Annotated in this window: 62 protein-coding genes, 1 tRNA gene and 1 pseudogene; 18 read left to right on the forward strand and 46 right to left on the reverse strand. The window is 60.6% G+C overall.

Annotated features, from left to right (window positions below):
- The 9 genes and pseudogenes from I3253_RS05255 to I3253_RS05295 all read left to right on the forward strand — a co-directional run.
- Nucleotides 1–274: pseudogene (locus I3253_RS05255) on the forward strand (hypothetical protein); the annotation flags it as partial.
- Nucleotides 271–1,362 (forward strand): dihydrodipicolinate synthase family protein, encoded by a 1,092-nt coding sequence (locus I3253_RS05260; RefSeq protein ID WP_197916605.1) that lies wholly within the window; start codon nt 271–273, stop codon nt 1,360–1,362. The pseudogene I3253_RS05255 and the gene I3253_RS05260, both read left to right, overlap by 4 nt.
- A 28-nt stretch (nt 1,363–1,390) precedes the next feature.
- Nucleotides 1,391–2,446, forward strand: a complete 1,056-nt coding sequence (locus I3253_RS05265; RefSeq protein WP_197916606.1) for an NAD-dependent epimerase/dehydratase family protein — start codon at nt 1,391–1,393, stop codon at nt 2,444–2,446.
- 39 nt (nt 2,447–2,485) lie between these two features.
- Nucleotides 2,486–3,238, forward strand: a complete 753-nt coding sequence (locus tag I3253_RS05270) for an ABC transporter permease (protein ID WP_197916607.1) — start codon at nt 2,486–2,488, stop codon at nt 3,236–3,238.
- Nucleotides 3,235–4,011: an ABC transporter ATP-binding protein gene (locus I3253_RS05275; RefSeq protein WP_197916608.1), complete on the forward strand. Its 777-nt coding sequence runs from the start codon at nt 3,235–3,237 to the stop codon at nt 4,009–4,011. The genes I3253_RS05270 and I3253_RS05275 overlap by 4 nt, the downstream gene beginning before the upstream one ends.
- Before the next feature lie 34 nt (nt 4,012–4,045).
- Nucleotides 4,046–5,026 carry an ABC transporter substrate-binding protein gene (locus I3253_RS05280; protein ID WP_197916609.1) on the forward strand — a complete coding sequence of 327 codons (981 nt, stop codon included), beginning with the start codon at nt 4,046–4,048 and terminating at the stop codon, nt 5,024–5,026.
- A gap of 63 nt (nt 5,027–5,089) precedes the next feature.
- Nucleotides 5,090–6,532 carry an enolase-like domain-containing protein gene (locus tag I3253_RS05285; protein ID WP_197916610.1) on the forward strand — a complete coding sequence of 481 codons (1,443 nt, stop codon included), beginning with the start codon at nt 5,090–5,092 and terminating at the stop codon, nt 6,530–6,532.
- Between the two features lie 194 nt (nt 6,533–6,726).
- Nucleotides 6,727–7,431, forward strand: a complete 705-nt coding sequence (locus I3253_RS05290) for an IS6 family transposase (protein ID WP_197916611.1) — start codon at nt 6,727–6,729, stop codon at nt 7,429–7,431.
- Nucleotides 7,432–7,604: 173 nt separating this feature from the next.
- On the forward strand, nt 7,605–8,048 hold the full coding sequence (locus I3253_RS05295) for a hypothetical protein (RefSeq protein ID WP_197916612.1): 444 nt from the start codon (nt 7,605–7,607) through the stop codon (nt 8,046–8,048).
- A gap of 123 nt (nt 8,049–8,171) precedes the next feature.
- Here the strand turns inward: I3253_RS05295 and I3253_RS05300 are convergent.
- The 4 genes from I3253_RS05300 to I3253_RS05315 all read right to left on the reverse strand — a co-directional run bounded on the left by I3253_RS05300 (nt 8,172) and on the right by I3253_RS05315 (nt 11,874).
- Nucleotides 8,172–8,248 (reverse strand) — tRNA-Arg (locus I3253_RS05300).
- A 60-nt stretch (nt 8,249–8,308) separates the two neighbouring features.
- Entirely contained in the window at nt 8,309–9,697 is a 1,389-nt protein-coding gene (locus I3253_RS05305) for a sensor histidine kinase (RefSeq protein ID WP_197916613.1), read from the reverse strand.
- A gap of 18 nt (nt 9,698–9,715) precedes the next feature.
- Nucleotides 9,716–11,134 carry a dihydrolipoyl dehydrogenase family protein gene (locus I3253_RS05310; protein ID WP_197916614.1) on the reverse strand — a complete coding sequence of 473 codons (1,419 nt, stop codon included), beginning with the start codon at nt 11,132–11,134 and terminating at the stop codon, nt 9,716–9,718.
- The gene (locus tag I3253_RS05315; protein ID WP_197916615.1) at nt 11,134–11,874 is read right to left on the reverse strand and encodes a TVP38/TMEM64 family protein; all 741 of its coding nucleotides are present in this window, start codon (nt 11,872–11,874) and stop codon (nt 11,134–11,136) included. The genes I3253_RS05310 and I3253_RS05315 overlap by 1 nt, the downstream gene beginning before the upstream one ends.
- A 278-nt stretch (nt 11,875–12,152) precedes the next feature.
- Between I3253_RS05315 and rpmH the strand changes: the two genes are divergently transcribed.
- The 6 genes from rpmH to I3253_RS05345 all read left to right on the forward strand — a co-directional run bounded on the left by rpmH (nt 12,153) and on the right by I3253_RS05345 (nt 15,901).
- Complete coding sequence (gene rpmH, locus I3253_RS05320) at nt 12,153–12,287, forward strand: 50S ribosomal protein L34 (RefSeq protein ID WP_005980833.1); 135 nt, start codon at nt 12,153–12,155, stop codon at nt 12,285–12,287.
- Between the two features lie 26 nt (nt 12,288–12,313).
- On the forward strand, nt 12,314–12,736 hold the full coding sequence (gene rnpA / locus I3253_RS05325; protein ID WP_197916616.1) for a ribonuclease P protein component: 423 nt from the start codon (nt 12,314–12,316) through the stop codon (nt 12,734–12,736).
- Nucleotides 12,737–13,033: 297 nt separating this feature from the next.
- Nucleotides 13,034–13,897: an acetylglutamate kinase gene (argB, locus tag I3253_RS05330; RefSeq protein ID WP_197916617.1), complete on the forward strand. Its 864-nt coding sequence runs from the start codon at nt 13,034–13,036 to the stop codon at nt 13,895–13,897.
- 69 nt (nt 13,898–13,966) lie between these two features.
- The gene (locus tag I3253_RS05335; protein WP_197916618.1) at nt 13,967–14,761 is read left to right on the forward strand and encodes a sterol desaturase family protein; all 795 of its coding nucleotides are present in this window, start codon (nt 13,967–13,969) and stop codon (nt 14,759–14,761) included.
- Nucleotides 14,698–15,417 (forward strand): ferredoxin, encoded by a 720-nt coding sequence (locus I3253_RS05340; protein WP_232272118.1) that lies wholly within the window; start codon nt 14,698–14,700, stop codon nt 15,415–15,417. Before I3253_RS05335 ends, I3253_RS05340 begins: the two co-directional genes overlap by 64 nt.
- A complete protein-coding gene (locus I3253_RS05345; RefSeq protein WP_197916620.1) occupies nt 15,407–15,901 on the forward strand; it encodes a SixA phosphatase family protein in 495 nt (164 codons plus the stop codon). Before I3253_RS05340 ends, I3253_RS05345 begins: the two co-directional genes overlap by 11 nt.
- Nucleotides 15,902–15,971: 70 nt before the next feature.
- Here the strand turns inward: I3253_RS05345 and I3253_RS05350 are convergent, their stop codons facing one another.
- From I3253_RS05350 to rpmC, 30 genes are all read right to left on the reverse strand, one after another.
- Complete coding sequence (locus I3253_RS05350) at nt 15,972–16,763, reverse strand: amino acid ABC transporter ATP-binding protein (RefSeq protein WP_269648061.1); 792 nt, start codon at nt 16,761–16,763, stop codon at nt 15,972–15,974.
- 15 nt (nt 16,764–16,778) lie between these two features.
- Entirely contained in the window at nt 16,779–18,080 is a 1,302-nt protein-coding gene (locus I3253_RS05355; protein WP_197916621.1) for an amino acid ABC transporter permease, read from the reverse strand.
- Nucleotide 18,081: 1 nt separating this feature from the next.
- Nucleotides 18,082–19,350 (reverse strand): amino acid ABC transporter permease, encoded by a 1,269-nt coding sequence (locus tag I3253_RS05360; protein ID WP_197916622.1) that lies wholly within the window; start codon nt 19,348–19,350, stop codon nt 18,082–18,084.
- 135 nt (nt 19,351–19,485) lie between these two features.
- The gene (locus I3253_RS05365; protein WP_197916623.1) at nt 19,486–20,502 is read right to left on the reverse strand and encodes an amino acid ABC transporter substrate-binding protein; all 1,017 of its coding nucleotides are present in this window, start codon (nt 20,500–20,502) and stop codon (nt 19,486–19,488) included.
- A 202-nt stretch (nt 20,503–20,704) separates the two neighbouring features.
- Nucleotides 20,705–21,415 carry an ATP12 family chaperone protein gene (locus I3253_RS05370; protein ID WP_197916624.1) on the reverse strand — a complete coding sequence of 237 codons (711 nt, stop codon included), beginning with the start codon at nt 21,413–21,415 and terminating at the stop codon, nt 20,705–20,707.
- A gap of 4 nt (nt 21,416–21,419) precedes the next feature.
- Complete coding sequence (locus tag I3253_RS05375; RefSeq protein ID WP_197916625.1) at nt 21,420–22,094, reverse strand: HAD-IA family hydrolase; 675 nt, start codon at nt 22,092–22,094, stop codon at nt 21,420–21,422.
- Nucleotides 22,091–23,134: an RluA family pseudouridine synthase gene (locus I3253_RS05380; RefSeq protein ID WP_197916626.1), complete on the reverse strand. Its 1,044-nt coding sequence runs from the start codon at nt 23,132–23,134 to the stop codon at nt 22,091–22,093. Before I3253_RS05380 ends, I3253_RS05375 begins: the two co-directional genes overlap by 4 nt.
- Nucleotides 23,131–23,508 carry a fluoride efflux transporter CrcB gene (crcB, locus tag I3253_RS05385; protein ID WP_197916627.1) on the reverse strand — a complete coding sequence of 126 codons (378 nt, stop codon included), beginning with the start codon at nt 23,506–23,508 and terminating at the stop codon, nt 23,131–23,133. Before crcB ends, I3253_RS05380 begins: the two co-directional genes overlap by 4 nt.
- 108 nt (nt 23,509–23,616) lie before the next feature.
- The gene (locus I3253_RS05390; protein ID WP_197916628.1) at nt 23,617–24,936 is read right to left on the reverse strand and encodes a replication-associated recombination protein A; all 1,320 of its coding nucleotides are present in this window, start codon (nt 24,934–24,936) and stop codon (nt 23,617–23,619) included.
- A gap of 6 nt (nt 24,937–24,942) precedes the next feature.
- A complete protein-coding gene (locus tag I3253_RS05395; protein ID WP_197916629.1) occupies nt 24,943–26,328 on the reverse strand; it encodes a trypsin-like peptidase domain-containing protein in 1,386 nt (461 codons plus the stop codon).
- 147 nt (nt 26,329–26,475) lie between these two features.
- Nucleotides 26,476–26,901, reverse strand: a complete 426-nt coding sequence (rplQ, locus tag I3253_RS05400; protein ID WP_197916630.1) for a 50S ribosomal protein L17 — start codon at nt 26,899–26,901, stop codon at nt 26,476–26,478.
- 129 nt (nt 26,902–27,030) lie between these two features.
- Nucleotides 27,031–28,047, reverse strand: coding sequence for a DNA-directed RNA polymerase subunit alpha (locus tag I3253_RS05405; protein ID WP_197916631.1), 1,017 nt, complete (start codon nt 28,045–28,047; stop codon nt 27,031–27,033).
- Between the two features lie 113 nt (nt 28,048–28,160).
- Nucleotides 28,161–28,550 carry a 30S ribosomal protein S11 gene (gene rpsK, locus I3253_RS05410; RefSeq protein WP_197916632.1) on the reverse strand — a complete coding sequence of 130 codons (390 nt, stop codon included), beginning with the start codon at nt 28,548–28,550 and terminating at the stop codon, nt 28,161–28,163.
- 15 nt (nt 28,551–28,565) lie between these two features.
- A complete protein-coding gene (gene rpsM, locus I3253_RS05415) occupies nt 28,566–28,934 on the reverse strand; it encodes a 30S ribosomal protein S13 (protein WP_197916633.1) in 369 nt (122 codons plus the stop codon).
- Nucleotides 28,935–29,126: 192 nt separating this feature from the next.
- Complete coding sequence (locus I3253_RS05420) at nt 29,127–29,330, reverse strand: hypothetical protein (protein ID WP_197916634.1); 204 nt, start codon at nt 29,328–29,330, stop codon at nt 29,127–29,129.
- On the reverse strand, nt 29,327–29,968 hold the full coding sequence (locus I3253_RS05425; RefSeq protein ID WP_197916635.1) for an adenylate kinase: 642 nt from the start codon (nt 29,966–29,968) through the stop codon (nt 29,327–29,329). Before I3253_RS05425 ends, I3253_RS05420 begins: the two co-directional genes overlap by 4 nt.
- Nucleotides 29,965–31,326, reverse strand: a complete 1,362-nt coding sequence (gene secY / locus I3253_RS05430) for a preprotein translocase subunit SecY (protein ID WP_197916636.1) — start codon at nt 31,324–31,326, stop codon at nt 29,965–29,967. The genes I3253_RS05425 and secY overlap by 4 nt, the downstream gene beginning before the upstream one ends.
- 107 nt (nt 31,327–31,433) lie before the next feature.
- Entirely contained in the window at nt 31,434–31,907 is a 474-nt protein-coding gene (rplO, locus tag I3253_RS05435; protein WP_197916637.1) for a 50S ribosomal protein L15, read from the reverse strand.
- Between the two features lie 220 nt (nt 31,908–32,127).
- Entirely contained in the window at nt 32,128–32,334 is a 207-nt protein-coding gene (locus I3253_RS05440; protein ID WP_197916638.1) for a DUF1127 domain-containing protein, read from the reverse strand.
- A 293-nt stretch (nt 32,335–32,627) separates the two neighbouring features.
- Nucleotides 32,628–32,816, reverse strand: a complete 189-nt coding sequence (rpmD, locus tag I3253_RS05445) for a 50S ribosomal protein L30 (protein WP_093094507.1) — start codon at nt 32,814–32,816, stop codon at nt 32,628–32,630.
- Between the two features lie 13 nt (nt 32,817–32,829).
- Nucleotides 32,830–33,399 carry a 30S ribosomal protein S5 gene (rpsE, locus tag I3253_RS05450; protein WP_197916639.1) on the reverse strand — a complete coding sequence of 190 codons (570 nt, stop codon included), beginning with the start codon at nt 33,397–33,399 and terminating at the stop codon, nt 32,830–32,832.
- A 175-nt stretch (nt 33,400–33,574) separates the two neighbouring features.
- Nucleotides 33,575–33,934 carry a 50S ribosomal protein L18 gene (gene rplR / locus I3253_RS05455; RefSeq protein ID WP_197916640.1) on the reverse strand — a complete coding sequence of 120 codons (360 nt, stop codon included), beginning with the start codon at nt 33,932–33,934 and terminating at the stop codon, nt 33,575–33,577.
- 11 nt (nt 33,935–33,945) lie between these two features.
- Nucleotides 33,946–34,479 carry a 50S ribosomal protein L6 gene (rplF, locus tag I3253_RS05460; protein WP_197916641.1) on the reverse strand — a complete coding sequence of 178 codons (534 nt, stop codon included), beginning with the start codon at nt 34,477–34,479 and terminating at the stop codon, nt 33,946–33,948.
- Between the two features lie 10 nt (nt 34,480–34,489).
- Nucleotides 34,490–34,879, reverse strand: coding sequence for a 30S ribosomal protein S8 (gene rpsH, locus I3253_RS05465; protein WP_197916642.1), 390 nt, complete (start codon nt 34,877–34,879; stop codon nt 34,490–34,492).
- 13 nt (nt 34,880–34,892) lie between these two features.
- A complete protein-coding gene (gene rpsN, locus I3253_RS05470) occupies nt 34,893–35,198 on the reverse strand; it encodes a 30S ribosomal protein S14 (protein WP_197916643.1) in 306 nt (101 codons plus the stop codon).
- A gap of 18 nt (nt 35,199–35,216) precedes the next feature.
- A complete protein-coding gene (rplE, locus tag I3253_RS05475; protein WP_197916644.1) occupies nt 35,217–35,777 on the reverse strand; it encodes a 50S ribosomal protein L5 in 561 nt (186 codons plus the stop codon).
- A complete protein-coding gene (rplX, locus tag I3253_RS05480; protein ID WP_197916645.1) occupies nt 35,770–36,081 on the reverse strand; it encodes a 50S ribosomal protein L24 in 312 nt (103 codons plus the stop codon). Before rplX ends, rplE begins: the two co-directional genes overlap by 8 nt.
- Nucleotide 36,082: 1 nt before the next feature.
- The gene (gene rplN / locus I3253_RS05485; protein ID WP_005621870.1) at nt 36,083–36,451 is read right to left on the reverse strand and encodes a 50S ribosomal protein L14; all 369 of its coding nucleotides are present in this window, start codon (nt 36,449–36,451) and stop codon (nt 36,083–36,085) included.
- A gap of 96 nt (nt 36,452–36,547) precedes the next feature.
- Nucleotides 36,548–36,778, reverse strand: coding sequence for a 30S ribosomal protein S17 (rpsQ, locus tag I3253_RS05490; protein ID WP_197916646.1), 231 nt, complete (start codon nt 36,776–36,778; stop codon nt 36,548–36,550).
- A 14-nt stretch (nt 36,779–36,792) separates the two neighbouring features.
- The gene (gene rpmC / locus I3253_RS05495) at nt 36,793–36,993 is read right to left on the reverse strand and encodes a 50S ribosomal protein L29 (RefSeq protein WP_197916647.1); all 201 of its coding nucleotides are present in this window, start codon (nt 36,991–36,993) and stop codon (nt 36,793–36,795) included.
- Nucleotides 36,994–37,434: 441 nt separating this feature from the next.
- Between rpmC and I3253_RS05500 the strand changes: the two genes are divergently transcribed.
- Nucleotides 37,435–38,391: a response regulator gene (locus I3253_RS05500; RefSeq protein WP_197916648.1), complete on the forward strand. Its 957-nt coding sequence runs from the start codon at nt 37,435–37,437 to the stop codon at nt 38,389–38,391.
- A 17-nt stretch (nt 38,392–38,408) separates the two neighbouring features.
- Here the strand turns inward: I3253_RS05500 and I3253_RS05505 are convergent, their stop codons facing one another.
- The 8 genes from I3253_RS05505 to rplB form a co-directional block, all read right to left on the reverse strand.
- Entirely contained in the window at nt 38,409–39,104 is a 696-nt protein-coding gene (locus I3253_RS05505; RefSeq protein WP_232272119.1) for a Crp/Fnr family transcriptional regulator, read from the reverse strand.
- A 144-nt stretch (nt 39,105–39,248) separates the two neighbouring features.
- Nucleotides 39,249–39,455, reverse strand: a complete 207-nt coding sequence (locus I3253_RS05510) for a cold-shock protein (RefSeq protein ID WP_197916649.1) — start codon at nt 39,453–39,455, stop codon at nt 39,249–39,251.
- 205 nt (nt 39,456–39,660) lie between these two features.
- The gene (locus tag I3253_RS05515; RefSeq protein ID WP_197916650.1) at nt 39,661–40,281 is read right to left on the reverse strand and encodes a 2OG-Fe(II) oxygenase family protein; all 621 of its coding nucleotides are present in this window, start codon (nt 40,279–40,281) and stop codon (nt 39,661–39,663) included.
- Between the two features lie 159 nt (nt 40,282–40,440).
- Nucleotides 40,441–40,854, reverse strand: a complete 414-nt coding sequence (gene rplP, locus I3253_RS05520) for a 50S ribosomal protein L16 (protein ID WP_197916651.1) — start codon at nt 40,852–40,854, stop codon at nt 40,441–40,443.
- A gap of 13 nt (nt 40,855–40,867) precedes the next feature.
- On the reverse strand, nt 40,868–41,575 hold the full coding sequence (gene rpsC, locus I3253_RS05525) for a 30S ribosomal protein S3 (protein WP_197916652.1): 708 nt from the start codon (nt 41,573–41,575) through the stop codon (nt 40,868–40,870).
- Nucleotides 41,575–41,955, reverse strand: coding sequence for a 50S ribosomal protein L22 (gene rplV, locus I3253_RS05530; RefSeq protein WP_197916653.1), 381 nt, complete (start codon nt 41,953–41,955; stop codon nt 41,575–41,577). The genes rpsC and rplV overlap by 1 nt, the downstream gene beginning before the upstream one ends.
- A gap of 3 nt (nt 41,956–41,958) precedes the next feature.
- Nucleotides 41,959–42,237, reverse strand: a complete 279-nt coding sequence (gene rpsS / locus I3253_RS05535; RefSeq protein ID WP_197916654.1) for a 30S ribosomal protein S19 — start codon at nt 42,235–42,237, stop codon at nt 41,959–41,961.
- 3 nt (nt 42,238–42,240) lie between these two features.
- Complete coding sequence (rplB, locus tag I3253_RS05540; RefSeq protein ID WP_197916655.1) at nt 42,241–43,083, reverse strand: 50S ribosomal protein L2; 843 nt, start codon at nt 43,081–43,083, stop codon at nt 42,241–42,243.
- A gap of 430 nt (nt 43,084–43,513) precedes the next feature.
- Between rplB and I3253_RS05545 the strand changes: the two genes are divergently transcribed.
- Nucleotides 43,514–43,837, forward strand: a complete 324-nt coding sequence (locus I3253_RS05545) for a phasin family protein (RefSeq protein ID WP_197916656.1) — start codon at nt 43,514–43,516, stop codon at nt 43,835–43,837.
- Nucleotides 43,838–43,907: 70 nt separating this feature from the next.
- Here I3253_RS05545 and I3253_RS05550 read toward each other — a convergent pair whose 3' ends face one another.
- From I3253_RS05550 to rpsJ, 4 genes are read right to left on the reverse strand one after another with little or no spacing between them, the layout of a single operon-like run.
- Nucleotides 43,908–44,204 (reverse strand): 50S ribosomal protein L23, encoded by a 297-nt coding sequence (locus I3253_RS05550; RefSeq protein ID WP_197916657.1) that lies wholly within the window; start codon nt 44,202–44,204, stop codon nt 43,908–43,910.
- Nucleotides 44,201–44,818, reverse strand: coding sequence for a 50S ribosomal protein L4 (gene rplD, locus I3253_RS05555; protein ID WP_197916658.1), 618 nt, complete (start codon nt 44,816–44,818; stop codon nt 44,201–44,203). The genes I3253_RS05550 and rplD overlap by 4 nt, the downstream gene beginning before the upstream one ends.
- Nucleotides 44,815–45,540 carry a 50S ribosomal protein L3 gene (rplC, locus tag I3253_RS05560; protein WP_197916659.1) on the reverse strand — a complete coding sequence of 242 codons (726 nt, stop codon included), beginning with the start codon at nt 45,538–45,540 and terminating at the stop codon, nt 44,815–44,817. Before rplC ends, rplD begins: the two co-directional genes overlap by 4 nt.
- A gap of 14 nt (nt 45,541–45,554) precedes the next feature.
- On the reverse strand, nt 45,555–45,863 hold the full coding sequence (rpsJ, locus tag I3253_RS05565; RefSeq protein WP_093094483.1) for a 30S ribosomal protein S10: 309 nt from the start codon (nt 45,861–45,863) through the stop codon (nt 45,555–45,557).
- 395 nt (nt 45,864–46,258) lie between these two features.
- On the opposite strand from rpsJ, the gene I3253_RS05570 reads away from it, so the two are divergent.
- Nucleotides 46,259–46,633 (forward strand): glycine zipper family protein, encoded by a 375-nt coding sequence (locus tag I3253_RS05570; protein WP_197916660.1) that lies wholly within the window; start codon nt 46,259–46,261, stop codon nt 46,631–46,633.
- The last annotated feature ends 158 nt before the right edge of the window (nt 46,634–46,791 follow it).

The raw sequence follows: 46,791 nt of genomic DNA on the forward strand, positions 1-46,791 counted from the left end.
AAATTGGCGGCATGAAAACCAACCCGGATACACCTTAGATCAGCCGCTGAGCTGTCCGAAAAACCGGGACCACTTCATCGTGACAGAGCGAGCCGTTTTCAACTGCGCCGCAGACGGATTGGAACTGGTCGAAATTGCGCCCGGCATCGACCTGCAAACCCAGATTCTTGACCTTATGGACTTTGCTCCGGTCAGAATTGCCGACCCGCTTCCATGCATGGACGCGGCGCATTTTGTCAAACCGGACCAGACCGAGGAGCGTGCAAGCGCATGAATGTTGCAGACCTACCCACCGAAACGCTGACCCTTTTGCGAAAAGGCACGGCTCTGCCGGCGCACCCGTTGCTGTTGGACGAAAACCGCCAGTTGGACGTGGAACGTCAAAGCGCCGTAACCCGGTACTACATGGATGCTGGCGCAGGAGGAGTGGCCGTCGGCGTTCACACGACGCAGTTTGCGATCCGCGAGGTGGGTCTCTACGAGCCGGTTCTGCGCCTGGCCTCGGAAACCGCACGGGATTGGACCGACGAGCCCAAAGTGTTGGTGGCCGGTGTGACGGGCAAGACCGATCAGGCCATCAAGGAAGCGCAGATTGCCCGTGGCTGTGGCTATCACGCGGCCCTTTTGAACCTCGCCCGAATGAAGGGCACTAACGAGGCCGAAATTCTCGAACATTGCCGTGCTGTGGCTGCGGTAATGCCCCTCATCGGGTTCGCCCTGTTGCCCGAAGTGGGCGGGTTCCATCTGTCCTATGACTTCTGGAAAAACTTTGTCCGGATCGAAAACGTGATCGCCATCAAGATGGCGCCGTTCGATAGATATCGCACCATCGAGATTGTGCGCGCAGTCTTTGACGCCGGTGCCGAGGATCGTGTCACGCTTTACACTGGGAATGATGACCACATTATACTCGATCTGATCCAACCCTTTGTCGTGCGGTCGCTGGATGGAAAAAGCGAAAAGCGCGCCCGTATTCGCGGAGGCTTGCTGGGTCACTGGAGTGTTTGGGTTTGGAAATCTGTCAAGATGCTCCAACGCATTCACGCCATTCCCGACGGCGCCGACATTCCTGAAGATTTACTGGCGCTCGACAGTGCTGTCACCGATTGCAACCTTGCCATCTATGACGCTCTCAACGACCTGAGAGGTTGCATTCCCGGTTGCCTTGAGGTGCTGCGCCGTCAAGGGCTGGCGCGAAACACGCTCTGCCTTGACCCGGCAGAAACTCTCAGCCCAGGACAAATGCAGCAAATCGATCGTGTCTGCGCAATGTACCCCGAGATGAATGACGACGTGTTCGTGAAAATCAATCTTGAGCGGTGGCTGAGTGGCGATCAAGACGCGCACCCACTGGTTGCCTGACAAAGAATTCTGGGAGGAATCCAAACAAATGAACGAAGCAATTCAAACTCTGCATCCCGACCTGTTTCCGGATGTGTTCCGCGACGTTGAGCACCTTGAGGACTTCATGTCGATCCCAACGCAAGGGGTCATTGACGATCTGAACAGGCTGGACGGAGACATCATGATCCTTGGCGTCGGCGGCAAGATCGGCGTGACAATGGCGCGCATGGCCAAGAAAGCCTGCCCTGACAAGCGTGTGATCGGTGTGTCCCGCTTTTCCGAGGAAGGCGTGCAGGAGAGGCTGAACGACTGGGGGATCGAAACGATTGTTTGTGACCTTCTGGATCGTGACGCGGTGAACGCGCTGCCCAAGGTCAAGAACGTCATCTACATGGCCGGGCTCAAATTCGACTATCGCGGGCGCGAAGATTTCCTGTGGGCGATGAATACGATCGCCCCCCAGATCACCGCCGAAGCCTTCAAGGACAGCCGGTTGGTCACCTTCTCAACAATCCATGTCTATCCATGGTCCAACCCGCTGCATGGCGGCGTGACCGAAGCCGACCTGCCGATGGCGCGACCCGGCGAATACGCCAATTCGGTGGTGGGTCGCGAACGCACGTTCGAGCATTTCTCAAAGAAGTACGGAACACCCGGTCGCACCATGCGGTTCGTCTATGCCATCGATCCGCGTTACGGGGTCATGCAGGAAATTGCCAGTTGGGTGAACGAGGGCAAACCGGTCCCGCTCGACACTGGCCATGTCAACACCATGTGGCAGGGTGATGCGAACGCGCAGTTCTTGCGAATGTTGGCCAACACCACCGTACCCGCCAGCCCGATCAACGTCGGCGGTCCGGAAACCGTATCCGTGCGCTATCTCGCCCGCCGTTTCGGCGAGGCGCTGGGCAAGGAACCGGTGTTCACCGGCGTGGAGCAGGACAACTGCCTGCTGGTGAACTGCGATAAGGCCAATGGGCTGATGGGCAATCCGGTGGTGCCGATGGATCCGATGATCCGCTGGGTCGCAGACTGGGTAAAGACCGGCAAGCCCGTGCATGGCAAGCCATCCAAGTTCGAGGTGCGTTCAGGTGAGTTTTGATCGCCTGACCCCACGCACTCAAACGTCAAGGAGAACGTCATGACCGGACGAGGTTACCTGTACGCCGTTGCCGCCCATGTCGGGTTTATCCTGTTCTGGCAGCTGATGGTTATCGTGGCGGATGTGCCAAGCTACATCCTGCCATCGCCGCTCGAAACGATCGCTGAAATCACTGACAGCTCCTACAACTGGTGGACCCACACTTGGGTAACCACGTTGGAGATATTCGGCGGCTACACCATGGCCATCGTTGTTGGTGTCGCGCTGGCCGTGTTGTTTGTCTGGGTTCCGGGACTGAATGCGTCGTTGATGCCGCTTCTGGTGACGCTGAACATGGTGCCCAAGGTGGCGATGGCCCCGTTGTTCATCATCTGGTTCAGCTACGGCATCGTGCCCAACATGATCATCGCTTTCACGATCTGTTTCTTTCCGATCGTGCTGACCACCTATCGCGGGTTGGTCGAGGTCGAACCGGACCTGATCAACCTTGTCAAGGCGCTCAAGGCAAACCGCTGGCAGATTTTCATCAAGATCCAGTTGCCCGGCTCTCTGCCCTACCTGTTTTCGGGCATGAAGGTGGCGGCGATCCTTGCGGTGGCAGGCGCGGTCGTGGGTGAGTTCATCGCCTCTGAGAAGGGCTTGGGCAACTTCCTGTTGATCCAGCAGAACGCACTGAACACCTCGGCCATGATGATGGCGCTCCTGTTGATCACCGCAATCGGCATGGCGCTCTACGGCTTCGTGATTGCACTCGAATACATCTTCATCACGCGCAAGGGGATCAAGACATGAGCAAGATGGACCAAGAGCCTTTCGTCAAACTCGAAGGCGTCAAAAAGATCTTCAAGGTAGGCGACAAGGAGTTTCTGGCCGTTCAGGATGTAACGCTGGATGTGCGGGAAGGCGAACTGGTGTCGATTGTCGGGCCGTCGGGATGTGGCAAGTCCACGATCCTGTCGATCCTGTCGGAACTGCATCCCGCCACGGAAGGCAAGGTTCAGATCGGCAACGAGATGTCACCGTTCACGCCGGGCAAGGACATCGGCATGGTGTTTCAAAAGGCGCTTCTGCTCAAGTGGCGCACCATTTCTGACAACGTGCTGCTACCGGCTGAAATCCTCGGTCTGCCGATCAAGGAAAGCCGCGAACGGGCTCGTGATTTGATCGAAATGGTGGGCTTGGGCAAGTTTGCCGATGCCTTCCCCCAACAGCTTTCTGGGGGAATGCAGCAGAGGGCGTCGATTGCACGCGCATTGGTGCATGATCCGCGCCTGATCCTGATGGACGAGCCCTTCGGCGCACTGGACGCACTGACCCGCGAGCGAATGAACCTCGAGCTTTTGCGGATCTGGAAGGAAAGCCGCAAGACGATCCTGTTTGTCACCCACGGCATTCAGGAGGCGGTGTTTCTGGGCAGCCAGGTCGCGGTGATGACCTCCGGCCCGGCCCGGATGGCTGCACATTTTGACATCGATCTGCCGGAACCCAGAACGCTGGACGTCAAAACGACCGAGAAATTCGGGGCGTACACCAAAGAAATCTACCATCTGCTCGGAATGGACTGAGCAACACTCAACGCAGTCTCTAAGGGAGGAAACCATGAGGAATTCTACAAAACTGCTTGTCGCAACCGCATTAGCGGGCGTCACAGGCGCTGCCGCTCAGGCCGAGGACCTGAGCCTGCAACTGAACTGGAAGGCAGGCGGTGACCACGCGCCAATCTACTATGCGCTGCAACAGGGCTGGTATGCAGACGCCGGTGTTGATCTGGAGGTCCGTCAGGGTTCGGGGTCGGGCGCTGCCGCCAAGGCGCTGGACGTCGGGCAGGCCGAACTGGCGATCATCGACACGCCGACAGCCCTGCAATTCCTAGGCAAGGGGAGCAAGATGAAAGGCATCTTTGTCGCCTATAACGACAATGCCGCCGGGATTTATTGGAAGAAGAGCTCGGGCATCAACGGTGTCCAGGACCTGAAAGGAAAGAAGATCGGCGCCCCGGCCTTTGATGCCGCCCGCCAGATGTGGGTGCCGATCTCGCAGGCCATCGGTCTTCAGCCGGATGATGTCGAATGGGTCAACCTGCAACCCACGGCCAAGGTCGCGGCGCTTCAGTCCGGCTCAATCGACGCGACGACGCATTTCTACTCGGTGCATTTCATCTATGAAGACATTTTCGGCGATGATCTGGGTTACGCCCTGCTGCGTGACGAAGGCATGAACAATTACGGCCTTGCCTACTGGGCCAGCGATGACGCGCTCGCGGCCAAGGCCGAAGCGATCGAGGCAATGGTCAAGGTCACCCAGAAGGCTTTTGCATTCTGCCTTGAGACACCGGCACCCTGCGCGGCAGCATTGTCAGAGGCCGTCAGCCTCAAACTGTCCGATGCCGAGCGCCAGTTCGAATATGCCGCCCGCGTGATGCCCGGAGTTGGCAACACCCTTGCCATCGGCGAATGGGACGGCGGTCGCCTTTCAGCGGACTATAAGGTGGTTCAGGAGGCATACGGGCTGGACGATCTCGACACGTCTTCGGTCTTTACCAACGCCTATATCGACACATCGGTCCACTATCCGAAGTAAGCCGGATAAAAGACCGGATTATCCCCCGGTCGAAAGGTCGGGGGGTCTTTTATGGGTAGTAACATGTCTGAATTCCAGTTCGCCGTTGACGAGATTGTTCAGTATGAACGGCCGGTGACATTTCGAATGCCCTTCCGCTATGGGGTGGTGACCCTGTCTGAAGCGCCGGAATCCTACGTGCGCGTGCGCATCACGACGCGTGACGGCAAGTCGTTTTTTGGCTACGCCGCCGACCTGATGGCGCCAAAGTGGTTCGACAAGTCGCCCGAACTCTCCGATGCCGACAACCACGACCAACTGCGCCTTTCGGTTGCCATCGCGGCACAGCATTGTCTGGATCATGGCGGCCACGCTTCGGCCTTTGCCTACCACGCGGCGATTGAGGCTGACCATCATCGGGCATGTGCGCGGCGGGGGCTTCCGGGGCTGGTTGCAGGCTTTGGTCTTGCCCAGATCGATCGCGCCATTCTGGATGCCTGTTGCCGGGCATGGGATGTGCCTTTTGCAAGGGCCATCAACGGCAACCTGCCCGGAATTGACACCGCCACGGCACCCGATCTTGCCGGGTTCGACATGCCGGGTTTCCTGCGCTCGTTGCACCCCAGGGAAAACATGGTCCTGCGCCACACAATTGGCCTGACTGACGCCATCGAAAAAAGCGACTTGCCATCTGACGCACCAGACGACCGTTTGCCCAGCAGCCTGGAAGAAAATTGCGTATTCTACGGCCTGGGAGCCTTCAAGATCAAGCTCAGCGGCGATATTCCGGCCGACATTGACCGGCTGGCCCGGATCGCATCCGTGCTGGAGCGCCGGTCGTCGGACTATTTCTGCACGCTTGACGGGAATGAGCAGTTTGACGGGCCGGAAGAATTCGACGCCTTCTGGAAGATCGCAAGTTCCGACGGGCGGCTATCGCGGATTATGTCGTCGGTGCAGATCGTCGAGCAACCCATCGCCCGAAAATCGGCCCTTTCTGTGCCGCTGGGAAAACTGGGCCGGTCAATGGCCTGCGAAATAGACGAGTCTGATTCAGACATCGACGCCTTTCCCGCAGCCCGTGAACTGGGCTATCGGGGCATCTCGAGCAAGTCCTGCAAGGGTGTCTACCGGTCATTGCTCAATCGGGCGAGAGTCGAGTTCTGGAACAGCGTCGAAAAGGATGCCGGGTATTTCATGTCCGCCGAGGACCTTTCGACGCAGGCCGGGTTGGCACTCCAGCAGGATCTGGCGCTGGCGGGAATGATCGGCTGTACGCATATAGAGCGGAACGGGCACCAATATGGCGACGGTCTTTCGGGCGCCCCATCGGCGTGGCGTGAGGCGTTGTTGAACTCCCATGGCGACCTCTATCGAAACGGCGGAAACCGGCTATTGCTGCATATCGACACGGGGGCGTTCTCATTTGGCTCTGTCAACCTTGCCGGATACGGCACGGGACTGCAGCCGGCGACTTTGACCGATCATCTGCCGATCACGCAGTGTTTCAGCAAAGTCGCTGAATAAGGGAATGATCGGAAGAAACCAGACGCGAAAGGGTAGAGCGGTCAAGGGCGGTCAGATCGTCCTTCACCCCTTTGCGACTGAAACCCGTGGATGCGTACGGTGGACACATTCCGAGAGAACCGGCTTCTTTGGCACTTGGTCTTGTCAGAGGGACGGCGCTTGAGGGGGTTAGATTGGTTTCGTAGCGTCGCCTCATGACAAAGAAACCGCCGTTCCGCTACTTTCGCACTTCGCCCGAGATCATCCGCCTGGCGGTGATGATGCATGTCCGGTTTCCACTGTCGCTCAGGAACGTGGAAGACTTGCTCCACGAGCGCGGCATCGACGTGAGCCACGAAGCCGTCCGATTTTGGTGGCACAGGTTCGGGCCGATGTTCGCCAACGAGATCAGAAAACGACGTGTCGAGGGGATGAAGTCAAACCGCTGGCGCTGGCATCTGGACGAGATGTTTGTGAAGATCAAGGGCGAGCGTCATTACCTTTGGCGGGTCGTTGATCACGAGGGTGAGGTTCTAGAGAGCTATGTCACGAAGAAACGTGACAAGAAGGTCGCGCTGAAATTTCTAAGGAAAGCAATGCGCAAGCACGGTCAGCCGGAGGCAATCGTTACTGACCGGCTCAGGTCGTATGGCGCTGCTCTGAAAGAGATTGGTGCGGGCCATCGCCAGGAAACGGGGCGCTGGCTGAACAACCGCGCTGAGAATTCGCATCTGCCGTTCCGACGACGGGAGTGGACGATGTTGCGCTTTCGGCAAATGCGAAGTTTGCAGAAATTCGCCGCCGTCCACGCCTCGGTCCTAAACCTGTTCAACTCGGAGCGCAGCCTATCCTCCAGACCAGATTTCAAGCTGAACCGCGCCGCTGCTCTCGCAGAGTGGCGCGGCCTCTGCGCCGAATAAGGGGCAGTTTTCCTGCCCTTGGTGAGACTGGTTCGAATTGGTCTGGCAGCACCGCCACCTAGCATAAGTCATTGACTTGTAAGGTGGGAATTGCATGTTGCACAGGGGCATATAAGGTACGTGGTGTGCCACACCAACCATCAGGAAGGACGGACTGGCGAAGAGGCGTTGACATGAGCAACCTCGAACAGCCTCGCGGCAAGGGCTTCTCCCTGCGTATCAAGACGCCTGATGCGCTGGTCGGTACGACCAATCTCTGGACGTGCAAGCCCTTCGGCAAGACCCTGAAGCTCGGATTGAACACCCGCAGACATGCTGACGCGGTGCGTATCCGGGACGTTCGGATCGGTCAGCTGCGGCAGCTGGAAACAGAGGCCACAGCCGCGGCGGGCCGCTCCAACATCGGAGGGAACATCGACGTGCCACCCGAGAGCGCCAGAGAGTGGTCAGATCTACGCGCGGAAGACGGCGGCAAGTACGGCCATGTCCTGACCGGACCAGTTGGACAGCGCAGCTCGTGCGGGCCACCCAAAAGAGGCCCAGCTCTTTGCCGATGTCGTACTGAACCATCCGTCATTTTCAACCGCAGAGGTGAAGCCTCAACCGAAAGGGAATGAAAATACGACAGAATACGACATTTCGCCGTCCTGAAATGCCCCGAAACATCCCGGACTGACCTACAGGAAAGTCACTGAAATCAGGCGTTTGTCCCGATATGTCCCGAATTGCCCTGGAAAAAATGGCGCTCTGGGGAGGATTCGAACCCCCGACCCCTTGATTCGTAGTCAAGTACTCTATCCAGCTGAGCTACCAGAGCGCGGTGGAGTGGGATTTAGTCTGATCGCGGGGGGTATGCAAGGGCAAAAAGCAAGAAAAGTCAGCCCCCCACCACATCCCCCTTCGGCAGGCAGATTTCAAATCGCGTACCCTGAGGGCCGGTACTTTTCAATGTCAGCGTTCCACCATGCCCCCGCACCACTTCTGCCGAAATGGCCAGACCAAGGCCCGATCCCCCCTTGCGCGCGCCCCCCTGGAAAGGCCGGAACAAATACTCCTGCGCCCGTGGCGGCAAGCCCGGCCCCGTATCGCGCACCTCGATAAACCAGGCCGCTTCATTCTCGCGCCCGGTCACGGATATCTCTCCGGGCACACCGCTGGACACGATGGCCTGGCGCGCATTGCGCACCAGATTGGTCAGAACGCGATAAAGCTGTTCCGGGTCGGCCCGCACCATCAACCCGACGGGAACATCTTCGGCAAAGCTCAGATCGTATTCGCCCACGGCCAGTCGTTCGCTTTCGATCACATCCGAAACGATATCGGCCAGGGGCAGCCGGGTCAGGCGCGGGGCCGGCTCTTCCGCCTTGCCAAATGCCAGAGTCGACTCGCACAGATGAACCGCCCGCGTGATCGAATTCACCAGCTTGGGCGCCAGGCGGCGCACAAGCGGATCCTCACTGGCCTCGATCCGGTCGGTGAACAGCTGCGCCGAAGTCAGGATATTGCGCAGATCGTGGCTCACCTTGGCCACGGCACCGCCCAGCTGCGCCAGGCGCTCTTTCTGGCGAAGCGCCGCTGTCAGCTCGGTCTGCATGCTCTGCAAGGCCTCCTCGGCCTCGCGCAGTTCCCGCACCCCTGCCGTCGGATGTATGATCCGGCGCGCGTCCTCGGGCGCCGCGGCGTAGGATTTCATGTAGCCCACAACGCCCTTGATCGGCCGCACAAGAATCGCACGTACCGCCAGGAACAACAAAAACGCGGTAAAGACCGAGATCACGGCCGACAGGATCAGGATACGTATACCATAATCCAGCATCGACTCGCGCAGCCCGGCCGTGTTCATCGTCACTTCGATCAACAGCCCTGCCTCGCGCACCGGTGCACCGATCACCCGGATAACCCTGTCCCGACGGTCGAACAACTGCATCATCGCATCGCGGATCAACTGCATGGCGCCCGCATTGCGCATGTCATAGGTTGCGTGAATCGGGCTGGGTATCGGCGAACTCAGCATCAGTTGGCGCATCTCGTCGCGCAACAGAACGACGTTGAAAACCTCCGCATTCTGCAACAGCTCGGTTTCCAGCGCCGCGTCGATCATGTCATCCGCCAACAAGGCCAACGAGGCGATCTGCGCCCGCTCCAGCCGCGACAGAAGATAATCCTCACGATACCGCGCCACCGACGGCACAAAGATCAGCACCTCGGCCAGCATCACGAAGATGACAGTCAGGATCAGAAATCGGCCTGAAAGTGAATTGAGCATCTGTTGCCTGTCTGCGGTTCAGGGCCACCAGCGCTGCACCAGCCTGACCACCCGTTTCACTTTAGGATTATCAAACAGTTGGGGAGAGAAATAGGCCCCTGCAACCCGCTTGTTGATTTCACCCACCGTCGGATAGGGCGAAACCATGCCTGCAACGGCCGACATTTTCAGCCCATTGGCCATCACCAGCGCCCACAGGTTGATCAGTTCACCCGCCTGCGGCCCCACGATCGAAACGCCCACGGGCCGCCCTCTGACCACCATCACCTTGATCAGGCCCGCCGCCCGGCGCTCGGCAATCAGCCGGTCGTTATGCGCAAAATCAAACCGCGCCACCCGCAGCCTGTCGCCGTGAATGCCGCGCGCCTGCGCCTCGCTCAGCCCGATCTGTGCCAGCTCCGGATCGGTATATGTCGCATGGGGAATGTGATCCTCGCGCGCCCTGGCCGGCAGCCCGAAAAGCACCGAACGGAGGATCACCCCCGCCTGATACCCCGCCACATGGGTAAACTGCATCCCCCCGGCCACATCGCCAATTGCGTAAACCCGCCGGTTGGTGGTGCGCAGACGCGCATCCACCCGGATACCGGTGCGCGCGGTCCTGATCCCGGCCGCCTCAAGGTTCAGCATGTCGGTATTGGCCCTGCGCCCCACCGCCATCAACAGGTGCGATCCGCTGAAGGCCCGCCCATCTGCGGTCGTGACCGTGATCACCCCGTCTTTCCGGCTGACCTGCGCCGCCATCGCGCCTTCGGCAATCTCCACGCCCTCCGCGCGCACCGCATCCAGAACAATCGCCGCCATCTCCGGGTCATCCTTGCCCAGCGCCCGCTCTCCCTCGATCACCGTCACCTTGCAACCCAGCCGCATATGCGCCTGCGCCATCTCCATGCCGATTGGCCCGCCCCCGATGATCAGCAGATGGTCGGGCTTGTCCGTCAGCGCGAACAGGGTCTCGTTGGTCAGATAGGGCACATCCTCCAGCCCCGGTATCGGCGGCACCAGCGGGCTTGACCCGGTCGCGATCACCACCCGGCGCGCCGTGATCCTGTGTTCCCCGGCCTCCACCACGCGCGGGCTGACAAACCGGCCATACGCCCGGATCACCCGCACGCCCAGCCCCTCGAACCGTGCCTGGCTGTCAACCGGCGCAATCTGCGCGATCACCCCGGCCACATGCGCCTTGGCCGCCGCATAATCCACCTGGGGGTCCACCGGCGCCACGCCAAACACCGCGCTCTGCGCCTGGCCATGCGCCGCCCTGGCGCTGGCAATCAGCGCCTTTGACGGCACACATCCCCAGTTCAGGCAATCGCCGCCCATCTCGCGCCCTTCAAGCAACACCACATCGGCGCCCATCTGCACGGCCCCCGCCGCCACCGATAACCCGCCCGAACCGGCGCCGATAACCAACAGGTCGGTCCTGATCTCCTGCATCACAGCGCCTCCCGCCCGCGCACCGCCCGGATCAGCATCGGCAGCGCCGCCAGCGCGCACAGCGCCAGAATCGGCAACAACACCTTCGGTTCAAAGATCACCCCCAGATCCGGCGTTTCGCCACGGGCGAACACCTCGCCCAGCCCGGCCCCGACAGACGTATAGACCAACCCGCCCGGAATGATCCCCAGTGCCGTTGTCACCACGAACCGCCACAAACGTACCCCCACCAGCGCGGGTACCAGGTTGGCCACGAAAAACGGCACCAGCGGCACCAGCCGGATCAGGAACAGCATCGACCACTGATTGTCATCAATGCCCTGCTTGATCGCCTTGACCCGCCCCTGCGACGCATCCATCCGCGCCGCCAGCCGCTCCCCCAGCCCCCAGCGCGCCGCCAGAAAGATCACCACCGCCCCGATCGTCGCCGCACCGACGTTGAACACCACGCCCGGAAACGTGCCAAACAGAAACCCCCCGGTCAGCGTCGCCACCGTGGCGCCGGGCAGCGAAAACCCCACAATCACCACATATATCGCCATAAAGGCCGCCACCGTGCCAAGGTAATGCGCATCCCTGTAGGCCATCAGCTTTTCGCGATGGGTGTTCAGCATCTCGAAACTCAGCACGTCGCGCAGGGTAAATGCCCCCACCAAGCCCACCAGCAGAATCGCCATCAGCGGCAATGCGCGGGTCCAGCCCGACTTGCCTGTGCCACCCGCATCGTTCACATCCGTCATCTTTCATCCATGTTGCCCAGCCCGAACCAACATGCGCCAGCCCGCCTTCGAACAACAGCCAACTCACGGCTCCTTGATCGCAAATGCCGGATTTCGTGAAGAATTCGCCCCCCCGCCCGACAACTGAAACAATCCCGCCCCGCCACCCTTGCTTTTTTGTCGCAAAACCGCCATCTGCCGTTTGACTTATCCCCGGCACCCGCCTATAGACCGGGCTTCGAAATAGCACATGGGCCCGCGATTCCGCGCCGGGCGCCCGATAGTACGGAGACGGAGCGATGAAACGCACCTACCAACCCTCGAACCTGGTTCGCAAACGCCGCCACGGCTTCCGCGCGCGCATGGCCACCAAGGCAGGCCGCAAGATCCTGAACGCGCGCCGCGCCCGTGGCCGCAAGTCGCTAAGCGCTTAAGCGCCCCGACACCGTATCTGACGGACATGACACCGCCGGAGGCCCCCGATACTGGCATCGCCAGCGCAGGGGACACGCCCCCGGCGGTTTCCGTTTGTCTCAAGGTTCTCACCCGGCGCCGCGATTTCCTCGCCGCCGCCCGCGCCCGCAAACAGGGCAGCAAGGCGATGATGGTTCAGGCCCGCCCCCGCAAGCCGGACGAAGACGTGCCCGCCGATGTTATCCGCGTCGGCTTCACCTGCTCCAAGAAAGTCGGCAACGCCGTGGCCCGCAACCGGGCCAAACGGCGCCTGCGCGAAATCGCCCGCCTGGTACTGCCCATCCACGGCAAACCCGGCTGGGACTATGTGCTGATCGGCCGCGCCGGTGAAACCGCCAAACGCGATTTCATCGCCCTGCAATCCGATCTGAAACACGCCCTGCACAATCTCCACACACCGCGTCCCTGAACGCTCCCCCATCCTTCATTTTGCCAAAAATACTCCGGGGGAGTCGCCCACAGGCGACGGGGGCAGCGCCCCCGCCCCGCGTCGCAACACCCCCGCCCGCCGTGTTAAGACCGGTCCCCGGCCCCTCCCGCACCAACGCAATACCGACGTAATACCGACGTTGCGCCGCTCCCCGATTCCCATGAAAACCAGCGCGTTAACCGCGATTCGCCTAAATTCGCCCACCGCGACGACAACGCACCCTTGGCAGGCTTGCGTCAAAACGCTAACAACGCTGTCCAAAGAGGTCAGCCGGAAATGAAGAAGCAAGTCATGAATCGCGACTGGATCGCCACTGCCCGCACTCTCTCCCAGGCGCTACCCTATTTGCAGCGCTACACCGGCGCCATTGTCGTCATCAAGCTCGGCGGACACGCCATGGGCAGCGACGAAGCAATGGACGATTTTGCCCGCGACGTGGTGCTGATGCGCCAGGTCGGAGTAAATCCGGTGATCGTGCATGGCGGCGGGCCCATGATCAACGCGATGCTGGAACGTCTTGATATTCAATCGGAATTCGTCAACGGCAAACGCGTCACCGATACCGCCACCGTCGAGGTCGTCGAAATGGTCCTCTCCGGTCTCGTCAACAAACGCATCGTGCAGGCGATCAATCGTCAGGGCGGCAAGGCCGTGGGCCTGTCGGGCAAGGACGCGAATCTGATGGTCTGTGACCAGACCAACCCCGATCTTGGCTTTGTCGGCACCCCGGCTGAAATGAACCCCGGCCTGCTGCACGACCTGTTCGGCAATGACACCATCCCCGTGATCGCCCCGCTGGGCGCCGGGCGCAATGGCGAAACCTTCAATGTCAACGGCGACACCGCCGCCGGCGCCATCGCCGCCGCCCTCAAGGCCGACCGCCTGCTTCTTCTGACTGATGTCGCCGGTGTCAAGAACGCTGCCGGAGATGTCATGACAGAGTTGAAATCCCAACAAATCCGGGATCTTACGACAGAGGGCGTGATAGCCGGAGGAATGATCCCCAAGACCGAAACCGCGCTGGCCGCGATCGACGGCGGCGTGCGCGCCGTGGTGATCCTGGACGGGCGCGCCCCGAATGCCTGCCTCCTGGAACTGTTTACCGAACATGGTGCCGGCTCGCTGATCCGCGCCGACTGACGGCCGGGGCTTTTAATATTCCGCAAAAGGAATATATAGGATGCACCTGTTGCATCCGAAAGGCCCGGTATGGAAAACGAAGCCCTGATCCGTCTGTCCGTCTTTGGCGGCCTGTTCGTGCTCTTCGCCCTGATCGAAACCCTGGCACCGCGCCGCACCCGCAGCCAAACCCGCAAGCGGCGCTGGCTAACCAACTGGGTCATTTCACTTCTCGATACAGCCACGTTGCGGCTGCTCGCTTTTGCCATGCCCGCGCTGGCCGTCGGGGCGGCGGTCGATGCTTCGCAACAGGGATGGGGACTGTTCAACCAGATCGCGCTTCCCGGTGCTCTTGAACTGGCGCTGGCGGTTCTGATCTTCGATTTTGCCATTTGGCTTCAACACCTTGTCACCCACAAGATCCCGCTTCTGTGGCGCCTGCATCGCGTGCATCATGCCGATCGCGACATTGATGTGACCACCGCGATCCGGTTTCATCCGGTTGAAATCGCCCTGTCCATGCTGCTGAAAATTGGCCTTGTCTACTTGCTTGGGCCCTCCGCGCTTGCCATCATCCTGTTCGAGATCATCCTGAACGGGACCGCCATGTTCAACCACGCCAATATCAGGCTGCCCCTGGGCCTGGACCGCGCGCTGCGCCTTGTCCTTGTCACCCCCGACATGCACCGCGTCCACCACTCGGTCCACCGGCACGAACATGACAGCAATTACGGCTTTGCCCTGTCGATCTGGGATCGCCTGTTTGGCACCTACACGGCCCAGCCCGCAGACGGGCACGAGGGCATGACCATCGGCCTTGAATGGCAGGACGAACGCCCCGCGCGGCTGGGCTGGAGCCTGGCCCTGCCGTTCCGGCGCAAGTGAGCTATGCGCTGGTCTCCCGCGCGGCCCAGGCGCAGGCGCTTGATATCCTTGGGGGATTTCACCCGGAAACGGATGAGAAACAGCTTGAGGGTTTTGGCACAGTTCTCCTTTTGGGGCCGCGCGAACCCGGTTTTTGGGGCAGTTTCACCCAATCCCGCGAATATCGCGATGGCACACCCAACCCGATGGACCGCTGGTCCGCCCGTGTGCTGACGGGGCTGGCCGTCGCCTTCAATGCCCAGCCCTTTTTCCCGTTCGGTGGCCCGCCCTATCGACCGTTCTATCAATGGGCCTTGCGCACCGGGCGCTGCCATCCTTCGCCGATATCGCTTTTGGTGCATGACAATGCCGGTCTTTTCGTCAGCTTTCGCGGCGCTCTGGCCCTGCAACAACGGCTGGACCTGCCGCCCGCCCCGCCCAATCCCTGTTCCGCCTGCACGCGAAAACCCTGTCAATCCGCCTGTCCGGTCAGCGCCTTTGAAAACGGCACCTACGCCGTCAACAAATGCCAGGCGTATCTCGCCCAACCGCAGGGGGCCGCCTGCATGTCACAGGGCTGTGCCGCCCGCCGCGCTTGCCCGGTCTCGGCCACCTATGGCAGGGTGGCGGCGCAATCCGCCCTCCATATGCAGGCTTTCTTAACCAATGGCGCTTAGTCTCATCCTCGTTCGTCACGCAAAATCAAGCTGGGACACGCCGGCACTTTCCGATCACGACCGCCCCCTGAACAAACGCGGCCGGGCGTCTGCCCGCGCCATTGGCGACTGGCTGCGCAAGGAAAACCTGCTCCCGGACCAGATTTTGACATCGACGGCGCAACGGACGCTGGAAACCTGTGCCCTCATGGGAATGGGCACCACACCACAGGCCGACCGCTCCCTGTATCTTGCAGGCGCGGACACCATGTTGCGCGCCCTGCGACAGGCCTCTGGTCAATGCGTCATGCTGCTGGGCCACAATCCCGGCATCGGCGAGTTTGCGGAACGGCTGGCAACAGCCCTGCCCGCGCATCCGCGTTTTCTCGATTATCCGACAGGCGCCACCACCCTGTTCAAATTCGGTCCGGACGGCTGGAAAGATGTCGCATTCGGGTCGGGAAAGGTGAAAAGTTTCGTTATTCCCAGAGAGTTGCTCGAATAGGAAAAGGCGGGGTAATCCCCGCCCATCCCGAATTGCGTAGGTGAAAGGCGCAGGGCATCCTGCGCCCTGATCAATGGCCCAGGATCTGGCTGAGAAACAGCTTGGTCCGCTCGCTCTTGGGATTGTTGAAGAACTCTTCCGGTTCATTCTGTTCCACGATCTGCCCGGCATCCATAAAGATCACGCGGTTCGCCACCTGACGGGCAAAGCCCATCTCGTGGGTCACGCACAGCATGGTCATACCCTCTTCGGCAAGCTCGATCATGGTGTCCAGAACTTCCTTGATCATCTCGGGATCAAGCGCGGATGTCGGCTCGTCAAACAGCATGATCTTGGGCCTCATGCACAGGCTGCGCGCAATCGCGACCCGCTGCTGCTGCCCCCCTGAAAGCTGACCGGGATATTTGTCGGCCTGCTCGGGGATCTTCACCTTTTCCAGAAAATGCATCGCCGTTTCCTCGGCCTCCTTGCGGGGCGTCTTGCGCACCCAGATCGGGGCCAGCGTGCAGTTTTCCAGAATGGTCAGGTGCGGGAACAGGTTGAAATGCTGAAAGCACATGCCAACCTCGGACCGGATCTTGTCGATATTCTTCAAATCGCTGGTCAGTTCGGTTCCGTCCACCACAATCTTGCCCGACTGGTGCTCTTCCAGCCGGTTGATGCAGCGGATCAAGGTCGATTTCCCCGAGCCCGAAGGCCCGGCAATCACGATCCTTTCGCCTTCATTGACGGTCAGGTTGATGTCGCGCAGCACGTGAAAAGAGCCGAACCACTTGTTCATGTTAGAGATTTCAACCGCAACATCGTCCGAGACATGCATCTTGGAGCGGTCGATTTGACGGTCGGTCATAAGTTCAGACATTTGCAGAACTCCTTCTTAGTGACCTGTATGAAGCTTGCGCTCCAGGTACATGGAATAGCGGGACATGGAGAAGCACACGATGAAGAACAGGAATGCGATGAACGCGAACAGTTCCCAATAGATGCCGTTCCATGCGGTGTCGGCCCGGATCGCGTTGGACAGCCCGATCACATCAAACAGCCCGATGATCGACACAAGGGTGGTATCCTTGAAGATGCCGATAAAGGTGCTTACGATGCCCGGGATCGAGATTTTCAACGCCTGGGGCATGATGATCAGCCGTTGCGCCTGCCAATAGTTGAGGCCCAGCGAATCGGCCCCCTCGTACTGGCCCTTGGGCAGGGCGGCAAGACCACCCCGGATCACCTCGGCCATATAGGCTGCGGCAAACAGGGTCATCATGATCATCACCCGCAGGATGATGTCAAAATTGGTGCCGGGCGGCAGGAACAGGTTCAGCAAAAGGGACGCCACGAACAACAGCGTGATCAGCGGCACACCCCGGATGAACTCGATGAACCCGACACACAGGGCTTTGACAATCAACAGATCCGATTGCCGCCCCAACGCCAGCACAATGCCTATTGGCAATGAGCAGCCGATCGCGACAATCCCCAACAGCACCGCCAGCATGAAACCGCCGAACTGACGGCTTTCCACGCTTTCGATGCCAATCGGGATAATGCCCTGGATCGCACCAGCAACGGTCCCTGCCAACGCGAACCACCACAGAATCGGCAGCACGACCGCCCCGATCACAGCGACAAGCGACCCGGCCACCGGCACCAGAACACGATAGGCAAGATAGCCGATACCAAACCCGGCAGCTGCCATCAGCGGACCCCAGATCGACCCACCCCAAAGCAGCCAGGGCATGACAAATGGGTACACCGCTGTCACATACCAAAGCTGGCGCGGCGCCTGGTCTGAAAACAAGACCGGGGCCATTGCAATCAATGTCACCACAAGGGTCAGGTTGACCCGCCAGTAAAGGTCGCTTGGATAGAACCCGTACAGCAGTTGCAGCCAGCGTTCATTCACCACGCCCCAGCAGGCATGACCCTCGGTGCTTCCCCAGGTTGCTATGAATATCTCGCGGCATTCATTCAGCGAATCCGCGTTCCAGGCCGATTGGAAGATCCAGGGCAATATCCCCGAAAGCACGTAATAGACGAACGCCAGCGATACCACAGTCAGGATCGAGTTGAACCATCCCGAAAACAGGTTCTCGCGCAGCCAGCCGATCACGCCAACCGTTGTGGCTGGCGGGTGCTGTTCCGGCAGCATCTCGGTGCGGACAAAAGCTTGATTACTCATCTTATCTCTCCACCAATGCGACGCGCTTGTTGTACCAGTTCATGACCGCCGAGATACTCAGCGAAATCAGCAGGTAGCAGGCCATGAGCAACAGAACGCCCTCAAGCTCGCGCCCGGTCTGGTTCATCGTGATCCCGCCCAGCGTGCCGGTGATGTCCATATACCCCACGGCAATGGCCAGCGACGAGTTCTTGGTCAGGTTCAGATAGTTCGAGATCATCGGCGGAATGATGACCCGCAGCGCCTGTGGCAGGATCACCAGGCGCATCGTCTTGCCCGGCCGCAGCCCCAGCGCACCGGCGGCTTCGGTCTGACCGTGGCTGATGGCCAGGATGCCGCCACGCACAATCTCGGCGATGAAAGCCGCCGTATACAGCGACAACGCCAGCCAAAGCGCGATGAGCGAATTACGCATATGCGTGCCGCCCTGAAAGTTGAAACCTTTCAGCGCCGGGTAGCCCAGGTGGAACCCAAGCAGTGTCAGCAGAGCGATCATCGGCACAAAGAATATGGCCAGGTTGACATGCCACGTCTTGGGCCGGACGCCGGTCGCAGCCTGGATGCGGGCCGCACGGGCCGTCACTTTGCGAATGGCAAAAATGCTCGCCGCCAGAACAATCAGGATCGCCACCAGATCAAGCGAAACGTCAAAGCGCAGCGAGGAATCGCCGAACAGGTGAATATTGCCCAGACTGTTGGAAAACAGCGGCTCGGGGATATATACACCGCGGTTGGTGATCGCCACGGTATCGAAGAAACTCAGTGTCGCCTCGGGGTTTTCGCCCCGGAAGTCGCGCGGCGCCGGCAGGCTTTCGATCAGGATCGCCATGGCCAGAACGATCCACAACAGCACAGGCACGTTGCGGAACACTTCGACATAGACCGTCATGATCTTTGCCACCAGCCAGTTCTTGCTCAGACGCAGGACGCCGACAAGAACGCCGATGATGGTTGCGGTGATACAGCCAAGAACGGCCACCACAATCGTGTTGATCAGGCCGATAAAGGCCGCCCGCAAATGCGTATCACGGCTGTTGTAATCCAGCAGGCGCTGGTTGATGTCATAGCTGGCTGGTTCGCCGAGAAAGCCCAGGTCAATCGGCTTGCCCAGCGTTGCAAGGTTCACGATCGTGTTGTTGATCAGCCAGGCTGCCAGCAACATGAATCCCAGCATCGCAACCGCCTGGATCGTCAGGGAACGATACCGGGTGTCATAGATCAGCATAGACAGCCGGAACGACTCCTTGGGAGGGTCGGTCAAAGTGGTCATTTGGATACTTCCCCGTTACTCGGCCTATTGTTTTTTTGCGGCGCTCAGGGCGCCTTGGCCGAAGTCTTGGTGTGACTTGGTCACGCAATGCGAGAAGGGCGCGAGGTGTTCCCCGCGCCCTTCTGTTCTTGGTTCTTACCGGAAGGGCGGCGAGTAGATCAGGCCACCGTTGGTCCACTGGGCGTTCAGCCCGCGCGCCAGGCCGATCGGAGTGCTTTCACCGATGTTCTTCTCGAACAGTTCGCCATAGTTGCCACCGGCCATGATTGCGTTCTTGGCCCAGTCGGCCGACAGGCCAAGCTGCTCGCCCAGGTTGCCTTCGCTACCCAGCATACGGTTGATTTCCGGGTTGTCGGTGCCCATGGACATCTCTGAGATATTGGCCGAGGTCACGCCCAGCTCTTCGGCTGCGATCAGCGCGTTCAGAGTCCAGCGCACCACGTCACCCCACTCGTTGTCGCCGTGGCGGACCAGCGGGCCCAGCGGCTCTTTCGAGATGATTTCGGGCAGAAGCACGTGATCACCGGGATTTTCAAAGGTCGCGCGGGTTGCCGCGAGGCCCGAAGCATCGGTGGTGTACACGTCACAGGCACCGGCCAGGTACTGCTGTTGCGCTTCGGCGTTGGTTTCGATCGGCACCGGCTCATAGCTGATATTGTTGGAGCGGAAGAAATCGGCCAGGTTCAGCTCGGTGGTGGTGCCGGTCTGGATGCACACGGTCGCGCCGTCCAGTTCCTTGGCCGAGGACACGCCCAGTTCCTTGGGAACCATAAAGCCCTGACCGTCATAGTAGTTCACGCCGACGAATTCGAACTTCAGGTCCACATCGCGCGAGAATGTCCAGGTGGTGTTCCGGGCCAGCATGTCGATTTCACCCGACGCCAGCGCGGTGAAGCGTGTCTTGCCGGTGGTGGGCACGAATTCCACGGCTTTCGGATCGCCCAGCACTGCGGCGGCAACCGCGCGGCACACACCCACGTCAAAACCGTTCCACTCGCCATTGGCATCCGGTGCAGCAAAACCGACAAGGCCGGTGGTCACACCACAGTTCAGCTTGCCGCGCGCCTTGATGTCGTCAACGGTCCCGGCGGCAGCTGCGCCAGCGACCAGGCCCGCTACAGTCAGCGCGCCAAAAAATACGGATTTCTTCATTTTTACCTCTTCCTGATGTCCCGCCCTTCCCTGGGCGGCGTTTCGGCCTTCATCAGCCGTATCAGAGGCACAGGGAATTGGTCCCCACGCACCCCATGCTCCAATGTGGTCGGATTCATTCGAAAACGTCAAGTGCCCCATCACCGTTTTCAATCATTGTTTATCTGGTGGCAGGGACGGCGCAAGTAACGGACAATTCAGGCTATTTCTGCGACATTTTGTGAAAGCGATGGGCGTGCAGAAATGCCTGCCGCTTGACTTCCGCCATCTCCGACGCCTCTTCGTCGACGCCCCACAGCTCTTCCTGCCAGGTTTCGTCGATTCTGGAAACCCGCCACAATTCTTCGATCGGCAAGTGATCCAGGGTCGCGGCGAAACCGATGATCAACGATCCCGAAAGGCTGACAAGATCATGAAATGCCGCCAATTCGAAGTTGTTCAGCCCATGGACCCGGCGCCGCAGCACATCCAGCGCCGCCCTGTCCTGGGGATGGTGCATCACACCGGACACCGCCGCCAGACGCGCGCCAAGCGCGGTCTCGGCCCAGTCCAACAACGGATCCCAGTTCGCCGCCTGGCGCGCGACAAGCTCTGCCGGGGTCGTCGCGCGATAGCACAACAGGTCGCTGCCTCCGTATTCGGCCAGCATATCCGCCACATCCGCGTGCTGGACCGCCACCTTGTCAATCGCGGCATTGGCCGATCGTGTGAAGGGCATCGATCGCGGATCAACCTCGCCTTGCTGCGCGTCCCATTCCTGCGCAATCGCGCCCGCCATTTGCGCGCCCGGCACAACCAGCGGCGCCTTGGCCGGTGTGCGCAGCGCCCGCCCGTCCAGATGCACGGCAAACCCGCCGCCCTCGGACACCACGGATGTCTCTTTCCAGAACCGTTTCCTGGCCCAACCGCTCATTGCGTTATCCCCATACCGTTGCCAATGCGCCCTCCAGCGCGTCGAAACTGTCGATCAGCACATCCGCCCCCACAAGAGTCGCCGGATCGTGATAGCCCCAGCTTACCCCGATCGCCGGGATGCCTGCCGCGCACGCCATCTCCATGTCATAGCTTGTATCGCCCACCATCACCGCATCACGCGCGGCCACGCCGGTTTCCGCCAGCGCCGCGTGCAACATGGCGGGATGGGGCTTGGACGGGTGGTGATCGGCAACCTGCCGGGTCACGAACATCCGCTCCAGCCCATGCCCCTGCAACAGCTTGTCCAGACCGCGCCGCGACTTACCCGTCGCCACACCCAGCAGAATGTGATCCATCCTCTGCAACCGTCGCAGCGCCTCGGCGGCACCGGGATAAAGCGGCGAGGATTGCCGTGTTCCGACGGCCTCGCGCCGGGTCATGTAACTGTGCTTGTAGCCGTCCACCAGCCTGTTCAGTGTGGCCGCATCCGCCCCGGGCGCCAGCCGTGCCATCGCCACGTCCAGCGACAACCCGACAATCCCCAGAACCGCCTCGCGTTCCGGCATCTCGGCACCCACAGCCGCGAAAGCCGCCGCCATGGCACCCAGGATGTCCGCCTGGCTGTCTACCAGCGTTCCGTCCACGTCAAACACCACCAGCCGCAGCGCTGCCGTCATTGCAACCCCTCGAACGGGTCTTCCGCGGCCATGTCTGCGGTCCACTGGAACGTATCGAACGTGTGCGACATATGCGCGGGCAGCGGGGCGTCCACGGTGATCAGCTTTTTCGTGACCGGGTGCTCGAACTGCATCCGGCGCGCATGAAGGTGCAGCTTGTTCGAGATGATCCCGCCCAGCTGCGCGCCCCAGCCATCGCCCATGTTGTCCTGGCCCGATCCACCGTATTTTCCATCCCCGATGATCGGATGCCCGATCTCGGCCATATGCGCGCGCAACTGATGCGTGCGCCCGGTGATCGGCTCCATCGCCACCCAGGCCGCCCGGCTGGCGACCCGGTACAACGTGGCATATTGGGTGATCGCCCGCTTGGCCCCCGGCGTCGATTCCACGTCGCGCGGATGCACGCAATGCATCTTTTCACCCTCGCCGCGCTTTCCGTGTCCCGGCGCCTTGACCAGCCCATACTTGATCTCACCCAGATACGGCGTTGGCACACCGGCCACCACGGCCCAGTAGATCTTGCGGGTTTCGCGATGCCGGATCGCCGCAGTCAGCGCCGCCGCCATCTGCCGCGTGCGCGCCAGAAGCAGCACCCCGGACGTGTCCTTGTCCAGCCGATGCACCAGACGCGGCTTTTCCTCCAGACCAAAGCAAAGCGCCTCGGCCAACCCGTCGACATGTTTCTTCTGCTTGCTGCCACCCTGGGTCGGCAAACCCGGCGGTTTGTTCAGCGCAATGATGTGATCGTCGCGAAAAATCACACAATCCCGAATCATCCGCGCATCCGCCTCGGACACATGCGTCCTTATCATCGTGGGCTGAGACCCCGGCGCGGGCAAAGGCGGAATGCGCACCTGCTGGCCCGGGCTCAACCGCGCCGAGGCCTTGACCCGCCCGCCATCAACACGGATTTCGCCCTTGCGGCACATTTTCTCGATCAGGCCCTGGCTGACATGCGGAAACACCCGCCGGAACCAGCGATCAAGCCGCTGATCCGCATCCCCCGGCCCCACGGTAATTGTCTGTACCTGGCTCATGCGTACACCGCCCGCGCCATCATCAGTCCCGCCGCCAACGCAGCGACCGACCCGACAACGCTGACCATCACATAAACCGCCGCCGCCGTTATCTGGCCACGTTCGATCAGGGTCACAGTCTCCAAAGAAAACGCCGAGAACGTGGTGAACCCGCCCAACAGCCCGGTCATCACCAGCGGCGAGTAATGGGTCAGCCCGCGATGCGCCGCCGCCACCACGAACGCCCCCATCAGAAACGACCCGATGACATTCACCGTGATGATCGCCAAGGGAAACCCGGTTCCCAACAGGCGCACCACACCCAGCCCCACGACAAATCGCAGGCTGGCACCCACGGCTCCGCCAAAGGCCACATATATAAGGCTTTGCAACATGCCCGCGTCTGTCGCGCGCCACCACGCGGATGTCAAGCTCGCCGAATTCTTCATTTTGCCCGAAATACTCCGGGGGGGTCGCCCAACGGGCGACGGGGGCAGCGCCCCCTACCCGCCCCGCTTGGCACGCAGCGTCGCAAAGTAATCCAGCCGCCGCTTCAACTCGCGCTCGAACCCGCGCTCGACCGGCGTGTACAAAACCGGCCGCTTCACGTCTTCAGGGAAATAGTTCTGCCCCGAAAATCCGTCCTCGGCATCGTGATCGTATGCATACCCGTCGCCATATCCCTGATCGGCCATCAACGATGTGGGCGCGTTCAGAATGTGCCTGGGCGGCATGGCCGAGCCGGTCTTTCGCGCCAGCTTGCGCGCCGCCTTGTAGGCGCCGTATCCGGCATTGCTCTTGGGGGCCAGCGCCAGATACACCACCGCCTGCGCCAGCGCCAGCTCGCCCTCCGGGCTGCCCAGCCGCTCATAGGTCTCCCAGCCCTGCAAACACACCGCCTGCGCCTGGGGATCGGCCAGTCCGATATCCTCCACCGCCATGCGCGTGATCCGGCGCGCCAGATAGCGCGGGTCTTCGCCCCCCTCCAGCATCCGCGCATACCAGTAAAGCGCCGCGTCCGGGTCCGACCCGCGCACCGATTTGTGCAGCGCCGAGATCAGATTGTAATGGGCATCACCGGATTTGTCATACTGCGCCGCGCGCCGCATCAACCGGGTCGACAGCGCCTCGGGGTCCAGCTTGCCCGGCAGGTTCCAGGCCATGACCTGCTCGATCAGGTTCAAAAGCGCGCGCCCGTCGCCATCGGCCATTTCCAGCAGCGCCTCGCGCGCGGGCCCGCTCAACGGCAACGCCCGGTCCAGCGCGCGCTCGGCGCGCTGGGCAAGCCTCTCCAGATCGCCCAGGCTCAGCCGTTCCAGCACCAGCACCTGGGCGCGGCTCAATAGCGCCGCGTTCAGCTCGAAACTCGGGTTCTCGGTGGTTGCTCCCACCAAAAGGATGGTGCCGTCTTCCATATGCGGCAGGAAACCATCCTGCTGCGCCTTGTTGAAGCGATGAATCTCGTCCACGAACAACAACGTGCCCTTGCCGTTCGACCGGCGCATCCTGGCCGCCTCGAACACCTTGCGCAGATCCGGCACCCCGGTGAAGATCGCGCTGATCTGCACGAAATGCAGATCGGTCTCATCCGCCAGAAGCCGCGCAATCGTGGTCTTGCCCACCCCCGGCGGCCCCCAGAACACCAGCGAAGACAACGCGCCCGAGGCCAGCATCACGCCCAGCGGCGCCTCGGGGCCCAGAACCTGCTCCTGCCCGATCACCTCGCCCAGGCTGCGCGGGCGCAACCGATCGGCCAGCGGTCGGTGCCCGGCTCCGGGGTCGTCGGCCCCATCGCGGGGCACGGAATCAAATAGGTCGGCCATTTTCCCTCACAGGCGAAACCGCATCACGATACGTTTCGTGCCGCGCTGCACGTCCAGCGTAAGCCGCTGACGCGCCGCGCGCAAAGCCCGATCTGCCGCCCTGGGGGTGTCAACCGTTTCTCCGTCAATAGCGCGCAGCACATCGCCGGGCGCCAGACCAAGCCGCGCGCCCACCTCGCCCGGGGCCTCGACAACCACCCCCTCAAGGCTCAACGGCAACCCGTACTGCCCCAACACCGCCGGGTTGATCCGCGACAGCACCATCCCCGGTATCGCCGCGCGACGCCCGGTCTCGACCGTGTCGCGCGGCGGCGTTTCCGGCGCCACGTCCATGCGTACCCGGCGCGTTTGCGGCGCGCCGTCGCGCACCATCAACACATCCGCCTCGGTGCCCAGCCCGGCCACCGACATGCGATAGATCATCTCCGAAGGTGTGTTGACCGGCTCGCCGTCCACTTCCAGGATCACGTCGCCCGGTTGGAACCCGGCCGTCTTGAACGGGCTTTCGCGATGCAACTCGGAAATCACGATGCCGCCGGGACGCTCCAGCCCAAGCCCAGGGGCCATATCCGCATCGACGGGTTGGCCGAACATACCGGCCCAGGGGCGCTGAAACGCATCGCGCCCGTCGCGCGCCTGCGTCATGAACTGCGCCACAAGCCTGGACGGGATGGCGAAACCGATGCCGTTGGACCCGCCCGACCGGGTCAGGATCGAGGTGTTGATCCCGATCAACGCGCCATTCACGTCAATCAGCGCCCCCCCGGAATTGCCCGGATTGATCGGCGCGTCGGTTTGCAGGAAATAGCCGCGCGCATTGCCGGTTGCCACGCCCGACCGGGCCAGGCCCGACACGATGCCGCTGCTCACGGTCTGTCCAACACCGAACGGGTTGCCAATGGCCAGCACCAGTTCCCCCACCTCCACGGTGTCGCTGTCACGCAAACGCAGAAAGGGCATGTCCCTGGCGTCTTCAAGTTGCAGGATCGCAAGGTCGCTTTCCTCGTCCGCCAGCAACACCCTTGCGGAAAACTCGCGCCGATCGTTCAACTGAACCCGGATATCCGTGGACAGCTTCACGACGTGATAATTCGACACCACGATCCCGTCTTCTGAAAGAATCACGCCGGACCCAAGCGAATTTTGCACCTTTGGCCGGGCATCGGCGAAATCGCGGAACAGGCTCTCAAAGAACGGATCGCCCTGAAACGGGCTGGAGCGCACATTGACCACCCGCTTGGCATAGATGTTCACCACCGCCGGGGCCGCGTCCTTCACCAGCGGTGCGAATCCCAGCGAAATCTCGGCCTGGCTTTGCGGCACCCTTGTCTGGCTTGCCCCGATGACGGGCAACAAAGACAGAATCAGAACGGTCAGAATGGTGCGCAACATGACAACTCCTCGGCTTTGGCGTTGATATGCAAAGCCAGTCCCGGTTTTGCAAGCCACGCGGGCGAAACCGCGCCATGGCCACAGCCAAAGAAAAACCCCCGCCTGACGGGCAGGCGGGGGCAGTTCAACGGGCATGGCCCGAGGGAATTATTCGTCGTCAGCCGCCGCTTCTTCGGCTGCCATGCGGGCCTTGTCGCCGGCGCCCTTGGCGTCCAGGTCACGGTCCACGAATTCGATGATCGCCATCGGCGCCATGTCACCATAGCGGAAACCGGCCTTCAGAATACGGATATAGCCACCGGGACGCTCGGCATAGCGCGGACCCAGAACGTCAAAAAGTTTGGCGACATACTGATCTTCCTTCAGGCGCGATGCAGCCAGACGGCGCGAGTGCAGATCACCCTTTTTGGCCAGCGTGATCAATTTTTCAACGATCGGGCGCAGTTCCTTGGCCTTGGGCAGGGTTGTCTTGATCTGCTCGTGTTCGATCAACGAGCCCGCCATGTTCGAAAACAGGGCCTTGCGGTGTTCGTGGGTGCGGTTCAGGCGGCGATAGCCACGTTTATGACGCATGAGTCTTACTCCGATATTTGCCCTCTACGGGCGATTTTGCTTTGTCTGGCCGGCGATGCGTGTCACCGGCTCTCCTTGGGGCAGGCTTGCCCATATTGTCCCCGGCACGTCCGGGCATTGGAAGACTCCTTAGAAGGAGTCTTCGAATTTCTTGGCCAGATCCTCGATATTGTCCGGCGGCCAGTCCTCGACATCCATGCCAAGGTGCAGACCCATGCCCGACAACACTTCCTTGATCTCGTTCAGCGATTTGCGGCCAAAGTTCGGGGTGCGCAGCATCTCGGCTTCGGTTTTCTGAATCAGATCGCCGATATAAACGATGTTGTCGTTCTTCAGGCAGTTGGCCGAACGCACCGACAGTTCCAGCTCGTCCACCTTCTTCAGCAGCAGCGGGTTGAATTCCAGGCCGTCATCTTCTTCCTGGCGGCCAGCCGATTCCGGCTCTTCAAAGTTCACGAAGATGCTCAGCTGGTCCTGAAGGATACGCGCAGCATAGGCCACCGCATCTTCCGGCGTGACCGACCCGTCCGTGTCAACCTTCATGGTCAGCTTGTCATAGTCCAGCACCTGGCCCTCGCGGGTGGGCTGCACGTCATAGCTGACCTTCTTGACCGGCGAATAGATCGCGTCGATCGGGATCAGACCGATGGGCGCGTCTTCCGGCTTGTTCTTGTCAGCCGACACATAGCCCTTGCCGGTGTTGACGGTCAGTTCCATGTACAGATCCGCGCCATCGTCGAGGTGACAGATCACGTGCTCCTTGTTCAGCACCTCGATACCAGCGCTGTCACTGATATCGCCAGCCGTCACTTCGCCCGGCCCCTTGGCATTGATCGACAGGCGCTTGGGCCCTTCGACTTCCATGCGCAGGCTCACGCCCTTGAGGTTCAGGATGATGTCGGTCACATCCTCGCGCACACCGGCGACCGAGGAAAACTCGTGCAACACGTTGTCAATCTGTACGCTGGTGATGGCCGCGCCTTGCAGGCTCGACATCAAGACGCGGCGCAGCGCGTTGCCCAGGGTCAGACCAAAGCCACGTTCCAGCGGTTCAGCCACAACCGTGGCCTGTCGCGCGGGATCATTGCCCGGCTTCACTTCCAGCTGGGTCGGCTTGATCAATTCTGCCCAATTCTTGTGGATCATGCGTCCCTCCATTCTTGCCTGTCTCCCATGTCCAAAAGAGCCAGACGCCCGAGGTTTCAAAACGACGAACTGGGGCCGTGCAGAACACGCGGCCCCAGCGGTAAAATTCGTACTTAGACGCGGCGGCGCTTTGGCGGGCGGCAGCCGTTATGCGCGATCGGGGTCACATCACGGATCGAGGTGATGTTGAAGCCAACCGCGGCCAGGGCGCGCAGCGCCGATTCACGGCCCGAACCCGGGCCCTGAACTTCGACTTCAAGCGTCTTGACGCCGTGTTCCTGAGCCTTCTTGCCCGCATCTTCCGCAGCCATCTGAGCGGCGTAAGGCGTCGATTTCCGCGATCCCTTAAAACCCATCGTGCCAGCCGACGACCACGAGATCGCGTTGCCCTGCACATCCGAGATCAGGATCTTGGTGTTGTTGAACGAAGAGTTCACATGCGCCACACCGGTGGCGATATTCTTGCGCTCTTTACGCTTGGTGCGTGTCTTGTCGCGTGCCATTGATCGAACCCTCCCTTACTTCTTCTTGCCGGCGATCGGCTTGGCCGGGCCCTTGCGGGTACGGGCGTTGGTGTGGGTACGCTGACCGCGAACCGGCAGGTTACGGCGATGGCGCAGGCCACGGTAGCAACCCAGGTCCATCAGGCGCTTGATGTTCATCTGCACTTCGCGGCGCAGGTCGCCTTCGACGGTGTAATTCGCGTCGATATGCTCGCGGATGGCCAGCACTTCGGCATCGCTCAGTTCGTTCACACGACGGGTTGCGTCGATGTTCACGGACGAACAGATTTCCTTGGCCGACGAGGGGCCAATTCCGGTGATATAAGTCAGGGCGATCGGGACCCGTTTGTGGGTCGGGATGTTAACGCCGGCAATACGTGCCACGTGTCACTTTCCTTTTCGTTGCGGTTCCGTAGTGCCGGAACCTTTTTTCACAACGTAAGCCCGACGCGATTCGCGGCCGGGCCTCAGCTGATTCAGGTGGTCTTGCGTTGCGGGTGCGACCCGGCGCAATGTATGATTCTCTCTTCCGAGATGGTGCGGTTTATGGGCGATCCCGCAGGGTGTCAAGGCCCATCATTCACACAGGCGCGCGCGTTCGTTTTCGTCCTGGATATACTGCGGCGCGTTTTTGTCCAGGCACGGGCTGATGTACCGATTGAAATAGGATTGGAACCCCAATAGCCCCGCCAGGCTCAATACGCCGATGCTGCCAAAAACAAGCATCAGCCGCTTGCCTTTCCGGTTCAACTTCTTCACCTCGGGTGCAGGGGATGTCACGTCAGGGCCGCCTCGATGCTTGCCTTCACCTCGTTGATCTCGCCCAGCCCGTTGACCGTGCGCAGATCCCCCTTGGCATAATAATAGCCGATCAGCGGCGACGTTTTCTTGTAATACTCCATCAACCGCTGCTTCAGGCTCTCTTCATTGTCATCCGCACGGCGCGAAACCTGCGGGTTGTCACAGTTGACACAGCTGCCATCGGCGGGCCAGGGCTTGGTCTGGTCGTTATAGACCTCGCCGCAATTGCCACAGGTCGACCGGGCCGTGATCCGCGCCACCAGCGCGTCATCGTCCACCTGCATCTCGATCACGGCATCAAGCCGCTCACCTTTTTCGGCAAGCAGATCGGCCAGCGCGTCGGCCTGTGGCAAAGTGCGCGGGAAGCCGTCAAAGATGAACCCGCCCCGCTTGTCACCTTCCAGCTTTTCGCGGATCAGGCCGATCACGATCTCATCCGTCACCAGATCGCCACGCGCCATGACCTCGGCCACCAGCCTGCCCATCGCGGTGCCGGACTCCTTGGCCTCGCGCAGCATGTCGCCGGTGCTCAGCTGGATCATGTTACGCTCTTCCACGAGAAAGCGCGCTTGCGTACCCTTTCCCGCGCCCGGCGGGCCAAGCAGAATGATGTTCATCTACGCGCCGCTCCCTTCTTGCCCCGCTTCTTGCTCTTGCCGCGCAGCTGCGACTTCTCGATCAGCCCTTCATACTGATGGGCCAGAAGGTGGCTTTGCACCTGTTGGATCGTGTCCATCGTCACCGACACGACAATCAGAACCGACGTGCCGCCGAAATAGAACGGGATCGCGAACTGACCCCGCAGGATCTCGGGCAGGATCGTGACCGCCGCCAGATAGCCCGCGCCAAGCACCAGAACCCGGTTTACCACGTATTCCAGATACTCGGCCGTCCGCTTGCCGGGGCGAATGCCGGGAACAAATCCGTTCTGGTTCTTCAGGTTGTCGGCCACATCTTCGGGCTTGAAGCTGACATTGAACGTGTAGAAATAGGCGAAGAACACCACCATCGACACGAAGAACAGCAGATACAAAGGCTGGCCGGGGCCGAAATAGGCCAGGATCGTCGACATGACCGGCCCGGTTTGCGCACCCGAGAATGTCGAAATCGTCGTTGGCAACAAAAGCAGCGAACTGGCAAAAATGGCCGGGATCACGCCCGCCGGGTTCACCTTGACCGGCAGATGCGACGAACCGCCATCGTACATCTTCATGCCCACCTGGCGTCGGGGATACTGAATGTGGATCTTGCGCAGTGCGCGTTCCATGAACACCACAAAGGCAATCACGGCCACCACCATCACGATCACACCCACGATCACCGCCGGGCTGATCGCGCCAGACCGGCCCGAGGCCAGGAATTGCGCCAGCGCGGCAGGAAGTTCGGCGACGATACCAACAAAGATGATCAGCGAAATACCGTTCCCAATGCCGCGCGCGGTGATCTGCTCGCCCAGCCACATCAGGAACATGGTGCCGCCCACCAGCGTGATCAAAGTCGAGAAGCGGAAGAACAGGCCCGGGTCGGTGGCCAGATCCCCGGCTTCCAGGCTGACAGCCAGGCCATAGGCCTGCACCGTCGCCAGCGCCACGGTGCCGAACCGGGTATACTGGTTGATCTTCTTGCGGCCCTGCTCGCCCTCTTTCTTGAGCTGCTCCAGCGAGGGCACCATCGAGGACAACAGCTGCACGATGATCGAAGCCGAGATATACGGCATGATTCCCAAGGCAAAGATGCCCATCCGCCCCAGCGCGCCGCCTGTGAACATCGACAGGATGCCGCCTAGGCCCGAAGCCGCGCTGTCCATGAACTCCCGCAATGCAACGCCATCGATGCCGGGCACCGGAATCCAGGTGCCCAGGCGGTAGACGATAAGCAATGCAAGGGTGAACAGGATGCGATTGCGCAGGTCGGTAGCTTTGCCAAGCGCGGCCCAGCTTGTGTTTGCGGCCATTTGTTCTGCTGCGGATACCATGCGGTTCTCTCTTGGACTGGAAACGCCGCCAGAACCGTTTTCCGGTCAGGCGGCGTTTGGAAAACTTGCTAGGGTATGTAAGCGGATGCGGACCCGCTCACAACCACTTATTCAGACGCTGGCGCGGTTTTGACCGACAGCGAGCCGCCTGCTTTTTCCACGGCCGCGATTGCAGACTTGGATGCACCGGTCACTTCAATGGTCAGCTTGGAGGTCACGTCACCCTTGGCCAGCACGCGGACACCGTCCAGCTTGCGGCGCACGAGCCCGCTGGAAATCAGCGCGTCCTCGGTCACGGTTTCGTCGGCATTCAGCTTGCCGGCGTCGATGAATTTCTGGATCAGGCCCAGGTTGACCACGGCGAATGCCTTGCGGTTGGGCTTGTTGAAGCCGCGCTTGGGCAGACGCTGATACAGCGGCATCTGGCCGCCTTCATAGCCGTTGATGGCCACACCCGAACGGGATTTCTGGCCCTTGATACCGCGGCCACCCATCTTGCCCTTGCCAGAGCCGGGGCCACGTCCAACGCGCGTGCGTTTCTTGGTTGCGCCGGGATTGTCGCGCAGTTCGTGCAGTTTCATGTCGCTTCTCCTATGCCGGATGTGGCCCCCGAAGCGTAACGGACCAACCACGGCGTTTCTTGATTTTGATTCTGCGGCCACATGGGGCCACCGGGGGCGTATAGACCTTCGACCCTGACGACGCAAGCCATTCCCGCGCCACCCTGTCCCGGAACGAAAAACGCCCCCGTCCAGCGACAGGGGCGCTTGCGCAGCCAACCGGGATCAGGCCCCGAGGCGCTTACCTTCCGGCAACCTGGGCACAGGTTGTTTCCAGGTCACACCGGCGCAGACCGATATCGGCCAGTTCACGGTTGGTCAGGCGTGAAAGCTCACGGTAGGTCCGGCGATAGGCCGCACGCTGGGCAGCGTTCTCGCGCAGGGTTTCAACAAATGCCCGAAGGCGTTCGACGACGCCATAAGGCGCGTGTGTGGTTGTATATGCCATTTTCATGTTCCTTTCGGCGGTCCGGGGACCAGGTCAACCCGGGCAATCAGTCTTGTCGTCTTGAACGACCAAGCTCAGATAGGGGCGCCGCCGCGCCGCGGCAAGCGATGACCCGTCAAACCCGTCATGCAGCCAATGCATGGCATCCTCATTCCTGCCACAACGTGCTGCGCAGCCCCGGGCAGAGATGGCCATTCCGCAACCGGGCTGCCTTTCTAACTCATTGGCCGTCGACAAAAAGACGCCCCGCAGTTTTCTGCGGGGCGTTTCAATGCTCTACCGTTGAAATGGGCTCAGCCCTTTTCTTCGATGATCTCTACCAGATGCGGGATCTTGTTGATCATGCCGCGCACCGACGGCGTGTCTTCCAGTTCGCGGGTCCGGTTCATCTTGTTCAGGCCCAGGCCGATCAGCGTGGCACGCTGGTCCTGAGGGCGACGGATCGGGCTGCCGACCTGTTTCACAACGATGGTTTTTGCCATGTCTTGCTACTCCTTACGCTTCAGCCGCTTCGGGGGCCGGTGCATCTTCCTTGCGCAGGATATCAGCAACCTTCTTGCCCCGGCGGGCTGCCACGTGACGCGGGCTCGATTCTTTCTTGAGCCCGTCGATCGTGGCGCGGATCATGTTATAGGGGTTTTGCGATCCGATCGATTTCGAGACCACGTCCTTGATGCCCAGCATCTCGAACACGGCACGCATCGGACCACCGGCGATGATCCCGGTTCCTTCCGGCGCGGTGCGCATGACCACTTTCCCGGCGCCATGACGGCCTTCGATGTCGTGGTGCAGCGTGCGACCTTCGCGCAGCGGCACGCGAATCATCTGGCGCTTGGCCTGTTCGGTGGCCTTGCGAATGGCCTCGGGGACTTCTTTCGCCTTGCCCTTGCCAAAGCCGACACGGCCCTTCTGGTCGCCGACAACCACGAGCGCGGCAAAGCCAAAACGCTTACCACCCTTCACGGTTTTCGACACACGGTTGATCGCAACAAGACGATCGGCGAATTCCGGGGTTTCGTCTTCGCGGTTGCGGCCACGGCCCCGGCGGTTATCACGTTCTGCCATTCGGCACTCCATTTGGTTTCGGCGCTTGCGCGCCTTGTTCGGTCAATCGCAGTGACCCGTATGGGCCCTCGATCATCGAGGCAGGGTTGGCTGCCTTCATGTTGCAGGGTGCGTGCATGCACGCACCCTACGGTGTTTCAGACGGTCGGGTGCGTGCATGCACACACCACCCCGGTCAGATCTTCAGTCCACCTTCACGCGCGGCGTCGGCCAAAGCCTTCACCTTGCCGTGAAAGAGGAATCCACCTCGGTCGAAATAGGCTTCTTCCACGCCGGCTTTCCTGGCGCGTTCGGCAATCGCGGCGCCCACCTTGGTGGCGGCCTCCACGTTGTTCTTGCCGACAACGCCCAGATCCTTTTCGAGCGTCGAGGCCGAAGCCAGGGTGACGCCGTTCACGTCGTCGATCAGCTGAACGCTGATGTTCTTGTTCGACCGGTGAACCGAAAGACGCGGACGCCCTGCGTTGACCTTGCGAAGCTTGTTCCGGACGCGCAGGCGGCGCTTTAGGAACAGTTCCCGTTTGCTGTTTGCCATCTGTCTGGTCCTTACTTCTTCTTGCCTTCCTTGCGGAAGATATACTCGTCGACATACTTGATGCCCTTGCCCTTGTAGGGCTCGGGCTTGCGCCATTCGCGGATATTGGCCGCGACCTGGCCGACAAGCTGTGGGTCTGTGCCTTCGACAATGATCTGCGTGGCTTTGGGTGCGGTTACGGTGATCCCGGCCGGCACTTCAAAGTTCACGTCATGGCTCAGGCCAAGCGCCAGCTTCAGGGTGTTGCCCTGCATCTGAGCACGATAGCCCACACCGTTGATCTCCAGCTCTTTCTTGAAGCCGGTCGTCACACCGGTCACCATGTTGGCGATCACGGTACGGGACATGCCCCATTGCTGGCGTGCGCGCTTGGAAGAACCGCGCGGCGTCACTTTCACAACGTTATCTTCCACGCTCAGCGTGACATCGTCGGTTGCCGTGAAGGACTGGGTGTCCTTCGGGCCTTTGATTTCGATGGTCTGGCCGGAGACAGAGGCAGTTACGCCGCTGGGCAGCTCGACCGGTTTTTTACCAATACGAGACATAAAGCTCTCCTTAGAACACCGTGCAAAGCACTTCGCCGCCAACCTTGTTGGAGCGCGCGCTAGCATCCGACATCACACCCTTGGAGGTGGAGACAATCGACACGCCCAGGCCCTGACGGACAGTGGGGATGTCATTGACGCCCATGTAGACGCGACGACCGGGTTTGGAAACCCGCTTGAGTTCGCGAATGACAGGGGTGCCCTCATAATACTTCAGGCTGATTTCAAACGCCGGATGGCCGTTTTCATCTGCCTTCTCGTAGCCGCGGATGTAGCCTTCGTCGGCCAGCACATCCAGAACCCAGCCACGCAGCTTGGACGCCGGTGTCTTCACCGTCGACTTGCCGCGCATCTGGCCGTTGCGGATACGGGTCAGCATATCACCGATAGGATCGTTCATGTCTTAACCCTCCTTACCAGCTCGACTTGACCATGCCGGGGATCTGACCAGCAGAGCCCAGCTCGCGCAGCGCAATCCGGCTGACCTTCAGCTTACGATAGTAAGCGTGAGGACGACCGGTCAGCTGGCAACGGTTGTGCAGACGGGTTGCCGAGCTGTTGCGCGGCAGTTTCGCCAGTTTCAGACGCGCCTTGAAACGCTCTTCCATCGGGCGGCTTTCATCATTCGCGATCTCTTTCAGCTCAACGCGTTTGGCGGCGTATTTTTCCACCAGGCGCTGACGCTTCTTCTCGCGTTCGATCATTGCTTTCTTAGCCATGTCTCTCTTCCTTCCCGATTACGCGCTGAAGGGCATGTTGAAATGCTTCAACAGGCTCTTGGCTTCGGCATCGGTTTCAGCGGTGGTGGTGATCACGATATCCATGCCCCAGGCTTCATCGACCTTGTCAAAGTCGATCTCGGGGAACACGATGTGCTCTTTCAGACCGGTGGCAAAGTTGCCACGGCCGTCAAAGCTCGGCTTCACACCACGGAAGTCGCGGATACGCGGCATCGCAACCGTGATCAGGCGGTCCAGGAATTCGTACATCCGGTCGCCACGCAGCGTCACCTTGGCGCCCATGGGCATGCCTTCGCGCACCCGGAAACCCGCGATCGAGTTCTTGGCAATGGTCGTGATCGCGTGCTGGCCTGCAATCGCGGTCAGATCGGCCTGCGCCGACTTGGCCTTCTTGCTGTCCTTCACGGCGGCCCGGCCACATCCGATGTTCAGAACGATCTTGTCCAGACGCGGGATCTGCATGTCGTTCTTGTAGCCGAACTCTTCTTTCAGAGCGGCGCGGACGGTGTCCTTGTACGCGGCCTTCAGGCGCGGGGTGTAGTCAGTGGAATCAAGCATCGATCACGTCCCCCGTGGTCTTGGCAAAACGCACCTTCTTGTCACCTTCCATGCGAAAGCCGACACGAGTGGGTTTGCCATTTGCGTCCAGGATTGCCAGATTCGACAGGGCAATCGGCATCGCCTTGGGAAGGCGGCCGCCCTGGCTGGTCTGGGTCTGCTTGGTGTGGCGGATCGAGATGTTGATCCCGTCCACAACGGCCTTGCCGGCTTTCGGGTCAACAGACGTGATCGTCCCTTCCTTGCCCTTGTCCTTGCCGGCCAGCACGACGACCTTGTCGCCCTTCTTCAGTTTGGCAGCCATCTTACAGCACCTCCGGGGCGAGCGAGATGATTTTCATGAAGTTCTTGGCACGCAGTTCGCGAACAACCGGGCCAAAGATACGGGTACCGACCGGCTCGTTGTTGTTGTTCAGGATAACGGCTGCGTTGCGATCGAAACGGATCGCGGTGCCATCTTCACGACGGACTTCTTTTGCGGTGCGCACGACGACGGCCTTGCGGACATCCCCTTTCTTGACGCGACCACGTGGAATGGCTTCCTTGACCGAGACGACGATGATGTCGCCCACGGATGCGTATTTACGCTTGGAACCACCCAGAACCTTGATGCACTGAACACGGCGTGCGCCGCTGTTGTCAGCAACATCCAGGTTGGTTTGCATCTGGATCATGTGGTTTCTCCCGACCTTTGGGGCGCCGATGCGTGGCGTAACCCCCAGGGTTTCGACTGACTGTCAAGCCCGGTCGCTATGGGAGCCTTGCGGCTCTTAAGCTTCCAGAACTTCCCAGCGTTTGGTTTTCGAACGCGGAGCGCATTCGATAATGCGAACAGTGTCACCCACCTTGTAGGCGTTGTTCTGATCGTGAGCCCGGTACTTCTTGGACTTACGGATGGTCTTCTTCAGAACCGGGTGGGTGAAACGGCGTTCAACCGACACGGTGACTGTCTGGGCGTTGGCGTCCGAGGTTACGGTGCCGGTCAGAATACGTTTGGGCATCTATCTGGCTCCTCTTACTCGGTTGCCGACGTGGCTTTTTCGTTCAGGATCGTCTTCACGCGCGCGGTGTTGCGACGCACCTGGCGCATGCGCGCAGGGTTTTCCAAGGCGCCGGTGGCGGCCTGGAAACGCAGGTTGAAGCTTTCCTTCTTAAGATTGGCCAGCTCTTCACGCAGCTGGTCCGGCGTCTTATCACGCAGTTCGTTGGCGTTCATCGCCTTTTCCTTTCTCATACACCAGAAGGCCCCCTGGGTTATCTGAGGGGTGACCTTTACCCTGATGGACAAATGACAAACACGCGAATCCCCGTTGCCCGGGACTCCGCGAGATGGCGCTCTATACGGGGCGGGTTCGGGGATGACAAGGGAAAGTTGCCGCCCGGCCGCCGAAACTGTCCATATCGCGCCTCAAGACCGGAAACCTTCCACCGTCGCGGCACTCGCCCGCCGCTGCCCGGCAGATCCGCGCCCATATCAAAACAGTCTAAAAATATGGATCTGATATATTGCTTTCCAGACCCCATCCCTTTATGCGATAGAGAATACAGGATGCACAACCAATAGTAGATCAATGGCAGGACATAAACATCATTTCCCGTTCTGTGAGTTAACTGTACCGGTGCAAGTTCAGCACCCAATTGTCAGGACAAAGGCTACATGACAACTCTTCTGGTTGACGACAATCCCGACATTCTGGCGCTGCTGGAAGCCACGCTCGAAGCGTTCGGATATTCAAACATCCAAACGGCCGCGTCCGGCCAGGCAGCCCTTGATCTGATCGAAAATGCCCCTGCGCCGTTCGACCTGATGCTGCTCGATATCCAGATGCCCCTCATGACAGGGATCGAGCTTTGCAGCGCGATCCGGGCCCGCCCCGAGTACCAGTTCACACCGATCATCATGGTCACAGCCATGTCCGATCAGGCCCATATCGACAATGCCTTTGCCGCCGGCGCAACCGACTACATCACCAAGCCGTTTCAGTTCGAGGATATCAAGCACCGGATCACGCTGGCCGAGCGCGCCTCTTTCCAGGCCGAACAACTGGCCAACAATGCCGTCGCCCTTGCCGGTGACGGTGTCGGGTCCGGGGCCGGGCCACGGCTGGGGATCGAAGATGCCATTCCCATCGACGATGTCGACGGCGTCCTGCGGTTGCATGCGTTCGAAAACTACCTTGCGCAAATGGGCCGCCTTGAATTCAGCCGCACCCGGCTGGAAATCCTGACCGTCACCAATATCAGCGCGATCTTCGAACGCAGCGATTCCCGCGAGTTTTCCGACCAGGTCACGGACATCGCCGAATGTGTCTCGGACGCGATGCGCAGTTTTGCGCCGCTGATCGCCTATTTCGGGCGCGGTCTGTACTGTATCGCGGTGTCCAGCCGGTGCACCAAGACCCTGGCGGAATTGTCGGCGGATATCCATGCGCAGATCGAAACGACCGGACTGGTCTATCGTGACGGCAGCCCGGTGACGGTGGATTTCGAATTGTACGATCTGGGCAAGCGCAGCTTCATTTCTCCACGCAGCCAGGTCGACTTCGTCAAACGCATGATCCGGGAGCTGAAACTGGCGGCACATGCTTCGGCGCCAAGCATGGCAACCAACTGACCGCCAATCAGAACGGCCTAGGCCGACGCGTCTTCCTTCGGCCGCAGGGTATTCTGAAACACCAGCTTGGCCCGCATGTCCCGGGCAAATGCCGCCTCCAGCACGCCCATCGTGGCGTGGTTGGTCTGGCGCAGGCGAACCACCTTTGCGCGCTCGATCCGCCACACCCGTGCCGGAGTTTGCAGGATCGCCGTCGCCACCGCGCCCCCCTCGCCCAATAGCGACATCTCGCCAATGAAATGCCCGTCCGCCACAACCCGCACAAGGCGCCCGCCGCTGTGCACGGCCACTTCGCCGCTGGCGATGTAGCACAGGAACTCCGGCGTTTCGCCCTCGACGGTCAGCACCTTGCCCTCTGGCAAATCCTCCCAGCGACCAAGATCCAGAAACCGCCGCGCCCGCCCCGGTGACAGCCCCAGCAGGAACCGCGCGCGAAACCCGTCTTCCTCGTCCGAAAACACCGCCCGCCGGTCATTGCGCCAAAGAATGGTCAACTCGGCAACATTCACCGCCACCAGCAGCGCCTGCCAGAACACGCCCACCGGGTTGCCCAGCCAGAAGAAATCAAACGCAATACCCACCAGCGCCGAGGCGATCACGCACAGCCGCAACCACAACATGCGCCGCATCAGCATCGACAACACCAGCAGCAGATAGGACAAATGTCCGGCCCAGCCTTCGGTGATAAAGCTTGTGTCCACTGTCGGGAACAATCCAGACGCCCCCTTATTCAGGGCTACAGTCTGCCCGATCCGCGGCGAAAGGCAAACGTGCTTTGCGCCCCGCGCCCGCCACCGGCCACAAAAAAACGGCCCCGCACATGCGGGACCGTCTTCATCGTGTCATGCGCAGGTGGCTTAGGCCAGTGCGATATTCACGGCAGATTCGCGACCGTCACGACCCGATTCCAGGTCAAAGGTCACTTTCTGATCGTCGGCAAGGCCGGTCAGGCCGGAACGCTCAACAGCCGAGATGTGCACGAACACGTCTTTGCTGCCGCCGTCGGGCGCGATGAAACCAAAACCTTTTGTCGTGTTGAACCATTTTACGGTGCCAGTGGCCATATCCGTAGTCTCCATATCAAATGTTACCCACACAATGCGGCAACCTGGCGTAGTCGGTCTGGATCGAAAGACTGAACGCCATGATAGCAGAGACAGTGGTCGAAAAAGAATAACGTAAGCCCGCCTCATATGGCGACAATCGGGGGGCATTGCAAGGACGCATTTGCAACATTCGGCGCGGGGCAGGCGAATAGTTGCCCGCGCCTTATGCCCACTTGTAGTTGAAACTCACCGAAATTCGTTCGTCTTCCGCAAGGTTGATCGGCACCTCATGGCGTAGCCAGCTTTCCCATAACAGCACGTCGCCAACCTCGGGTTTGACATAAATGAACGGTTGCAAATCGCGCCGCGCCTCCTTGCGCCGCGTCGGGGCCGCCATCATCCGGGCCGAACGCGGGTCTTCCAGTTTCAGCGCACTCGCCCCGCCCGGCATCAACACATAGGTGGTGCCGCTGATCACCGAATGGGGATGCAGGTGGGAACTGTGCGTACCGCCCTCGGGCAGGATATTGATCCACAGGTCTTCGAGTTCCAGCGCCCGCCCGTCCAGATCAAACTCCAGATCCGCGACAAAGGCCGCCACATGCGCATCCAGCGCCGCTACAATGTCGGCAAAGATCGGGAACCGCCACGGCAGATCGCTCAACGACGCATAGGACGTATATCCCGGATAGCCGTTCTCCTCGCACCACACCTGTCCGGCCTCGTCATCTTCGGCAATGGAATAACACGAGGCTTCCAGCTCCTGCGGGTCAATCGGGTTGCCGTGCTCGGACAGGCGGGCACGGTAAAGGCGGGTCACAAAGAGCGATTCGATCTGGGCCATGCCCGAGATTTACCGCAAGCCGCCGCCCGGTGCGAGCCGGAACCACCCGGTTCGCCTGCCGCTGCGCGCCTTGAGCGCCACCAACCAAAAAGCCCCCGCCGGTCCAACCGGCGGGGGCTCCTGTCTGTCGGCAGACCGGGCTTTCGCCCGAAACGCCTTTTACCAATCTTCACGCACCACGATGCGGGTCTTGATCGGCAGTTTCATGGCCGCCAGACGCAGCGCCTCGCGGGCAACCTCGTTCGACACACCGTCGATCTCGAACATCACGCGGCCGGGTTTGACCTTGCATGCCCAGTAATCGACCGAGCCCTTACCTTTACCCATACGCACTTCGGTCGGTTTCGACGTGACCGGCGTGTCGGGGAAGATACGGATCCAGACGCGGCCCTGACGTTTCATGTGACGCGTCATGGCACGACGTGCGGCTTCGATCTGACGGGCCGTCACGCGCTCGGGCGTGGTGGCTTTCAGGCCGAAAGAGCCAAAGTTCAGGTCAGACCCGCCTTTTGCAAGGCCCTTGATCCGGCCTTTGTGCATCTTGCGGAATTTTGTACGCTTTGGTTGAAGCATTGTTCAGTCTCCCTTAGCGACGACCGCCGGCACCACGAGGTGCAGGGCCATCCTGGAGTTCCTGTGCCTTACGGTCGCGTGCCGACGGATCGTGCTCCATGATCTCACCTTTGAAGATCCAGACCTTGATCCCGATGATCCCATAAGGGGTCATCGCTTCGGATGCGGCGTAATCGATGTCGGCGCGCAGCGTGTGCAGCGGCACACGGCCTTCGCGGTACCATTCGGTCCGTGCGATCTCGGCACCACCCAGGCGACCAGCCACGTTCACCCGGATACCCAGGGCGCCCATGCGCATGGCGTTCTGCACGGCCCGCTTCATAGCGCGGCGGAACGAAACACGGCGTTCCAGCTGCTGGGCGATGCTCTCGCCGACCAGCTGAGCGTCCAGCTCGGGCTTGCGCACTTCAACGATGTTGAGGTGCAGCTCCGAATCGGTCATCGAGGCAATTTTCTTGCGCAGCACTTCAATATCTGCGCCTTTCTTGCCGATGATGACGCCGGGACGTGCGGTGTGGATCGTGACGCGGCACTTCTTGTGCGGACGCTCGATGATCACGCGGGCGACACCGGCCTGCTTGCACTCGTCCTTGATGAACTCGCGGATGCGCAGATCTTCCAGCAGCAGATCACCATAGTCCTTGGTGTCCGCATACCAGCGGCTGTCCCAGGTGCGGTTGACCTGAAGACGCATACCGATTGGATTGACTTTATGACCCATTAGGCTTGCTCCTCAACTTGGCGCACCGTGATGGTGAGTTCCGAGAACGGCTTCATGATCTTGCCGAAACGGCCACGGGCACGCGGGCGACCGCGCTTCATGACCAGGTTCTTGCCCACATAGGCTTCGGCGACGATCAGCTCGTCGACATCCAGGTTGTGGTTGTTCTCGGCATTGGCGATTGCGGATTGAAGGCACTTCTTCACATCCTGCGCGATCCGCTTGTTCGAGAAAGTCAAGTCGGTCAGCGCCTTCTCAACTTTCTTGCCGCGGATCATGCCGGCCACCAGGTTCAGTTTCTGCGGGCTCGTGCGAAGCATCCGGACTTTGGCCATTGCTTCGTTGTCAGCCACGCGGCGGGGGTTCTTTGCCTTGCCCATGACTTACTTCCGCTTCGCTTTTTTGTCGGCCGCATGACCGTAATAGGTCCGGGTCGGTGCGTATTCACCGAACTTCTGACCGATCATGTCTTCGCTGACGTTGACGGGGATATGTTTGCGACCATTGTAAACGCCGAACGTCAGGCCCACGAACTGGGGCAGGATCGTCGAGCGGCGCGACCAGATCTTGATAACTTCGTTGCGGCCCGACTCGCGCGCTGCTTCGGCTTTCTTCAGCACGTAAGCATCGACAAAGGGGCCTTTCCATACAGAGCGAGACATATATTAACGCCCCTTCTTCTTGGCGTGGCGCGAGCGGATGATAAGCTTCTGCGACGCTTTGTTCTTGTTGCGGGTGCGCGCACCCTTGGTCGGCTTGCCCCAGGGCGATACCGGGTGACGACCACCCGATGTCCGGCCTTCACCACCACCATGAGGGTGATCGATCGGGTTCATCACCACACCACGGACAGACGGGCGCTTGCCCTTGTGGCGCATACGACCGGCTTTACCGTAGTTCTGGTTGGAATTGTCGGGGTTGGACACGGCACCGACGGTGGCCATGCATTCCTGACGCACCAGACGCAGCTCACCCGAGCTCAGGCGGATCTGGGCGTAACCGCCGTCGCGACCAACGAACTGGGCATAGGTGCCCGCGGCACGCGCGATCTGACCGCCCTTGCCGGGCTTCAGTTCGATATTGTGCACGATGGTACCGATCGGCATCCCCGAGAACGGCATTGCGTTGCCCGGCTTGATGTCGGCCTTGGCCGAGGCGATCACCTGATCACCAATCGCCAGACGCTGCGGCGCCAGGATATAGGCCTGTTCGCCGTCTTCGTATTTCACGAGCGCGATGAACGCGGTCCGGTTCGGGTCATACTCGATCCGTTCGACGGTGGCCGCCACATCGAATTTGTTCCGTTTGAAGTCAACAATCCGGTAAAGGCGTTTTGCCCCACCACCGCGACGACGCGATGTGATCCGTCCGGTATTGTTCCGGCCGCCCGACTTGGTCAAACCCTCGGTGAGGGCTTTGACAGGGCGTCCTTTCCAAAGCTCCGAACGGTCGATCAGCACCAGCCCGCGCTGGCCCGGCGTCGTCGGCTTATACGACTTGAGTGCCATGCTTTCTGTCTTCCGTTTAGCGTGCCACGGGTGGTCCCGCAGCTATGTTTGAGGCCCCCGTAGGTGCCAATGGTATAGGCCCCCGTAGGTGCCCGACGAAATAACAACCGGCCCCAGAACGAATCTGAGGCCGAGAGCGATGGGTGCTAGTAACAGGGAGCTCGGGGGGTGACAAGTAGGCACCACCCGATTTCTCTGCCGCGCCACCAATCCAGCGCGCCCCCTTGCCCCACAGCCGCGCGCGGTGGCGCTCCAATGCTTGTCGGTCGCGTCAAATTTGCCATTCCCATGCGTCCCATCGATGCTGGCACACCTGTTGCGCCCAACGCCTCGGACACGACCCAAATCAAGGCGCCCGCCCCTCCATCATGCTAGACTCCCCCATCACGCCTTCCACACACGGCAAGGCCCTTCACAAGGAGATGCCCCGATGGCCAAGTCCAAATCCCAAAGCGCGAAACCGCCAGAAACAAACCCGATGGCCGACGTGATGACCGCCATCACTCCTATGGCTGCCGAGGCCTGGCAGGATATCATGCGGGAAAGTGCGCGGTTCATGACGGAGCGCCTGCAAAAGGATCTGGAAACCCAGCAAGCCATGCTCGCCTGCAAATCTCCGGCCGAATTGTTGCAGTTGCAGGCAGAGTTCTACCAGAACGCGCTGTCGGACTATTCCCAGGAGGCCACGCGCATGCTCAAGCTCATGTCCAAGGCCGGCGGGGCGTCGCGCGGCTATGACGACATCCCGCTATAAGTTCTGCCGCCAACAAGAAAACCCCGGCCTGAGGTCAAGCCGGGGTTTCAAGTCTTGGATCAGGCGTCGATTACAGACCGGTGGTCACGTCGATCGTGTTGCCTTCTTCCAGGGTCACATAGGCCTTTTTCACGTCCTTCCGCTTGCCCAACTGGCCGCGGAAGCGTTTGACCTTACCCTTGGTGATGGTGGTGTTCACCGCCTTGACCTTCACACCAAACAGCGCCTCGACGGCCTCTTTGATCTGGGGTTTGTTGCTGCCGATTGCCACTTCGAAAACAATCGCGCCGTTTTCGGACGCCATGGTCGATTTCTCGGTGATGATCGGCTTGCGGATCACATCGTAATGTTCTGCCTTCGCGCTCATTTCAGTCGAGCCTCCAGTGCTTCGACACCCGCCTTGGTGATCACCAGCGTGTCACGCTTGAGGATGTCATAGACGTTTGCGCCCATCGTCGGCAGGATATCCAGACCTTCGATGTTCTTGGCCGCCTGGGCAAAAGCTTCGTTCACCGACGCACCGTCGATGACCAACGCGCGTTTCCAGCCCAGGTTTGCAACCTGCTTGGCCAAAGCGGCGGTCTTGCCTTCTGCTTCGGCGTTGTCGATCACGACCAGCTCGCCGGCCTTCGCCTTGGCGCTCAGCGCGTGCTTGAGACCCAGCTTGCGGAACTTCTTCGGCAGGTCGTGGGCGTGCGAACGCGGGGTCGGACCCTTGTAGATACCACCCTTACGAAAGATCGGTGCGTTGCGGTCACCGTGACGCGCGCCACCGGTGCCCTTCTGGCGATAGATCTTCTTGGTCGAATAGCTGGTTTCCGAACGGGTTTTCACCTTGTGGGTCCCCGCCTGCGCCTTGTTGCGCTGCCAGCGCACCACGCGGTGCAGGATGTCCGCACGCGGCTCCTGTCCGAACAGGTCGTCGGACAGTTCTACCGAACCGACCTTGGATCCGTCGAGTTTGATTACGTCAAGTTTCATGCTTCACCACCTTCCGCAGGGGCCTCTTCAGCCGGTGCTTCGGTTGCCGCCGCTTTCAGTCCGGCCGGAAACGGCAGGCCTTCGGGCGCTTTCTTCTTCACGGCGTCCTTGACAGTGACCCAGCCACCCTTGGAGCCGGGAACGGCACCTTTGATGAACACCAGACCACGATCGGCGTCGGTCTTGACGACTTCCAGGTTCTGGGTGGTCACACGCGCGGCGCCCATATGGCCGGCCATCTTCTTGCCCTTGAACACTTTGCCAGGATCCTGACACTGACCGGTCGAACCGTGCGAACGGTGGCTGATCGACACACCGTGCGATGCACGCAGGCCACCAAAGTTCCAACGTTTCATCGCACCGGCAAAACCTTTACCGATCGACGTGCCGCTGACATCCACTTTCTGGCCTTCAACGAAATGCTCTGCCGAAATCTCGGCACCCACTTCGATCAGGGCATCTTCGGAAACGCGGAACTCGGCCAGCTTGCGCTTGGGTTCCACCTTTGCGGCGGCAAAGTGGCCGCGCATGGCTTTCGATGTCCGTTTGGCCTTGGCAGAGCCAGCGCCGAGTTGAACGGCCGTATAACCGTCTTTCTCGGTGGTGCGCTGCGCAACAACCTGCAGGCCGTCAAGGTGAAGAACGGTTACAGGGACCTGCTTGCCGTCTTCCATGAACAAGCGGGTCATGCCCACTTTCTTCGCGATAATTCCAGAGCGCATCTGTGATACCCTCCTTAGACCGAGATCTGGACATCAACACCAGCCGCCAGGTCGAGCTTCATCAGCGCGTCCACGGTCTGGGGAGTCGGATCAACGATGTCGAGCAGGCGCTTGTGCGTGCGGATCTCGAACTGATCGCGGGATTTCTTGTCCACGTGCGGGCCACGCAGAACGGTGAATTTTTCAATCTTGTTCGGAAGCGGGATCGGGCCACGCACGGTTGCGCCAGTGCGCTTTGCCGTGTTCACGATTTCCTGGGTGCTGGCGTCCAGCACGCGGTAATCGAAAGCCTTCAGCCGAATGCGAATGTTTTGACTTTGCATTTCGTCAGCCTTTTATCAGGCGTTGGAGTTGAGAGGAGGATGGGCGACCACCGCGCACCCTCGTCGAACCCAAACCGCGGGAATCACCCCGCCGCCACATTCTCTTGGAGAACTCGCGCGATATACAGGGGGTGGGGGTGGGTGGCAAGTGCCAATTAGACCCGCCTTTCAGGAACCGCCCCTTTGCGCGACCGCCGGTCTGGGCGGGTTGGCAGCGCGGTCGCGCGGCAGCGGCATCCAGGCGCGCCGGACTGTCGAAAAATTGCCGGCCCTTGGCGTTTTTCCGCCGCCGGTCCACCTCTGCCCTGTTGTCCGGCGTCCGGTTGCGCCAATCTGATCCCTGTACAGTATGATCCACGCGAACACCTTTCGTCATTCCAGCCGAGGTCTTTTCCATGAAACACATCCGAGTCTTCGCGACCCTGCCCCTGATCGGACTGCTTGCAGCCTGCGCCAATACAGGCGCCAATTACGTCCCGGTGATCGATGGGCCTGTAAAGGCCAGCTACAATGCCGATCTCGCGGCTTGCCAGAACCTCGCCGCTTCGCAAGGTGTGCTGGACAGCAATGCAGGCGGCAAGGCCGCTGCCGGAGCCGGTATCGCCGCCGCCGGAACGGCCATCCTCAACAACGAGGGCAACAATGTCCGGGACGCCGCTGCCGTAGGCGCTTTGGCCGGGCTGACCGCCAGCGCCATCGATCAGAACTCCAGGAAAGAAACTATCGTCAGGAACTGCATGCGCCAGCGCGGCTATAACGTGGTTGGCTGACCAAGTACCTCGCTGCACCCTTGCGGGTGTCCTCGGACGAGGCACAAAAAAGGCCGCCCCCTGGGGCGGCCTTTCGGTTTTGGGCGGGGCGGCAGAGCCGCCGGTGCCTTACTCGATGATCTTCGACACGACGCCCGAACCCACGGTGCGGCCGCCTT

The organism is Thiosulfatihalobacter marinus (assembly GCF_016019955.1).
In the GTDB taxonomy this organism is placed as follows: Bacteria; Pseudomonadota; Alphaproteobacteria; order Rhodobacterales; family Rhodobacteraceae; genus Shimia; species Shimia marinus_A.

Excerpts from the sequence above, each read along its gene's own strand:
- rplE (WP_197916644.1), bottom strand. The coding sequence starts at position 35,777 with ATGCTTGATTCCACTGACTACACCCCGCGCCTGAAGGCCGCGTACAAG.
- I3253_RS05280 (WP_197916609.1), top strand. The coding sequence starts at position 4,046 with ATGAGGAATTCTACAAAACTGCTTGTCGCAACCGCATTAGCGGGCGTC.
- I3253_RS05365 (WP_197916623.1), bottom strand. The coding sequence starts at position 20,502 with ATGAAGAAATCCGTATTTTTTGGCGCGCTGACTGTAGCGGGCCTGGTC.
- rplO (WP_197916637.1), bottom strand. The coding sequence starts at position 31,907 with ATGAAACTGCACGAACTGCGCGACAATCCCGGCGCAACCAAGAAACGC.
- rplD (WP_197916658.1), bottom strand. The coding sequence starts at position 44,818 with ATGAAACTTGACGTAATCAAACTCGACGGATCCAAGGTCGGTTCGGTA.
- I3253_RS05290 (WP_197916611.1), top strand. The coding sequence starts at position 6,727 with ATGACAAAGAAACCGCCGTTCCGCTACTTTCGCACTTCGCCCGAGATC.
- argB (WP_197916617.1), top strand. The coding sequence starts at position 13,034 with ATGAAGAAGCAAGTCATGAATCGCGACTGGATCGCCACTGCCCGCACT.
- rpsH (WP_197916642.1), bottom strand. The coding sequence starts at position 34,879 with ATGAACGATCCTATCGGTGATATGCTGACCCGTATCCGCAACGGCCAG.
- rpsJ (WP_093094483.1), bottom strand. The coding sequence starts at position 45,863 with ATGCAAAGTCAAAACATTCGCATTCGGCTGAAGGCTTTCGATTACCGC.
- I3253_RS05500 (WP_197916648.1), top strand. The coding sequence starts at position 37,435 with ATGACAACTCTTCTGGTTGACGACAATCCCGACATTCTGGCGCTGCTG.
- I3253_RS05570 (WP_197916660.1), top strand. The coding sequence starts at position 46,259 with ATGAAACACATCCGAGTCTTCGCGACCCTGCCCCTGATCGGACTGCTT.
- I3253_RS05510 (WP_197916649.1), bottom strand. The coding sequence starts at position 39,455 with ATGGCCACTGGCACCGTAAAATGGTTCAACACGACAAAAGGTTTTGGT.
- I3253_RS05310 (WP_197916614.1), bottom strand. The coding sequence starts at position 11,134 with ATGCAGGAGATCAGGACCGACCTGTTGGTTATCGGCGCCGGTTCGGGC.
- I3253_RS05305 (WP_197916613.1), bottom strand. The coding sequence starts at position 9,697 with ATGCTCAATTCACTTTCAGGCCGATTTCTGATCCTGACTGTCATCTTC.
- secY (WP_197916636.1), bottom strand. The coding sequence starts at position 31,326 with ATGGTATCCGCAGCAGAACAAATGGCCGCAAACACAAGCTGGGCCGCG.
- rpsQ (WP_197916646.1), bottom strand. The coding sequence starts at position 36,778 with ATGCCCAAACGTATTCTGACCGGCACCGTAACCTCGGACGCCAACGCC.
- crcB (WP_197916627.1), bottom strand. The coding sequence starts at position 23,508 with ATGTTGCAAAGCCTTATATATGTGGCCTTTGGCGGAGCCGTGGGTGCC.
- I3253_RS05390 (WP_197916628.1), bottom strand. The coding sequence starts at position 24,936 with ATGGCCGACCTATTTGATTCCGTGCCCCGCGATGGGGCCGACGACCCC.
- rpsN (WP_197916643.1), bottom strand. The coding sequence starts at position 35,198 with ATGGCTAAGAAAGCAATGATCGAACGCGAGAAGAAGCGTCAGCGCCTG.
- I3253_RS05265 (WP_197916606.1), top strand. The coding sequence starts at position 1,391 with ATGAACGAAGCAATTCAAACTCTGCATCCCGACCTGTTTCCGGATGTG.
- I3253_RS05350 (WP_269648061.1), bottom strand. The coding sequence starts at position 16,763 with ATGTCTGAACTTATGACCGACCGTCAAATCGACCGCTCCAAGATGCAT.
- I3253_RS05545 (WP_197916656.1), top strand. The coding sequence starts at position 43,514 with ATGGCCAAGTCCAAATCCCAAAGCGCGAAACCGCCAGAAACAAACCCG.
- I3253_RS05260 (WP_197916605.1), top strand. The coding sequence starts at position 271 with ATGAATGTTGCAGACCTACCCACCGAAACGCTGACCCTTTTGCGAAAA.
- I3253_RS05355 (WP_197916621.1), bottom strand. The coding sequence starts at position 18,080 with ATGAGTAATCAAGCTTTTGTCCGCACCGAGATGCTGCCGGAACAGCAC.
- rpmH (WP_005980833.1), top strand. The coding sequence starts at position 12,153 with ATGAAACGCACCTACCAACCCTCGAACCTGGTTCGCAAACGCCGCCAC.
- I3253_RS05375 (WP_197916625.1), bottom strand. The coding sequence starts at position 22,094 with ATGACGGCAGCGCTGCGGCTGGTGGTGTTTGACGTGGACGGAACGCTG.
- rpsK (WP_197916632.1), bottom strand. The coding sequence starts at position 28,550 with ATGGCACGCGACAAGACACGCACCAAGCGTAAAGAGCGCAAGAATATC.
- I3253_RS05295 (WP_197916612.1), top strand. The coding sequence starts at position 7,605 with ATGAGCAACCTCGAACAGCCTCGCGGCAAGGGCTTCTCCCTGCGTATC.
- I3253_RS05440 (WP_197916638.1), bottom strand. The coding sequence starts at position 32,334 with ATGGCATATACAACCACACACGCGCCTTATGGCGTCGTCGAACGCCTT.
- I3253_RS05275 (WP_197916608.1), top strand. The coding sequence starts at position 3,235 with ATGAGCAAGATGGACCAAGAGCCTTTCGTCAAACTCGAAGGCGTCAAA.
- I3253_RS05360 (WP_197916622.1), bottom strand. The coding sequence starts at position 19,350 with ATGACCACTTTGACCGACCCTCCCAAGGAGTCGTTCCGGCTGTCTATG.
- rplN (WP_005621870.1), bottom strand. The coding sequence starts at position 36,451 with ATGATCCAGATGCAAACCAACCTGGATGTTGCTGACAACAGCGGCGCA.
- rpsE (WP_197916639.1), bottom strand. The coding sequence starts at position 33,399 with ATGGCAGAACGTGATAACCGCCGGGGCCGTGGCCGCAACCGCGAAGAC.
- I3253_RS05315 (WP_197916615.1), bottom strand. The coding sequence starts at position 11,874 with ATGACGGATGTGAACGATGCGGGTGGCACAGGCAAGTCGGGCTGGACC.
- rpmC (WP_197916647.1), bottom strand. The coding sequence starts at position 36,993 with ATGAACGCCAACGAACTGCGTGATAAGACGCCGGACCAGCTGCGTGAA.
- I3253_RS05395 (WP_197916629.1), bottom strand. The coding sequence starts at position 26,328 with ATGTTGCGCACCATTCTGACCGTTCTGATTCTGTCTTTGTTGCCCGTC.
- rpsC (WP_197916652.1), bottom strand. The coding sequence starts at position 41,575 with ATGGGTCATAAAGTCAATCCAATCGGTATGCGTCTTCAGGTCAACCGC.
- I3253_RS05550 (WP_197916657.1), bottom strand. The coding sequence starts at position 44,204 with ATGAGCGCGAAGGCAGAACATTACGATGTGATCCGCAAGCCGATCATC.
- I3253_RS05340 (WP_232272118.1), top strand. The coding sequence starts at position 14,698 with ATGGCAGGACGAACGCCCCGCGCGGCTGGGCTGGAGCCTGGCCCTGCC.
- I3253_RS05345 (WP_197916620.1), top strand. The coding sequence starts at position 15,407 with ATGGCGCTTAGTCTCATCCTCGTTCGTCACGCAAAATCAAGCTGGGAC.
- I3253_RS05270 (WP_197916607.1), top strand. The coding sequence starts at position 2,486 with ATGACCGGACGAGGTTACCTGTACGCCGTTGCCGCCCATGTCGGGTTT.
- I3253_RS05380 (WP_197916626.1), bottom strand. The coding sequence starts at position 23,134 with ATGAGCCAGGTACAGACAATTACCGTGGGGCCGGGGGATGCGGATCAG.
- I3253_RS05405 (WP_197916631.1), bottom strand. The coding sequence starts at position 28,047 with ATGATCCACAAGAATTGGGCAGAATTGATCAAGCCGACCCAGCTGGAA.
- I3253_RS05515 (WP_197916650.1), bottom strand. The coding sequence starts at position 40,281 with ATGGCCCAGATCGAATCGCTCTTTGTGACCCGCCTTTACCGTGCCCGC.
- rnpA (WP_197916616.1), top strand. The coding sequence starts at position 12,314 with ATGACACCGCCGGAGGCCCCCGATACTGGCATCGCCAGCGCAGGGGAC.
- rplR (WP_197916640.1), bottom strand. The coding sequence starts at position 33,934 with ATGGCAAACAGCAAACGGGAACTGTTCCTAAAGCGCCGCCTGCGCGTC.
- rplX (WP_197916645.1), bottom strand. The coding sequence starts at position 36,081 with ATGGCTGCCAAACTGAAGAAGGGCGACAAGGTCGTCGTGCTGGCCGGC.
- I3253_RS05370 (WP_197916624.1), bottom strand. The coding sequence starts at position 21,415 with ATGAGCGGTTGGGCCAGGAAACGGTTCTGGAAAGAGACATCCGTGGTG.
- I3253_RS05335 (WP_197916618.1), top strand. The coding sequence starts at position 13,967 with ATGGAAAACGAAGCCCTGATCCGTCTGTCCGTCTTTGGCGGCCTGTTC.
- rplF (WP_197916641.1), bottom strand. The coding sequence starts at position 34,479 with ATGTCTCGTATTGGTAAAAAACCGGTCGAGCTGCCCAGCGGCGTAACT.
- rpmD (WP_093094507.1), bottom strand. The coding sequence starts at position 32,816 with ATGGCAAAAACCATCGTTGTGAAACAGGTCGGCAGCCCGATCCGTCGC.
- rplB (WP_197916655.1), bottom strand. The coding sequence starts at position 43,083 with ATGGCACTCAAGTCGTATAAGCCGACGACGCCGGGCCAGCGCGGGCTG.
- rplQ (WP_197916630.1), bottom strand. The coding sequence starts at position 26,901 with ATGCGTCATAAACGTGGCTATCGCCGCCTGAACCGCACCCACGAACAC.
- rpsS (WP_197916654.1), bottom strand. The coding sequence starts at position 42,237 with ATGTCTCGCTCTGTATGGAAAGGCCCCTTTGTCGATGCTTACGTGCTG.
- rplC (WP_197916659.1), bottom strand. The coding sequence starts at position 45,540 with ATGCGCTCTGGAATTATCGCGAAGAAAGTGGGCATGACCCGCTTGTTC.
- I3253_RS05285 (WP_197916610.1), top strand. The coding sequence starts at position 5,090 with ATGTCTGAATTCCAGTTCGCCGTTGACGAGATTGTTCAGTATGAACGG.
- rplV (WP_197916653.1), bottom strand. The coding sequence starts at position 41,955 with ATGGGCAAGGCAAAGAACCCCCGCCGCGTGGCTGACAACGAAGCAATG.
- I3253_RS05425 (WP_197916635.1), bottom strand. The coding sequence starts at position 29,968 with ATGAACATCATTCTGCTTGGCCCGCCGGGCGCGGGAAAGGGTACGCAA.
- rplP (WP_197916651.1), bottom strand. The coding sequence starts at position 40,854 with ATGCTTCAACCAAAGCGTACAAAATTCCGCAAGATGCACAAAGGCCGG.